Here is a 51,721-nt window from a genome sequence, read left to right as displayed (position 1 = left end):
ATTGCCAGCGAACAGGCGGCACGGGATGCCGAGGACAATAAACTGCATGGGCGTATTGATACCGAGCAGACAACCCGAACACTGGCCATCGCGAACAGCAACACCCGCACCGATAAACTGATTGCCAGCGAACAGGCCGCACGAGTAGTAGCAGATAATCAGTTAAATAATAGAATCCATGTTGAACGTAACGAGCGTATTTCAGGAGATCAAAAAACGCTGGCTAGGGCGAATGATTATACTGATTTTCGTTTTAATGAATTGCGATCATACGGAGAACAGCAGGTTAATTATTTAAATAATAAAATAGAACGAGTTGAAAAACGAGCTAATGCAGGTATTGCCAGTGTTTCAGCAATGAGTAACATTCCGTATAGCAATAATGCACAATTCAGTTTTGGATTAGGATTAGGCCAATATAGAAATGGTAGTGCTGTTGCATTAGGAGTGCAAAGAAAATTAAATGAGTCTGTAAATATTAGAGCGTCTACTAGCTGGAATAATTCAGATAGTGCAGTATTTGGCGCTGGAATTAGTATAGGTTGGTAAATATAAGACTAAACGAGCAGGTGCAGTCTTTGCTATTGGCTGGTAATTTTTAATTAAAATGATTTTAAAACCATTTAAAAAGTCGAGGGCTTTTTAATTAAAGCCCTTGGTAAAATCTCTAATTATTTTTCTGTTTTAATTTTTTAGAATAAAAAAATAAGTGGGTTTTTTATTAATAACAAAAAGGCTTCATTATGCTAAAAGCGGCTGTTTTAAGTGCATTGTTTTCACAATGTGCGCCTGATGTTAGCCCAATAACATTACATGCGCTGGTTGGCGTTGAATCATCGGGCAAACCGTATGTGGTTGCTAATGTTTCTGATGGTACAACTCATTCTTTTGATAAAAAAGATGAGGCAATTGTTTTTGTTAATGATCTTGCTTCTAAAAACAAAACGTACAGTGCGGGATTAATGCAAATCTACAGTAAAAATTTTACAGGTTATCAATTAACGAACGAAACCGTATTTGACCACTGTACAAATATTAAAGTGGGCGCGGATATTTTGAATAAATGCTTTGTAAAATCGTTAAAAGAAAACCCAAACGATAAACAAGGTGCATTAAGAAAAGCATTTAGTTGTTACTACTCTGGAAATATGACAAGGGGGTTTAAAAAGGAAGGGTGGGATGGGAAAAGTTATGTCCAAAGAATCGAATTAAAAGCAGAAAAAAATTACTCTGTTCCTGAAATTCAAGTTAATAGTAATAGTTCGCCAGCGGTAAAAGAACAGGAAAAATCTGTACCGCAAGAAGCCGTTTTAACTCAACAAAAAACAAATAAACATCAATGGGATGTTTTTGGAGATTATTAATATGGGAAATGTTCGATTAATGAATAAAGACTCAATCATCAACTTTTTTATGTTCGCATTTGCGTTTGTTATTTTCACTAACCCCGCTTTAGCTGCCGGAGGGTTGGGGAACTTAAATAAAGCAACGGACGGATTACAGGAAATTGCTGACTGGCTTTATATCTTCGTCGGTGTGGGGGCGGTGTTATATATGATTTGGCTTGTTGGTATGGCTCTGTTTGAACAAAAACAATGGACTCAAGTTGCCATAGGTCTTGGTCATTGTGCTATGGCGGGCGGTGTTGTGTTAGGCGCTGATTGGGCGCTTGGTTTATTTAAATAAAAATCAAAAAAAGAGGGGATATTACCCTCTTTTAATAAGAGGTTGCAATGAGCGATTATCAAGAAAATGAAGAATTAAAAGACGTTTACTTGACCTACAACGGGCTTAATCGTCCAGCTTTAGTAATGGGTGTTCCAATCATTTTATTGTTGTCATTATTGGGAACTGCGCTTATTACTGCAATAATAGGAATAAAGCTTTTCGGTCTTATTGGATTTATTCCTGCGGGAATTTGTTTTCTTTGTATTATCATTATTCGTTCATTAACTGAAAATGATCCGAATTCTTTAAAAGTCATTTCGTTTAAATTAAAAGGATTTTCCCTGAAAGCGGGAAGTCCTGTTTTACGAATTAAAGGGTAAATCATGAACGTTAAAAGTTTAGACGCTGAAAAATTTATTCCTGACTATAATTTTCATGTTGACGAAAACATGATTTATTTAGAATCTGGAAAATTAATTGCCCCTCTATTTATTGATGGGTTTCCCTTTGAATCCATCAGTGATAATGAAATTGTTAATAAGTTTAATAATTTTTCAGATTACCTGATGGGGTTAGGCAAACAAGGTAATTTATTTGTTTGGTCACATATTGTTAAACGAAAAATGACCGTTGATAATATTTATCAATACAAAAATAGCCCGTTCTTGCAAGGTTTTTCTGATAAATATATTGAATCTCTTTTAAAAGGGGATTTTTTTAGAACGGATTATATTTTAACTGTAGGTATTTCAGTTAAACCTGATCAGACCGCTATCTATGATGGTATCGAGCGTTTAAATGAAATTATTCAGCAAACGCAAGCGGTACTAAAAGGAATGCAGGTGATCCCTTTTGGGGTTAAATCGCCTTTTGTGAGCGAAATAGCAGGGGATTACCTTTCTTATCTCGTTAATCATGAGCCAATGACTATTCCTTTGTCCGATTCAAAAATCAAAAACACTATCACTAATAGCGATATTTTCTTTGGGTTTGATGTTGCTGAAATTAGACCACGCGAGTCAAACGGGAGTATTTACTGTACCAACTATGTTGTAAAGGACTTTCCGCGCGGTACTTCAATTGGTCAATGGGATTTTTTGCTTAAACTCCCGTATGAATTTATTTTAACGCAATCTTTTATTGCCGAAGCACCAACAAAAAGCATCAAGAAAATCAATAGCCAATTAAACAAATTAAACTCGGCGGGTGATGCGGGTGTTACTCAACAAGAAGAGTTGCTATTAGGTCAAGAGGGGGTAACGTCCAGCTCAACGTTATTTGGATCATATCATGCTGTTTTAACGGTTTTTGGTCAAACGGTTAAAATGGCTAAAGAGAACGGCATTAAAGTAACCTCTGAATTTATTACCAGCGGTAAAGGGTTCCGCTTTATTAAATCCACGAATGAAGCCCCTCTGACTTATTTCTCTCATTTACCAATGAGTAAATATCGTCCGTTGGCATCAAAAAGAACAAGCAATAATTTTGCGTGTCTTTTTTCATTACATAACTTTAGTTATGGAAAAAAAGAGGGGAATCCTATAGGGGATGGTTCTGCGATTATGCCCCTGAAAAGTATCTCCGATACTCTGTATTATTTTAATACCCATTTTAGTGACCTGAATAAAGATGTACGAGGTCAGAAAATAGCGGGTCATGCTCTGATACTAGGAGCAACAGGTGCGGGTAAAACTACCTTTGAGGGTGCAGCAGCTGCATTTTTGCAACGGTTTGATTCTGATTTATTTGTTATCGATTATAACCGTTCCACAGAACTGTTTGTACGTGCTTTTGGCGGGAGTTATTTCTCACTTCAAGAGGGTGTGTTCTCTGGTCTTAACCCGTTTCAAATTGGTGATAGTGACGATGTAGAACTTATGTCGTTCTTAAAACGTTGGGTTAAGCGTGGGGCGCTTAATAGCAATGGTTCTTCCTGTTCTGATAGTGAAGCGGTGATGTTAGACAATGCGGTTATTGCTGTCATGGGATTACCGCGCGAATCACGCCGTTTTGGGGCGCTATTAGAAAGCATTCCTGAACTGGAACTGGCACTTCGTTTAAGAAAATGGACTGAGTTTGGCGAGTTTGGTTGGGCTACTGATAGTGAAACCAATACGTTTAACCCAACGGATTATCGTAAAGTCGGTTTTGATACTACTGCGATTTTAGGAAATGTAGGCGGTCAAGATCACCCTGCTTGTGAAATGATTTTAAGCGTCCTTTTTTTCTACAAAAGTCGTATGCAGAAAAACGGCGGGTTAATGTTAACCATCGTTGAGGAATTTTGGAAACCTGCAAACTTCCCAATGACGCAAGAAATGATTAAAGATGTTTTAAAGGCCGGACGTATGAAAGGGGAAATGATGTGGTTAACCAGTCAAAGCCCCGAAGATGCGGTAAATTGTGCGATTTTTGCGGCAATTGTTCAGCAGACCAGTACCAAAATTTGTTTGCCTAACCCTGATGCTCAATGGTCTGGTTATCAAAGCATTGGTCTAACAGCTAAAGAATTTGATTTGTTAGTGAAGTTAGACCGTGAATCTCGAACCATGCTGATTAAGCAATCAAATAGCTCTGTTTTCGCTAAATTGGATTTATACGGTTTTGATGATTACTTACCGATTATTTCGGGCAGTAAAAGCGGAACTAAATTGTGTGAAATTATTCGTAAAGATTACGGGGATAATCCGAATGATTGGATTCCTGTGTTTATTCAATGTGAACGTCTTCGTAAAAAATTAATTAAAGATGGGCGCATCTCGGAACCGTCACCGGATTTAATTTATCACGAATTTAAACAAGAAAACGTTGAGGGTGTTTTATGAAAAAACATATTATTGCTTTAGCCGTAGCAACACCTTTTATTTTTTCTCCTATGACATTTGCGGGAGGGGTTCCTGTTATTGATGTTGCGAGTCTTGTTGAATCTGTAAAAATGGTTATGGAAGCCCAAAAGCAATTAAAGGAATTGCAAGATCAGGTTAAAACAGCTAAAAGCCAGTTAGATGATTTTAGAAAAGAAGCCGAAGAAACGAAAAAACGTTTAGAGGGCTATACTAATTTTGATAATATCTTTGATTCGTCTACTGAGTTTTTAAAAGACATGTTAAAAGATTATGAAAAAGAAATCTCTAAACGTGAGGTTGATGATTATCTCAATTCAAAAGGGATTGAAGTCAAAGATAACACTGAGCTTAAAACGCAATATGAGCGAAAAATTGAGCAAATCAAGCGAAATGAAAAAACGCAACAACGTTTAGAATCTCAATCAAAACGACTTGATAAATTAAAGCGGGAATTTGAAAGGGCGACAACCCCGCAAAAACGGGAAGAGATTTTAAATACCATTCAGCTTGAAAACCTGAAAATGCAAAATACGATGAAAGCCGTTGAGCTGGAAATCAAAAATCAAGAACAGGAAAATGAGATAGAAAGAAAAGAGGCTGTGATTAAATATCTCAATTCGGAAGTTAAGCCTGTTAAGCCAAAAGGTTTTATTGATTTAGCTAAATAAAAAAAGGGCTAATAGCCCTTTTGAGGGGGTTTCTATGGAAATGGGATTAGCTGAGGGGATTTTTAAATCCATTGAAGTAATTTTAACTAATCAAGTAGCAGGTAACTTTCAGAAAATTTATAGTATTATTTTTCCTGTTTGGACTGCAGGTGTTATTTTGTATTATATCGTTCAAGCTTGGGAAATCATTTACAGTGATAAACAAATCATTGTGAATGAATTCATAAAGCATTTTATGGTTTTGGCAATAGTTACCACTTTTTTAGGCGCTAATAGTATTTATATTGATAACGTTGTTCCGGCAGTCATGAATAGCGGTCAAGAAATTGCATCTAAATTAGTTTCTGATGATTCATCTTCAATGGGGTCTATGATTGACCAGATGATTGACCAAATAATGCTGATAGGTCAAAAGTCTTATGAAGAGTTTCAAAATGCAAGTGGTGTAACAGATACTATTGTTGCAGGATTATTGATGACTGTAAAAATAACAGCATTAGCAATTTTTGGTGGTGCTTTTGTTCTTTATGCTACCTCTTATTTACTTGTTGCTATGGTGATGATTGGGATTTTACTTTCATTAGGCGGGGTTTTTATTGCGTTTGCCGCTTTTCCTGCAACAAGGCAAATGTTTGCCGCTTGGGTTGGCAGTTGCTTTAACTACATTTTTTTAAATATTGGTTATGCAATTTTATTCGGAATTATTATTGAGTATATAAATCAATATATAGCTTTAAATATTTTTTCGACTGGCAGTGAAACTGATGATAACGCAATTCAAGGTGTTTGGTCTGTTTTCGTAATTTGTATTGTTTTCTCTATCGGTTGTTTCTTAATTCAACAGATCGCTACGTTAATGAGTATTTTAACGGGCGGTGTGGGAATTAACGGTTTAACAGGGGCGACTAATGCTTTTGTTGGTAAAGCGGCTGGCGCGTTAGGATTAAAAGCTGCGGGCAGCGCATTAGGTCGAGGGGCGGGCGCTTTAGCAAGCGGCGCGGGTCGTGGGGCTGCAAATGTCGCTAAAGCAGGTTGGACGGCTTTAAAGGGCGGCGGTCGTATAAAACCATAAAAATTTAAATGAGGTTAAAATGAAAAAATTAATTTTGGGTTTTGCTTTTGTTTTTATTATTTCAGGCTGTACTTCTACAAATCCACCTGATGCACCAGAAGCAAAAGGGGAATGGGTAGAAATCACTACTAATTTAAAAGATATGCAAGGGAAATAAAAAATGACAAATGAAGATACGGAAGTATATTTTGATGAATCCATTAAGGAATTAACAAAAAGCCCTGCGGATAAGGCGTTAGAAAAAAAACAAACACAGCAAGTTTTTCAAGCTGTAAAAATGTTTGAAACGAATATCATTGAAAGCAAAAACCAACGGATTAAATGGTTAGGTCGTTTATCGGGGTTTTTAGGTGTGGCGGTTGTGGCTTTAGCGATAGCGATTGCCAGCCTAGCCCCTTTAAAATCCGTTATACCGTTTTTATTACGTGTGGATAGCACAACGGGCTATGTTGATAAATTAGAGCCGTATAGCACGGAAACGGCGACTGTGGATGAATCCGTTACTCGTTATTTCTTGGCGCGATTTGTGGAAAATCGTGAGGGTTACGATTGGTACACGATTCAATCAATGTATGATTTTGTTGAATCGACCTCTGACCGTGCGATTTTTGAAGCTTACAAAAGCTATATGGTCAATGAAGAATTAAGCCCATTAAAACGTTTAGCAAATCGTTCAAAAATTCAAGTTAAAGTGAATGGGATTACCTTTTTAAATGATTCAACGGCGCAAATCCGTTTTACTAAAATGATTAGTGATTTAGATGGAAAGCCTGCTGTGGGTTTCAAACCGTCTAAATGGATTGCCACGGTCACTTTTGATTTAAGTAAAAAAATCAATACCGAGCAAGCGCGTTTAATTAATCCATTGGGTTTATCCGTAACTTCTTATCGTGTGGATGCTGAGGTAATTAAATAATGAAAATGAAAACAGCATTATCGATAGCCGTTTTATTGGGTTTATCATCACAATCGTTTTCTGCTGCATTGCCCCGTTCCAGCGGGGCAGATCCGCGTGTTCAGGAAATATTCTATAACCCGAATAACGTAACCATCGTTAAAGTTAAAGAAGGCGTAGCAACCCTAATTCAGTTTGAAGTGGATGAATTTATTGATGGGGATAGTTCGGCTACGGGTATGGGGTTAGGTGATCCGCTTGCATGGAATGTGTCTGTCCGCGGTAATAACATCTTTTTGCGTCCTATTGCACAACAACCCGATACAAATATCGCGTTAGTTACCAATAAACGCACTTATGCTATCCAGTTAGCCAGTAGTGGCAATGGCGAACCTACTTATCTATTGCGTTATAACTATCCTAAGAAACCAGAGCCTGTTAAACAAACGGTTTTCTTAGGTAAATCTAAGATTGATTTACCGTGTTTTGACGGTGGGAGGATTAATAATCGCTATCAAGTTCGGGGGGATATGACGCTTAAACCATCAGGTCTTTGGGATAACGGTGAATTCACCTGTCTTAAATGGAATAACGCAACGGATTTACCTGTGGTTTATCGTGTTTTACCCGATGGTAAAGAGCATTTAGTCAATTACCACATGGATAAAAACGTCATGGTCGTTCATGAAGTTTCACCAAAGTTTGTTTTGCGTTTAGGTCAAAGCGTTATGGATGTGAAAACCGATCACAATATCAAGCGCGGTTATAACTATAACGGTACAACAACGGGTGAAAAATTAGTGGAGCGTAAATAATGGGATTATTTGACCGAAAAAAAAACAAACCAATCGAAAAACCAGTTGAACAAGAACCATCCAGTGATTTAGAAGGTGATCGCGGGCTTTATAATGTTAAAGGTAAAAATAAAACTGGCGCAAAAAAATTCATTCTCCTTTTTATTGTTATTGCAATTGGATTACTTGTTTTAATTGGTGGCAGTATGGCGTTTTTAAAAATGAAAAAGCCGCCGGAAGTCACTCAAGTTTCTCTTTCTGATAAAGAGCAATATTCAAAAGAAAACACAACCAGTAATGCACTGGCTCAAACAAAAGGTAAAGTTGAAAAGTCATTAAATCAAATTATGGCTAATATCTCAGAAGAAAATAGACCTGATGTCGAAAAAGAACCCAATAATCCTCCGCCAACAAATAATGCGGTGATTATTGATCCTGAACCCGTAACAGAAAGTCGGGGGAATAACCGTGATAAAGTGCTTACACCGTCAGAACGCCGCCTACAAGGGGAGGTGTTAGTCGCTCAAAACGTGATTTCAAAACCGGAAAAGAAAGAAGCGGATTTAAATCAACCCGTAGATAAAAGGCATGTCAGCAAAAGCGAAAGTGACTTTTTAAAAGGTGCTAGTTTTGCTGATGGGAGCGTGGGAACTATTCGTGATCGGGAATACTTATTGTCAGCGGGAACATCAATGCCATGTGTCCTGAAAACTAAAATTGTCACGTCTTATCCTGCGGTTGTCATGTGTCAGTTAACGAAGAACGTGTATTCCGATGATGGTAAAACCATTTTATTACGCGCAGGCGCATTGTTACAAGGGGAGCAAACTCGCGTTTTACAACAGGGCGTTGCCCGGGTTTTTGTTAACTGGTCAACGGTAAAAGATGGGAATATTCGTGTTCGTATCGATGCACTAGGCGCCGACGGTTTAGGCGCATCTGGTTTACCTGCTTGGATTGATAGCCATTTTTGGGGGCGTTTCGGTGGAGCGATTATGCTTTCCTTTATTGATGACGCATTAGCCGCTGTCGCTAGCAATGTCAGTAAAGAAAACAGCAGCATGAAGGTAGATAATACTCGTAATACTGCGGGAAACATGGCTGAAATTGCATTAGAAAACTCGATTAATACCCCGCCTACGGCGTATATCAATCAGGGTGAAATGCTCACGGTGATTGTTCCTCGTAATGTTGATTTTTCTTCCATATTTAAAGTTGAATAAAAAAATAAAAGACAAGGGCGAATGTCCTTGTCTTTCTTTGGGGTTTAAAAATGAATAACAATAAAAAAGATTCCACCGTTATTAACTATCTTGAAAAGACTGGCATTCAAAAATACTTTGATACGAAAGGTGTATCTGAAATTATTATCAATAAGCCAAATGAAATTATTTTAGAGGGTGATGAGGGTTGGCAATATTTTGAAGAAAGTGGGGCAACGCTAAATAATTTATTGCATTTAGCAACCGCCTTATCAACATATAACAATGCGGGTGTTATTAATGAACAATCCCCGATTAAATCTTTGGTACTTCCAAATGGGGAGCGTTCTCAGATCATCATTCCTCCGGCCTGTATGGACGGCATGTTTTCTATGACCATTCGTAAACCATCATTAACCCGTTTTACATTGGGTGATTATGCAAAGTCTGGGCGGTTTTCAAAAGCAAAACAAGCGAAAAGGGTAACGGGGGAATTAACGGAGGAACAAGAAAAATTATGGGCGTTATATCAACAGGCATTAGATAACCCTATTTTGTATGAAGATTTCTTCCGTAAAGGCGTTGAGGCGCGTTGTAACTTCTTAATCGTTGGGGGAACAGGCTCAGGTAAAACGACCTTTGGTAAAGCGATAGCAGACGAATTCCCGAAAGACAGACGTATTATCACCATTGAAGATATCCACGAAATGTCTTTGCCGTATCACCTTAATAAAGTGCATTTGTTCTATAAAGCGGGCGGGATTCAACCGCGTTATTTGATTGAATCGGCTATGCGAATGAAACCCGACCATATCTTTCTTGCGGAACTGCGCGGTGATGAAGCGTGGAGCTATATAGAAGCGTTAAATACAGGCCATGAGGGGAGTATTACCACTATCCATGCGAATAACACTTATGCGTCTTTTGCGCGCCTTGCCTCGATTGTTAAACAGTCTACGGTTGGTTTAACGCTGGATATGGATTTAGTCCAAAAAACAATTAAATCCAGTATCGATATTATTCTATTTTTTAACAAAACCTACATGACGGAAGTTTACTTTGATCCGTTTGAAAAAATGAAAATTTTATCGGAAATGTAATCTTTTGCTAGCAAATAAAGTCGTGTTTCGTCTTGGTTCTGACGAAAATAATAGCAAAACTAATTTTTACTCGATGTTTAATACGGAGTATATATGCCAAATAAAAAAGCAATAGTTTTCTTTTTGGTTTTCCTTTTTTTTATTGCGGTCAGCGCGAGTTTTTTTACGTCCAGTATTGCACTTTTAAAAATGGTTGGAATGCCCATTAATTTTGAAAAGGTTAAGTGGAACACTTTTATTGATACCTATCAATTGTATTCGGGGCAAAAGGCGTATCAAAAATATTTGTTAGCGGGAATTGCCGGAGGGTTAGCCCCTTTCATTATTTATGTGGCGTTTATTGTTTTAATCATTATCGGGCTAAAACCCAAAAAAACGTTACACGGGGCTGCGCGATTTGCTACGGATATGGATTTAGCTAAATCAGGGTTTTTTCCCGCCAAAAATAAAAAAAATAAAAAAGCCTCTACCGCAGTATTGATTGGTAAAATGGATAAAGGACGTTATAAAGGGCAATATATTCAGTATATGGGGCAACAGTTTTTAATGCTCTATGCGCCAACACGAAGCGGTAAAGGGGTGGGAATTGTTATTCCTAACTGCCTTTACTATTTTGAGTCTTTAGTCGTTTTAGATATTAAGTTAGAAAACTTTATTTCAACGGCAGGGCATCGAAAAGATAAACTGCAACAAGAGGTATTCTTATTTTGTCCCGATGGATATCTTGATAGCGAAGATATGAAAGAGAAAAAATTACGGAGTCATCGCTATAATCCGATTTTTTATATTCGCCGTGATCCGATTAATCGTTTTGGTGATTTAACCAAGATTTCTTCTATTTTATTCCCTTTAACAGGGGATAAAAATGATATGTGGACGGATCTATCCGCGAACGTATTTAATGCCCTTGTGTTGTTTTTACTCGATACAGAAAGTGAAACTATCACCGAAGATATCGAGATAGAAAAAGACGGTTCTGTGCATTATGAAGAGCATGTAAAGCCAAAATACAAAGTTACCATGTCTCAAGTGTTTAGTTTATCAGTGCCTAAGAATGGAACAACATTAGGGGATTGGTTTATTCAGGAAATTGCGGCACGTAATACGGATGAAAATAAAGCCGCTTGGAATGCCTATATCGCCAGTGTACAAAGTGGTAATAAAAATGCCGTGCGTCCAGAGCTTTGTTTGTTATCCGACGATACAGTAACGCTCATGCGTCAATTTTCACAGCAAAAGCCCGAACAGCAACAAAGTATTATGTTGACCTTTAACGCCAACATGAAAATGTTTGCGAACCCTGTGACGGCAGCGGCAACGGATGGAAATGATTTTGATTTACGGGATGTTAGACGTAAACGCATGACGGTTTATTTTGGTTTAGCTCCGGCAGCTTTGAGTCAATACGCCCGTTTGACGAATCTATTTTTTAGTCAGTTATTAAATGAAAACGTCCGAACGTTACCGGAACATGATTCATCATTAAAATACCAATGTTTAATGACGCTCGATGAATTTACCTCAATAGGATGTTTAGACATTATTCAAATGTCGTTAGCGTTTACCGCTGGTTATAACATGCGTTTTGTCTTTATTTTGCAAAACCAAGAACAGCTATTTGATGAAAAGAAAGGGTACGGTAAAAATGGGGGTAATACCATTTTGAAAAACTGTGCGGTTGAATTGTTTTATCCACCAAAGGAGGTTGATGATTCTGTAAAAAAAATGAGTGAAACACTGGGGTATTATGATATGAAAATCACCAGCACGAGCGTGAGTAAGGGTAAATCGACATCTAAATCAACCAGTACCAGTATTCAAAAACGCGCACTGATGTTACCGCAGGAAATTGTTGAATTGCGAGATATAAAACATTCATCGGGAATGGCATTGCGTGAAATTGTGAAAAGTGAATTTAGTCGTTCGTTTATTGCAAATAAAATTGTTTATTTTGACGAACCTTATTTTAGTGATCGTAAAAAATATGCGGAAACGCATATTCCCGATATTCCTGTTTTAACGATAGAGCAAGATGAACTGGCAAAAGCATTACATGAAATGATGTTGCGTGATGCAAATTTTGTTGTTGAACCTGATTTTGATTAAGAGGTTTCTATGAAAATGAAAAAAACAATGGCAATCACATTAATGGCGTTAGTGGGATATTTGGGGGTATTGCCTGAAAACGAAGCACAGGCAGCCAGCCAAGACGAATGCGCGATTTGGTTATGTTTGCCTGCTGGATTTGGCGAGGGGTGTGGCGGGGCGCGCAGCGCGTTTAAAAAGCGTTTAAAAAAAGGGAAATCCCCGTTGCCGAGTTGGGAAAGTTGTGCGGTTGGAAATGATCCTGAGCCATACAGCTATAAGCGAAAATACAAAACGTATACGAATTATGGCAAAGGAAAAATCTCTACCGGAAACGGTCGAAACTGCCCTGAAAATGGGGATATTTATTGGGATATTAGCCGTTACAGCGGGATTCAAGCAATTTGTACAAACACTGAAATTTATACAACAACTTTCTATGACGGTTCTGGGGTATACGTTCATGAAGAAGAACGATGGGGGAAACCTTTATCAGAAACAATGAATAAAAATTTCAAAGCTGGCCAATATCGGGGTTATCGAGGTGATCGGCAAATCGGAAATAGCCGATAATTTATATTGGTATCAATCTAAAATTAAAGAAACTGAGGTAAAATTATGAAAATTATGCGTGTATGGATTGGAGAAAAACCCGATGTGGCTAAAGATATTGTTAAAGCATTAGGGGGGAGTTTTACAGGTGCGGATAGTCGTAATGGTTTTTGCACGGTAGGAAGTGACATTGTAACGTGGTGTTTTGGCCATATTCTTGAAAGTGCCGAACCTGAAGTTTATAACCCGTCTTATAAACAATGGAATACGGCTGATTTACCCCTTAAACTCTACCCGTTAAAACTAACACCTAAAGCAAATGCTAAAAAACAACTGAATGTTATTTTAGATCTCCTTAAAAAATCAGATAGCGCAGTGAATGCGGGCGATCCTGATGATGAGGGGCAATTGTTAGTGGATGAAGTCTTGATTTACGCTAACTATAAAAAAACCGTTAAACGGTTGTTATTGCAAGATAACACGGATGCGGGTGTAAAACGCGCCGTAAACAATTTAAAAGACAATAAGCAGTTCCAAGGCTTATATTTAAAAGCCCTTGCCCGAAGTGTTGGGGATGATATTTACGGGAAGTCCATGACGCGTGCCTATACTTTAGCGGCTCAAGCAAAAGGCTATCGCGGCGTTCTTTCGGTTGGTCGGGTTCAAACCCCCATATTAGGCTTAATCTGTAAACGATTTTTGGATAATAAAAACCACGTTAAAGGGTTTTATCAAACCATCAAAGGCGAATTTAAAACAGCTAACGGATTGTTTGGGGCGAACTGGAAAGTGAGCGAAAACGCGCCGCAAGACGAAAAGAAACGGTTAAATGATGAGGGATGTGCTGATCGGCTATCTAAACATTTAACGGGCAAATCGTTTGATGTGGTTTCAGCCGCAGTATGCGATAAAAAAGAATTTGCACCATTACCGTTTAATTTGCTGAAATTACAGCAAGCCATGAGTCAATCTCATAAGTTTTCAGCGAAAAAAACGTTAAAAATTACCCAAGATTTACGGGAAAAATATAAAGCAATTACCTATAACCGTTCGGATTGTCAGTATCTTTCTGATGAGCAATTTAAAGAAGCCCCTGAACTACTCAATGTGTTAAAACAGGGATTAAGTCAGTTTTCCGATTACCCCATTGATAAAAGACAAAAAAGTAAAGCCTTTAATACCGATAACGTCACGGCTCACACCGCTATTATCCCTACGACTAATGTACCAGACTTAAATAAACTCACTGATGACGAACGTGTCGTGTATTTAACGATTGCCGAACGTTATATTGCTCAATTTTTGCCTCCTAAAATTTTTAAAGAAGCGTTAGCGATTTTAAAATGGGATTTGGAAACATTCAGTTGCCGCGCAACTGAAATTCAAGAAAAAGGCTATACGACGTTTTATCAAAATCAATCTGATGATGAAGAAGTATCAGAAGAAAAAACGGATTCTGATAGTGATTATGCAATCATTGCTAAACTCAGAACGGGCGAAAGCGTTTCTTGTGAAAAATGCGATTATGAAAATAAAGAAACAACCCCGCCTCCGCTTTTCACAGAATCTTCTTTACTGGCTGCCCTTTCCCGTATTGCTGATTTTGTGATTGATCCAAAAATCAAAGCTGTTTTAAAGGCTAAAGATGCAGGAAAAAAAGGGGAGTTTGGCGGGATAGGCACTCCAGCAACACGCGATAGTTTTGTTCCTTTATTAGTTAATCGGGGCTTTATTGCCATTGAAAAGCAAAAGTTGATTCCCACTCAAGCGGGATTAGATTTTTATCATTCTCTTCCTCTGATGGTCACTCAACCCGACTTAACGGCATTATGGGCGGAGAAGCAGCAAGAAATAGAAAAAGGTCAGTTGGATGTTGAGGTTTTCGTGAAAGATCTCTATGCTGATATTCAAGAATTAATTGATTTCGGTATTTCAGATAATTTGAAAGTGGATGCTTCTTCCTCTGAAAATAAGCTTTCTGTTTCCTGTCCATTGTGTAAAAGCGAATTGTTGGAAAATAGTAAAGCGTTTGCATCTTGTAAGGCACGTTGCGGTTTTGTTATCTGGGAAGAAATTGCCGGAAAAAAAATCACCCGAACTCAAGCAGAAACATTGATTGAGAAAGGGGAAACAGGCATTATCAAAGGCTTTAAAAGTAAAGCGGGTAAGCTATTTGATGCTAAATTAGTTTTAGATAAAGCATCAGGGAAAGTTATCTTTAAGTATGAAAATAAAGGTAAGAAGTGATCTTAAAATACAGTGAATTTGATGGTTTTTAATAATAAGAGGCAAATATGAACGATTTAACAAAAAATGATGAGTATGACATTACCCGTAAAACGCTAGTCAGCATTACTGCTATTCGTAGTTGTTTCAAACAATCAACAATTGATTCTATTGATGACATTGTTGATAAGTTATTGTCAATTAAGGAAGAGAAAGAAGCTGAATTCCGTCAATATGAAACCGAAGCAGTAGCACGTAACGAAAAACGTATTCAGGCAGTTGAATTACTTGAAGCGGCAGGATTGCCAGTGCCTAATGAGTATTTACGGCCAATTACGGCTGAGTTACTTGCTACGGGTCAGGTTAATACGAAGAAAGCCCGTAGTAAAGGAAAATCAGCACCAGCCAAGGCGCGTTTAGCTTGGAAAAATCCTACAACCGGCGAGTGGGAAACCTATAGCCGTGGGCGTACAGCAAATTGGATTGCTGTAGCGAAAGAGGCGGGAGAAACAGACGAAACACTGGCACTTTACGCCGAAGAATACAATAAAGAAATAGAAATAGAAAAAGGTCAGGGTTGAAGGATAATCGCAATAGCACCTTTTATAGAGGCATTATTTGCTGATTCTTTACTTAAATAAAATGTAACAAAATATTACAAAATCCAGAAATTTTTTATTAAACCACCGATTCTAGGTGGTTTTTTTTATTTCTACTCATTTTTTGACGTACCGTTAGGTGGGACAGACAAATCTTTATTTTTCATTATTATAGGTCAAATCAAATTACGATTGGAAAGTGGGTGAACTGTGAAAAATGAAAACGTAAAAGTATCAATATTGATTTTCCTGTGAGTTACGTGGGGGCGCGCAATCCCCTCACGTAACGACAAATCACCAAAGATGAATCAGAAATTAATATTATTCGGCTGTAGACGTTACTTTTTTAAAAGTTCTTTTTAAACTTGTGTATACAGAAACCATGCGTCAGGCTGGGAGTGAGGTGGTGAGCCGTACCCCCATACGGCTCACCGTGTAGCTTCACAATTATTAGACAGTAAGGCAACTTAACTATGAAAACTACGCTATTTAAATTAGCAGTTTTTCGGACTGCAATCATCTTTTTTTTAATATTAAAGCCTATTCTTTAAAAAAAGGATGCTTAATGTGGAGCACCATACCCCCATATGGTGCGCTGAGTATTGGTATTTTTTTAAATAAACAGTAAGGCAACTTAACTATATGAAAAGAAAAATCAATCTTCTTTCTGTTCTTGTTTTTTCTGCAATTTACAGCGAAGAAATATTAGCGGAAGAATGTCGTCAAAAAATAAATTCTCATAATAATAGTCATTGTATTGTTACAGACGTTTCAGGTGGAAAATTTTTTTCAGGTTATAGTAATGGCACTAATGGTAAAACTGGCGTTAGTAAAAATTCACTGACAATGGAAAATATTTTATCAAATGGTGATTTCATATTACATGGTGGTGAGACTCCTGCATTTCATGGTGATAATTTTATTGAGAAAAATAAAGTAATAATATCTGATAGTGAACTTGGAGGGTTAAATTCTTCAGGAGCGTATGTTTATGCAGGTAGTGGAGCCAAAGCTAGAGAAAATACAGTTTCATTAAAAAATGTTGTAGTGAAAGGAAAATCTGATATTAGTGGAACATTTACCATAGGAACTGCTGATACTCAGATAAATGATTCTTCTGTGATTGTTAATAATTCACATTTTATGAATGAATCTATTATGTATGGGGTTCAGGTGGGGGGGGGTAAAAAGTACACCGCAGTATTGAAAAATAATTTAGTTAAAATAGATAATTCTAAATTTGAAAAATATGCTCTTTTAGTAGGTGGTATTGCTGGAAATATTTCTAATGCAACATTGGTCGAAAATAGAGTTAATATTAATAATTCTATTTTTGACGATTACGTTAGAATTTATGGTGTAATGAATTTAGCCAGTAATGGTAATAATGAGAATAACTCGGTAAGCATTGAGAAATCGAATTTTAATTATTTTGTTGATATTACTGGTTTGTTTTCCAGTATGACGGAAACCTATACTCCCGTTTTTGTGCGCTTAAAAGATGTGGTGTTTAATTCTAAGGTGAATATTTTAGGAATCAAAACATCTCATTCCCAAAATATCAGTGGTGTTGACATAACGCTGGATGGTCATATTGAATTCAATGCTCCAGAACGTGCAACAATATTGTCTGGTCAGAACTTCGGGGATAGAAATAGATTAACAGGAAATATATTCAATTTTAGGGCAGATCCATTAAAATTAAAATCTGTATCAGGATTTGAGAACTATAAATTTTTTCTAAATGAAAACATCAAAGATGGTGATATTTTACTCAATACAATTGACGCTATTGATGTGAGTAAATCAACAGTAACAGTTGATGGTATTCATAAAGATTCAGAGTTAGTTAATGGGGGAGATGCCATATTAATGAGTAATGTAATCGGTGACGCAAAACTTATTAATTCAGAAACAACATTAGGTACAGCGACGTTATTATATTTCGGACTAGAAAAGAAAAAAACAGAAAATGGTAAAGAATCAATTATCGTTAATGTGACTCCATTTGTTTTAGAGCCGAAGCCAGAGCCAAAACCAGAGCCGAAGCCAGAGCCAAAACCAGAGCCGAAGCCAGAACCGAAGCCAGAGCCGAAGCCAGAGCCAAAACCAGAGCCGAAGCCAGAGCCAAAACCAGAGCCGAAGCCAGAGCCGAAGCCAGAGCCAAAACCAGAGCCAAAACCAGAGCCGAAGCCAGAACCGAAGCCAGAGCCGAAGCCAGAGCCAAAACCAGAGCCGAAGCCAGAGCCAAAACCAGAGCCGAAGCCAGAGCCAAAACCAGAGCCGAAGCCAGAGCCGAAGCCAGAGCCAAAACCAGAGCCGAAGCCAGAGCCAAAACCAGAGCCGAAGCCAGAGCCAAAACCAGAGCCGAAGCCAGAGCCAAAACCAGAGCCAAAACCAGAACCGAAACCAGAGCCGAAACCAGAGCCGGAACTAAACCCACAAACACAAGCTTATTTGAGTGGGAGAAGTGCTGGAATGTTGTCTATTAATAATGGGCTGATTAAAAAAATTAATTTAAAAGGTGATCATATTGAGTCTTTTGCATTAGTAGAATCAGGTAAAAATCGATTTAATATAGGTAAGAAACTAGACTTAATAGCTAGTCATTTTTTAGTAGGAAATGCGATTTATTCAGAAAAGCTAGATTCTTCAATTGGGCTGTTTTTTGAAACGGGAAGTTCATCTTATATTTCACATAACGAAAGTCGTTTGCCGACAGTAAAAGGAAAAGGGAATGCTAACTATCGAGGGGGCGGAATAGTCTTACAAAAGAAAGGACTTAATGAAAATATTAGAGTTACAACTTCACTGAGAGGTGGGAAGTTAAATTACGATTTTAAAACAAATGATTTTGGTATTAATAAAAACATTACCAGTCAATATAATAGTGATTCTATGTATTGGGGAGCACATATTGGTATTGATAAAAAAATAAATATTGATAACGACAAGTCTGTAACTATTCGTGGTATTTATCAATATACACATGTGGGTAAAGATGAAATTAATACTAAATCACCTATTGGTGAAGAGAGGATCAAGTTTAATTCTGTTAACTCACATCAAACTAAATTAGATGCAACGTTAAATGTTAGCATAGATGAAAATGTAATTTTAAATACAGGATTGGGCTATCAATATGAGTTTGATGGGAAAACCAAAGGAACCATAGAGGGAATTTCTATGCAGGATACTTCCTCTACTGGAGGCAGTGGCTTTGCTTCATTTGGTATTGAATTTGGAGAAAAATCTAATTTCAGTGGTGAGATGAAATTAACTGGTTATGTAGGAGATAAACAAGGCGTAGAAGGATTATTAAATATTAAATATCGTTTCTAATTTTGTTGATAAGTAATAACAGGCGGTAGATCCGCCTGCTCAGGAATTTAAAATAAATTAGTGAGGTTGATTGTGTTTGATTTTGTAATAGGCATGGTATTACTAATCATGTTAATGACTTTTTTCTTTTTTTTCATTGGTTATTATATAAAAAAAATAGAAAGGAAAAAATCTGGTGTATAGGTTGGTAAGTTTAAAACAAAACAGGCGAATCTGTTTTTTTCAAAAAAACTATTGAGAATCAAAATAATTGATTTTATTACATATAAAGGATTTTAAAATGACAGGTCTAGCTCTGTTTTTAATAATGATTATTGGGATATACATTATATTCATTGTTTTTTGTAAGTGGTACTATGGAAATGGTACGGTAAATGTTCAATTTGAATCATCAAATTCAAAAAAGACAGTGCAAATCCCTAAAAAGCAATTGCTTAATATTTATTATGACTTTCTTACGTCCGTCAATATATTACGTTTTGTAGCTTGGTTGTTTGGCGAGTTTATTATCTCTTTGTGGGGTATTTTGCTCCATTCCCCTAAAATTATTTTATTGGTATTTATTGCCTATTGCATATATGATCCATTAACAATAAAACAAATAAATATTGATGATATTGTTTTATTGTTACAGGTAATCGGAATGTACCATTTTATTATTATTGATATCTTTATTTTGTCTTCACTGAGTTATCTTTTTTTAAAAATACTTTGTAATGGTTTTCCATTCTATCTTTCAAACATATTCATGCGTTATAAAAATGAAAGGATATGCAAATATTTTGCTGCAAACGCAGATACAGTAAAGGAGGAGTAAACAATGTCTGTTATGCGATGTAAACAATGCAATGAATTATCTTTTGCCGATAATGATGGTGAACCAGCTAAACAATGTTTGGCCTGTGGGTCATTCTCTTTGTGCTGTGACCATTCTGGGGCAACGTTTAATCAGTCTCTTCAACAATTCATCTGTGATACCTACAATAGAGTTATGGATGAAAATCTTAATGAACTAAGAGCATTTGCGCGAGCAAATCCTCTTATAGGGCTACCGATTGCTGGCGATCCTGATGACGAGGGGCAGGTAATACTAAAACAGGTGATTTATGTTAACAAATAAAGAAATACAACGATTAGATACTTGTTTTTTTCATTGTGTAGATCTTTCTGCTGATATTACTGATTGCAATTCAGAAGGTCTTGAATTGAGAGAGATTATTAATAAAAAAATTCAGGGTGATGAGGTAATGGATATTGATGTTGTTAATTTTTCAAAGTTACCTTGTTCATATCCTGTTATGGAAATGAAATCGAATAATAACGATACTATAGTTTTGCTAAAAGCATTTTGTATTGAATATGGGAGGGATGCTCAAAGTCTTTATCGGGATAGTGATTATTCGTATTTGTCTGTATTTTCATCGTTAGTCGATTTTATTCGTTATTTTGCTCATGTGTCTTGTGATGAAATTAATGATTTCATTGATAGGTTACAAGGCCGGACGGTTAGTTATTTTATGATTAGTTTTCCTGAAAAAGAGGTGATTCGATGAAAAGATTATTTATTGCGGAAAAACCACAAATTGCGAATGATATTATTAAAGCACGTTTGAATTTGAAAACAAACAGGCGAAAAAATGAGTGAATTAACTAAAGAGGAAGAGTTATATAATCTTGCATCAGATATAAATAAACATCTGGCTATTATCGTTAACTCTTCTGACGAAATACAAGATAAAGAAATAATCGTTGCGTCCGCAGGGCATATTCAGTTGCTTATGTCTGACATATGTCGTTTGGTAGAAAAAGAAGATCAGTAAACACTTAACATATTTAAAAGCCTCATTATAAATCATGGGGTTTTTTGTTGACTTCGATTGTGTGGGAGCGTTATTTGGTGTTGGGTCTTTGGGTTTTTTCAATGTTTTAACTGGAGATGATGGTCATGAAAAATACAAATAATTTAGGGGAACGCAAAGTCATTCAAGTAGAGCAGAGGCTCAATGAATTTACGCATGGTATGAATAAATATTCCCCAGCGAAAATATTTATGCTGATTTTTGGTGTAATAATGGGGATTGTGTTACTGGTTGGTATTTCAGGCATAGTAATGTTGAGGTCTATAAATACTGTTTCCACCGGTGATCCTGTCATGCTCCCTCCGAGTTCGAGCAGTTTTGAAACTAGCATACCTGCGGATTACGCTAATTATCTTTCCCCTGATTCGGTTAAGGTTAACATTTCTTTTGTTTGTGATCATGCGAATACGGGAAAACTACTTATTAAATATAGGCAATCGATTGAAATTATAGAAGCTGTTTGGGTTGATGGTAATTTAGTCGATTGTGATAATAACGGTAATTACAGTTTAAAAGGTAAGCCAATATCTGAAACTAAAATATATCGTAATATAGTGAGCAGTTTTATATCGTCCAGTATGAAATCAAAAAAAGGAGGGGGCATTCCAGTTTTCGACATACCTGGGGTTGAACGAGGATTACTGGATAAGTGAAAAACGCATCAGCAATTGCAGGGCGCGAGCACACTATTTTAAGGGCTTTTCGAAGATTATTAGATACTCCATATGAAAAAAGTTTGAACTATGTCAAAAAAACGATGGTTTTTTTACATTAAAAACATAAAGTGTTTTGCTTTATCATTTGTTTTGCATTATCATGTGTTTTACATGATAATTAACTGATGTAAATAGGAGAAAAAAAATACAGTCACATTTTGATATTCTATGACTGTATTATAAATTTACTAAACCAGTTTATTGTTACAGCAAGAGTAGATTATGGACGTTCATAGCTTAAGTGATTATATAGAAATTTATTATAAAGGAGTGAAAGCAGAATTCGCGCGCCAACAAGGTGTATCGCCACAGTTAGTTAGTCAATGGATTAAAAATGATTTTGTTGTAATAAATCATAATTTATATTCGTGGCGTAGGAATTTAGAAAAACCATTAGATAGCGAGGAATAGAACAAAAATAGTGGTGAACCGTACCCCCATACGATTCACCGTGTAGCTTCATAATCATTAAACAGTAAGGCAACCTAACATGATAGAAATGCACATAAAAATGAGCAAAAAAGAAGCTCAGGCATACACCCAATCTGAAAGCGACAACATCCAAGATTTACAAGATCTAATTCAAGATAATGCTGTAATTAGTCTTGAGCTATGTAACTTTCCAGAAGCAAATATTACTGTAGAAGTTGATTAACAATAATCAATAATCTCTATGGTTTAACCAATAGAATAATATTCTATATTAATAAAGTAGTAAGTAATGAGCCGCCCCCCATGCGGCTCATTATATAGCCTAATTAAATCACACTAAACAGTAAGGCATCTTAACTATGAAAACTATGCTATTAAAACCAGTTTTTTTTACAACTATACTTATTTCAACTTTATTATCATCAAATTCTTTTTCACAGAATAATAATTCAGGTGTTATCAGATTTTCAGGTGCAATTGTTTCTCCACCTTGTTCTATGAAGGTGAGTGATGAAAACAATGCTGAAATCCAATGTTTTGATAATTATAAAAATATATTAAAAAATATCAACTTAGAAAAAGATAAGGAAATAAAAGGGAGATTAGAAAAACAAGCAGAATTTTCTATAAAATGGTTTTCTACAGACACGGCTATATTAATAGTAGATCACATTTAATCTCAATGTAAAACGGCGGGATGCCCCACCGCGACAAAAATAAACTTATATCATGTGAGGTTTTCAAATGTCACATGTACGTTTAGCGCATGACCTAGGGCGTACTGCCAGTTGGATTGCTATAGCGAAAGAAGCGGGTGAAACCGATGAAACCCAAGTTCAATTTCTTTTTATAATGCACTTGAAAGTAATGTATTTTTACCTTGCTATTATTGTGTAAGTTGATAAAATTTTAACGGGAGCCAAAATGGTATCTTTATCTTAAAGTAGGCAAAGTATTTTAATCAAATTCTAATTTAATATGAATTGGCAAATAAATATGAAAAATATTATTGGCATTGCTGTTATTGTTTTAATTTCATTTATAATCATCGCAACAATTTCAACGGGCATCATAAATAATGAATTAAATAATTTTGATAGATGTATGAATAACGTGATGAATTATCAGGATAAATCACAAGTTAAAAATGAAAATATTGGTTTATTTCAGTCACATTCAAAAATAAAACAAAATATCAGTGTGCTTTATTTCGGTGATTATCCGTTTCATAAAATTACCACCGATAAAGGAGTTTTTGAGATCTACGGTAAAGATGTTTTTTTACCTAAAAATATAGAATTATCAATTAAAACTTACCAGTATAATAGTTATCCATCTTGTATTAGTGAACTTAATAATGAAGTAAAATCACAGCTTGAAGAAAATAAGAACAAGATTGAAATGATTTGTTATGATAGTGGAGTTCAATCAAAATGCTTTTTCAAAAACGAATCAACACCAAAACCCCCACAGGGTAGGACGTAATAAATCAGTTAGTTGATAAGTGGCTTGAGGATAATGATTAATGAAAATTCATATAGGAGATATTTTTAATATGTACTACACTGGTTTGTTTTTTATCATATTATGCGTTATTATTTTAATAATTTCATTCTATGAAAATTTAAAAAATAAAGGAAAGTATAGCACTCCAACATTAGCAGTGATATTTGGTTTAATTGGTTTTTTCCTTTATTCTAATTCTAAGGATATAGATAATAGAATCAAGGCCGGTGAATATTTCACTAATAATTGCAAAGCGCTTGAATTAAATATTAACATTGGCTTTTTAAAATCAGATACCAACCGTTTATATTGTAATGATACAATTGTAAATGTTAATTCAAGTGAGTACGATGATGCAATCAAGGCTTATTTAGATAACAAAAAATAATGATATTAGGGGTAAAAATGAATGAACAAAAAATATTAAAAAACATGTTGAATAATAAAGTATCAAAATTTAATAAAACAATGTTTAAATTTGGAATGATAACATTGTCAATGGGAGTATTAGGATTTATATTAATATGTTTTTCATTTTTTCATATCAGAATAGGCGTGGATGATGACATACTTTTTATTGTAGGATTCTTGATGCACTTATTAAGTTCTTTTTTATGCTTGGTCTTGATAACACATGGGGTTAAATTCTAAAAAAGAAATCACCGATTATTGTTTAAAACATGGAAAATTTTCAACGGATAATTTGATAGATTTTTTGAAAAAATAGCGTAATTCGAAAGAAAACGAATGAGGAATATAAGAATGACAGAACAAACTACATGCAATAAAGAAATGTTAAAAAAAATGAAAGATCTTTCTATAATGATAAAAAGAGCAAATAGCCTTGAATACTTTACACCACGCTATAATATAAAAGAAAAAGTAATTTCTTTAGTCTGCTTTTTTTTACACATGCTGATTCTTATTACAGGAGGATATTTAATATTTTTATTCTTAGACTCTCAGTTTTCAGGCAATAAATCAAGCGTTGGAGATGATTGGTTTTTTGTATTAGCTAATATTTTTACTATAATGTTATGGGGTTGTATTTTTTCTATTCCGGGAAAATATGTAAGTAATTATGTAATATCATCAATAGATAAAAAAAGAGAAACAATAGCAACAAAAAAAAGAAATATATATATGGAGACTGATGATTACTATTTATTCCTAGAGAAGAAATATAATGAAATCGATGATTTATTAATAACATACAAACCAAATGACAATAACAACTTTGAAAAATTACAAAAAAAGATAAAAAAGAATGGTTTTGAAGTTGAGTCCATATTAAAGTTTATTCATGAGGAAGAAAATTCACAAGATCAAGAAGAACTAAAAGAAAAATTCAAATTCTTATCGAAAGAAATATGAAACTAAATAAAAGCCCATTAGGGCTTTTATTTTTAATCAAGGGGCGTATAGCCCCTTTTTGATTTGTGCCCGTCAGGGTATGAGGGAAGAGGCACATCGCAACCCACAGAGAGCACCTACCGTTAATCCTCTGATAAAAAGAAGGGGGCTGGTATAATTTACCTAACCTCCCCACTTCCTGCCAAGCCGTGAGCGTAGCGAACTGTAAGAACATCATCTAAAGCGATGAGGATGTTAAACGGTCGGAGACGAAAGAAAATTAAAGCCACATCGAATTCACACGTTAAGGATTTTTTGATGTTGCAAAAATAATCATGTTCTAATATATTAGAATTCATTAAATCTAATTTATTAGAACGTGAGGTTGTTATGCCAACAAAGCATATTGATAGTGAACAATGGTCGAAAATTGAGGCCATGACGGTAGATCTGATTGATGAAAAGAAGGCGATAATCAAAGAAGGTGATGTTTTAAAGGCGGTAATTGCGCGAGGATTGGCATCAATCACACTACCTGAATTGAGCGCACAGTTTGATTATCAACCGCGTTTCAGTGTGATCATGCATACTACAGTCAATGAAAACATGACAGGCTTATCATGTTTTGACAGTCCCACTGTCAATGATTTGGTGTCCGTGATGGAAAAAGACGAGGCATTTATCCTTTGTGTGTACGGCAAAAAAAACACAGGCCGTAGTACTTTTGCAGAAGGAGTGATGAATGCTTTAAAAGCCAAAAAGAAAATTAGCGGAGTCAGGTTCTACGATGATGCCGTAGAAGCGGACATTACGGAAGCATGGAAAGATCATAATGCAGGAGCTGCTGGAGTTATTGTTGTGCTTTATGCCGATGATCAGCTTGAGGCGACAAATCAGTTTTACATGGTAAAAAGTCGCCTGTGGAATCTTGATGAAGTAACAGAGTTATATTTGCCAGATTTACCAAAAATAACACCATCTGAGCAGCATGATCTTATTTCTCGCACGATGCGCAAGCCAGCCAAGTTAGTTCACGTAGGTGCTCTGCCAGATAACCCGTCTGTTGAAGATATAGATATTAAATGAGTAGTTAGTTGATAAGTGGCTTGAGGATAATGATTAATGAAGAATTCATATAGGAGTGACAAGATTAGACTGTTAAAGTTTAAACAAATGATTAAATATATATTTCTTACTCTGGCGCTTGTTATCACATTTAACTCAATTTCAGGTGATTATCATCACGGAAAATCAGAAAGAGAACAAGTCACTGAATATATAACAACAGCTTATAGTTACAATGAGGTTGTGAATATTAGAAATCTCACTACAGATATTAATCAAGGCAAGGCTAATTTCCAGTTTGTGAGAATTTCAAAATTTAATGATTACGTTACCTGTGAAAACGTTAACGGTACTCTGTCATATCATAACCGAAAATATGGTAATAAAAATATTATTCAGGTTGATAGAATTGAATCTAAAAGTAAGTCCTGTAATTTTTTTAATCCTCTATTAAGTTAATGTAATTTTTAAAAAGAGTAATCAATGATGAAAGAAAATATTAAATTTAACAAAGATAATTTAGAATTAAGAATACTTGAAAAAATAAATGAACATGATAGATATAATGAAAAAATTTTATTTTTTATAAAAATTCTTTATATTATATTCACAATATCTATGACTGGCACTATTTGTTTTTTAGTTTTAGCTGAACCTGAACCTGTATTTGTTTTATCTACTGTATTTGTTGCTTTTGTTTTATCTGTTGTATTTGTTGCTTTTTTAAATTTATTCATATTTGGAGTGGGAATGGTAAACATGATAAAAGCCATGTCGTCAGAGACGTTATTAGGATATTTTGTAAAATGCTATACAGACAAGGAGTTTAGAGATTTTTTTATGGCTATTTTCAATTCTAGAAAAATTATAAAATATAATGACAGGAATGAAATTGATTCTTTTTTTATAAAGACAATGGATGAAGAAAATGAACTACATAAAATAGACATAATAAAAAAATCTCTTTTATAATTAGTATAAATTCGAACAATTAGTAGATTGGTGATCCATTTTTACATATTTATGAGGGGGTATCTATCCCCTCCCCTTTAAGCCTCTCTGCTTTTCCTTCTACTATCAATTTAAAATCCTGCAGCTCATCAAGATAGTTAAAAATGATAGAGATTGTATTGTGCAATACAAATTGACGGTAGGTGTCGAATCATGAGTAACAAACCTGCAATTAGGGCGTATACCGAACTACAGCAAGCATATGATTTTTTCAATGCTACGTTGTTCGCTGATTCTTTGCCGGATACGCTCTCAACGTTGGTACATGAGATGTGTCACGTCTGGCAACATCACACACCAGCCAAGAAATGCCGAGGCGGGTATCATGATCGCGTTTGGGGCGCAAAGATGGAGGAAATTGGTCTTATGCCCTCCAATACTGGCCTCCCCGGGGGAAAAAAACAGGCCAACAAATGACGGATTACATTATTCGTGGTGGTCGTTTTCAAACAGCGGTGTATGACCTGCTCAAGACCGGATTTTCTATCTCATGGTATGACAAGTGGTCACAAGGGGCGGTGATTACGTCAAAGACAAACGGCGACATTCTGGACGACTGGCTACGTGTAACGGATAAGAACGACTTAGAACTGATCAGCAAGGGTAAAACTGATATAGGCACTAACGACGATGATGATACAGACGGCTCTGAGCCAGTAATTGACGTTAGGCCACCTGTAAAGGGAGCCGCAACAAGGACTAAATTTACCTGTCCTGAATGCGGCCTTAATGCGTGGGCTAAACCTACCGCCTCCCTTATTTGCGGTGATTGTAGCATTACATTAGCCCCCTCATGATGTGTGAATACTATCATTTTCAACAGTGCCGGTGAGTTGGCCAACGAGTCAACCAGACACTAGGCATCGAGCGATTAAATACTATCAAGGAAATTTCATGGGTACATTAACTGTTAGGACTCTGCCAGAGCATGAAAAAGCTCTGGCTGTGGTCGGTTCTGGTCGGTGATAAGAGAGCGTCACAAACGTTATTAAAGGCACTGATGGCCTATGAGCCGCATCTTAAAGAGATCGACAAGTTGCGTAGTGCCTTACGTCAAATTGAGCGGGAACGTGACGAGTACAAAGGGAAGATTGAACGGTACAGATCTGCTGTTAGTGGGTTACTAGACTAATATTAGTTACATCATACATATATATAATGACCACACCTTGCCCCAGTGAATTTACATCCAGATCGCAAGCTAAATAGGAAAAATCGGGGCGGGTAATACACAATACCTGTCACACACACGCCCTACCCGCCAAAATCAGAAGTTTTCTGTCAGCAATCCAGACAAAATACCACCGTTTGTTTTTTGTTAAATTTGCAACAATTAAGAAACTTTTTAACAAAATTATACTTCACCGCTTTTTTTCACCCAACGCTTGATAAGTTGAGTTACACGCATGATTAGTCAAAGATTAACATATTTTGTTATCTTTTGATTAATCATTATTGATAATCTATGATTATCTTGATATGGTTAATCAAAGATTATCGTTACGTGATATCCATTGATTAATCACTTCTGCTAGCCTTTGATTAATCAATGATAAACATCAATGAGAGGTAGGAAAATGATTATAGTTTTTGGATCAGATAAAGGTGGTGTAGGAAAAACAACAATTACGGCAAACTCAGCAGTAATGTTGCAACAAAAAACTGCGTCTGTCGCATTAGTGCGAACAGACAAAAACGAAGATTTGAATACATGGCAAAGTTTACGACGAGAACAGCCCGTTCCTGATATTCCAATTATGACTTGTTACGGAAGCAATACACATAAAGAAATTAACAAATTGCACGGGGTAACAGATGTAATATTGGTAGACACTGCCGGACATGATAGCGTTGAGCTTCGCAGTGCATTACTTGTTGCAGATGTATTTATAGCTCCAGTAAGCCCGACATCCATGTTAGAAGTTGTTACACTGAATAAATTATCATCCATTGTGAACGAAGCTAAAAAGGAAAACACAAAGCTAAAAGCCTTTGCTTTACTTAATCGTTGCCCTACTTCACCATTTAATAATGATGCAGTAAAAATCACACAATATCTTAACGATGATCCCCTGCTTTTATCTCCATTCAAAACACGCATATCAAACTTAAAGGCTTTTGAAAAAGCCATAAATGAAGGGCTGGGAGTGCATGAGCTTAAAGGAAAAAATGTAGGGTCAGCAAAAGCACAATTAGAGCTTTTATTCGCTGAACTCATTGATTCCATTCAAGATAGCTAAAAAACCATTGAAAACCATTGAAAATCATTGATTAATCAATGATTAACTCGATATTGAGGTGGATTATGGATATAAATAAATTAAAAAAACACGCGCCAGCGATTGAACAGTCAGAAAGTAAGACGGTTAATGATTTTATCGCCCAAGGTGATAAAAAACCGACAAAAAAAACAGAATCTATCATGGTAGGTTTTCGCATGGATGAAGATACCTTAGAACGATTAGACAGGCTAACTAACGGACTAGGCAAGAAACGTATTAACATTTTACGGGCTTCACTGCTTGCCTTTGAATCGCTATCACCTAGCGATAAAGCTAAGTTTTTAATAGAAGTAATGAGGTAACTACAATGCTTGAGCACAAATTCAAAACAGTTAGAGAACTTAAAGATGCGCTTAATGAATGCCCTGATGATGCCGAAATTTATATAAGTGAGCTGCCTAATAACATATCAAGACACGGTTTAACCACGGTTTTTGATGGTAAAAAAGTCTTAATTTGTGAATATCATGATTATGAAATGATTAACAAATCTGAGTTGTTGCTGTGAATCGAAAATGTAATTTTAAGAATTTAAATCCCTGACTAGGACACACCTAGTCAGGGATTTCGGGGTTATAAACTACGCCCTTTATTTTGCTCTTGAGATTTCTTCTGTTCGTTCTGTTGGGCTTGTTCTGGTGCATGTTGAGATTTAGCCTTTTCAACATTCGAATCCAGTTTACCACGTTGCTCTTTCAGTTCGTCAAATTCGCTACGTGACCACGTTTTTGATTTCATGTGGTCAACATGCGTGTTAAGTTGTTTTTCAGCATGTTTAAGCGGTGATTCAACCTGTGGATTGGCTAATTTAGTGATATTAATCGATACTGGCTCAATTTTTCGCATATCAAGATTTTTAGTATCAATTCCCATACGATTTAAATCACTTTCAGTCACATCTTTTAATTGAGTGACCATCTTATCATCTTGTTTAAAGGCAACCTTAAATTCCGTTTTACTTTCAAATCCATCGTTTTTCTGTACTGGAACAACAATAAGTTTATTGAATTTCTTTCCGTCAATGGTTGCCGTTTCTGTAGCTGGTTTTTGTTGTTCTGGTTTCGGATTAATATTAAATCCTTGCTCTTTAAGCTTGGCTTCAATACTGTTTTTTGCTTGCTCTGGCATTGGATAGTATTTAGCCATTATTTCAATTGTTTTCATAAACTCGTCGTTAGGCGCAATTTTCGATAATGCTTGAGCGTATTCGGGATTAGAATCAATTTTAAGCATAACTTCATAAGCAGTGACTTTATGATTTTCTACCGCCTTTAAATCACGCGCTGCCATTGCTTCGAGATCAGACTTAGACACGTTAAAGTCCATTGCTTTCACTTTGTTTTCAATGTCTAATCGCGCTTGCTCAGGGATTTGACTTGGCCTACCCATTAATTCAATGTTTTGCATTGTATCTTTATCAACACCCACTGATTTTAATGCTTGAGCGTATTCAGGGCTATGTTGAGATTTAAACATGATTTCATAAGCAGCAATCTTATTCTGCTCGTAAGCTCGTACATCATTATTTGCCATAACTGAAAGGTCATTATTTTTTCTTTCAGGGATATGAACAGGTTCCATTTCTAACGTAGATAACGTATTTTTAGGGGTATTATCAACTGTGATTTCATGCGGACTTTCAATAACGGATTCTTTTTCAGATTTAACCTGATAATCAACTTTAATGTTAGTATTTTCTTTAATGGTATTTGAATCTTGCTCTTTAAAATCACTTGTATTTTGCTGTTTTTGTATTTCTTTAAGGCGTTCAACCTCTTTTAACATCATTTCATGATATTTTTCAGGTGTGAAAATAATATTCATGCCTTTTTCAGCAGCAGCAAGCGCGAGGGTTTCTTTAAAAGCGTCACTGCCTGATAAACGTAATGCACCGCCATATTTTTTTTTGGCGTATTCCAGCATCATTGCGGCTTCATTTTTACTGATTGTTCCTTTCGCTTCAACATGTGAACCTGTGTCTTTAAAAACCATTTGTTTGGTCTTTTGATCAAGATATTGGACTTCCTTATCTTTTTTATATGCCACTAAATCAGTAAGTTTTTTACCTGAATTCACTTGCTCTTCAAATTCATTAAATTGTTTTTTGCGAGTGACTGCTTTTTCAAAACTAAAATCAGTATCAGCATTCATAATTTTATTGGTCATGTAATTTCCTCTTTCAGTTAACATTTTATCAAGTAATAATTTCTGTTCTAAATCACTTGGATTCCAGTGATTATGAATCGCATTAACAACACTGCGTTTTTCCTGCGTGATTTTATTTAAAGCTTCAATGTCTTTTAAATGATTAAACATTAAAAAGCCGCGTTCAACTTCTTTTTTTTGAACATCTTTTATTGAAAAAATGGATTTCAATTCTTTTCGATATTCAAATTCCAACGCTTTCTTTTCATCACGGTAAAAAACGTTTAATGTTTTTTTCGCGGTTTCTCGTGAAATAGACCTTTCTTTTGCTTGCTCACGATTTAATGGAGGTCGTGATAAAACCGATAAGAAAGGTTCATTTTTTTGTTGAGATTCATTAACCGTTAATAAGTCTATTTTAGCATCTTCCCACGATAAACCTAAATGTTTTGTGAGAAAATCACTCGCATTTAAATTTAGTTTACTAACGCAAAATCGAGGGCTGTTATCTTTTGCAAACGTCACTTTATGCAATGCAGGGTCAATATTATATTTACTGACGCAATACGATAAAAACCGTTCAGGATTTATCGTTTGTCTGATTTCTCGCATTAACGTTAAATCATTTTCAGAGGGTTTATTTTCCAATTTCATTAATGATTGCTGAATTGGATTTGTTATTCTTCCTCGTCCTCTTGAATTCGATGTCCGTCGCATTCCGCTACGATGATATTGTCTATCTTGTTCGTTTTTAATAACACCACGTTCATTAGGTGACAATACAGGGTTAGATTGTCCGGTTTTGCGCTGCCCGAATCCTCGTAGCTCGTAAACCATGTTGCGTTCTTGCAAAGATGACAATCGCTCCGGCGCGGATCGGGATTGAGTTCTTTGGATATGATGTGTAAAACCTCGCTGCGGATTTCTCCCGGGCTGTAATTGTCCATGAAGGTTTTCTCTGGGTTCTCGTTCAATTTGGTGTCGCTCATTGTATTGATTCCTTAACGTTAAAAGCATATCTGCTTTTTGAAGATCGCTTGATTTCGCGTAGGTTTTACGCAACCTTTCCCCTGCGGGATGAATATGTTTTATTTCATGACTGGTTTTATTGCACCATTCGTTTAAATCTTTTTCAATTTGCTTTGGAGTTGGCTTGATTAAAGGAATAGTCCGCGTTTCAATAAATTGTTTTGAAAATAATGGGATTTTTAATCGAGTAAACTTGCTTTCATCTGGTAATTTAACCCCATAATATTGATTTGATTTACCTTGATTATAGGTTTTCACCTCCCCATATTGCGATAAATGAGTCAAAAAATCTTTTTCTGTCTTAATGCTTTTACTTTCAATGTCAGAAATTAACGTTTGTTTAAGCTCGGATTTAGCTTCACTAAACAAATCCCCTTTCATACGGGATAATACATTAGCATGGTTCTGATCGCTTACTCTAACTCCATCTTTGGGACTGGCTAAATTGAATTTACTATTAATATGCTCTTGAATGGCATCAAGGCTTTTAATATTGAATTCACCACGACCTCTAGGATTTAAATGTTTTCCTGTTAATAAATTTTTTTCGGGGATCACAATATGAATATGGGGCTTTCTTTCTATTAATAATCCCGTTTTTTCATCGACAACATTTTTTACTTTCGGAATGTGTGCTTCGGCATAAAAACAATATTCGTCTTTATCGTAAGCATTCATTAAAAGCGTTTTGTATTCTTCGCAAACGGCTTTTAGTGTTTCTTCATTTACTTGGCTTTCATGAAAAGAAAGTGAAATGTGTAAATAGCGTTCTTGTCCTTTATCTGGAATGCTTTCAATAACATGATCTAATTGCTCGATGTTCCCATCTAAACATAAACGATAGTCTAAATCATCACGCCCAAGTTCACGACCTTGCTTTTGACCTGTTTCAAGGTAATAAACTATCCCACTATTACCACCGCCAATTCTACTTAACACGTTCTATCCCTATCGTTAAGTTGTCAGTAATGATACTCAATTTGCGATACCAATCGGTTAACTGTTTTTCGGTCACGGTGTTTTCTTTGTAAGCAATGTTAATTTGTTTGGCAATCTGATTAACGTTGTTGCTCGTTTTATTCACTAAAAAGAGAATGCGGTCATACTCTGGCGGTTTTCGGGTTTGAAGCTTTGGAATTGCCTCAACCTGACCAAGTACCATCATGCGAAAAAACTCACTCTTGCTGACATCCATTTTTTCAATGATTTCTTTAAATGGTGCGTACTCTTCATCAGTTAATCTAAACGACACCATGTTTTTTCTTTCTATTTTTGATTCTTTCATAGGCTCGTAGAGACTCCTTTAATTTCCAATTAAAGCCGCTTCGCGGGGGTATTAGGGGGACTTTCCCCCTAAGCACGTCGATTATACATGAAGCTTTAGCTTAATGTATACATCGCCCTCGTGCCTGTAATTATCACTGTCAGAATTTAGTTGTTATTAATAAAGCATTTTTAAAGCATATATAATGCAAAAACAAAGCATTAACCATGAAAAAAAGCATAGTTAAAGCATATTTAAAGCATATTTAAAGCATTGTTACGTTGACTATTATTTTTAACGTGATATCCTCTTATAGAGGTGAAAAAATGAAAGAACTAGATGCTTTATGCAAAGCGATATCAGAGAATCGATTTAAGTCAATTCAAAAGTGTATCGATTTATATTATGAAGATTTAGTGTTATCTAAAGATTTGTATGGATGGAGTGCAGTGACTAACTTCATTAATCAAAATACAAGTTTACAAATTAAAGAAAGTTTTTTAACTAATATGTTTTATCGGGCATCGAAGAAAAGCGCCATTAATAAAACATTAAAATCAAAAAATACACTTATAAAAGAAAAAAGTAGTATTGAAGAAAAAAAGCCATCGACAGAACCACTTCAAAAAGGTGATAATGTCGAAAACAAAAAATCAGATTCGTTTAAGAATTTTAAAAATCTTAACCGAATTTCATTAAATCTTATAGATAAATACGATATCGATTTGGAAACATTAAAATCGTTAGGCGTAATGACTTTTCAAGATAGATCGATAGTTGAAAGTAAGATTAAAAATCATTGTCAATCTATCGATAAAGAAAATATGCAAAAAGAATTTTCACATATATTGAAAAAGGATTCGTGAATATGAAAATCATCGTAATGAATAACAGCGGTAATGTCGGAAAAACTACCATCTGTCAAAATATGCTCGTTCCTCGTTTAGACGGTATTGATGTGATCCGTGTTGAAACCCTTAATGATGATGGGGAAAGCACAGGTGAAAAATTAGGAGCTGATCTGTTTGATGAGATTTTCCAATCCATTTTATCCTCTGAAAATGTTTTAGTTGATGTTGGGGCTTCAAACGTTGAAGTATTTAACTATAAGCTCGAAAATGAATTTGTGGGTTCGCATTCTTTTATTGATTGGTTTATTGTTCCCGTTACGCCTGATGAAAAACAGCAGCGTGATACCATCACGACAATTAAAACATTAATTGATATTGGTGTTAATCCAGAAAAAATCAAAGTGGTTTTTAACCGCTTAAATGTAAAAAAAGATTTATTAAAACAATTTGAAACGCTGATTTGCAGTGACGATTTAAAAGAATATGGTTATTCTTTTTATTCTGAAATTCCGCTAATTGGCATCAATAACACTACGCTGTTTGAAACACTGAAAAAAGCCAATATTGAATATGGTTTTATTAAAAGTGTAGATATGGAATCGTTAAAACAGCAGATTACCGAAGCTAAAGATGCGAAAGAAAAATCTAAATTCCAACTTCTACAATTTTATCGAATGGGATTTGATAGTTATCAATCGAATCTTCAAGATATTTTTGATTCATTAGAATTAAAATTATTTTAATAAAAAGGGCGTGTAACGCTCGCGCCCTTATTAGTCTGAATCAGAAATAACCCAACCCCATAAATATATTCATGGATTCGACAATGGGATTCATGAGGGAATATGTATGGAAACATTAACGGGTTATTATTTATTTTGTTTATCTTAGGTTTAAAAAAAGGATTAAATTATGTCTGAAATTGAAAGTAACAATGTTATCGACAATAAAGAATCCCCATTAAAAGGGTTAAATATGGCAAGAGCATTGGATGCATTACAAGAAAACCCCGAGCTACGCGCCTTTTTTATGAATGGCTTATTAGAACAGAGTTATGAGTTAGAAAAGCAATTAAAAAGCCTTTCAAATGACCTGCCGGAAACAATTGATGATCGGGTAGCAAAACAAATCAAAGTCTCTATTGATGAATTATCAAAAAAACTTGATGCCATTCATGGCGCAATTGGGGATTTACCTCAAAACCTCGATCAGCAAGTTGCGCTTTTTCGTGATGTGTTAACAGAAACCCGCGAACAAGTAAATCAAGAGGTTGATGCTTTACAAATTAAAGTCGAAACTATTAACAGTATGGCACTAAACACTATCGCACAATCAATGCGTGATAACGTTCATGTGTTTGAAAAAGAACTCAGAGAAGCTAAAGATAAGGTGTTTTCTGAGGGCGTAAAAACGATTAAGGAAACCAACCGACAAGCTAATTGGATTTTGATTGTAGGCGCTGCTGTGATTGTTATAGGCTCTCAGATTTTAGTTTGGTACACACTGTGATTTTGAACGCGTCGTTAACGCTCCAATTTCATCAAGCGGAAAAATTAAGCGGAAAAATTAAGCGAGTAAACGTTAATAAGCGTTTCTATCGTTGCCCCTCCAGTGCTACAGGCGAAGTACGATCTTGACCACAAAAGTCCCGTTTTACTTTGCGCCCGAAAAGTAAAACGGGACTAATCCCTTTCAAATTTCCTATAACATAATAATGGGATGTTCAACACCACACGCCTTTGCATAACGCGCTAATGTACTGATACTGGCCTTGTCAACGTTAGATTCCATCCGGCTTACGGTTGAAGGATTAACCCCCATAATTTTAGCGATTTCCTGACGGGTTAATCCTGCATGTTCCCGCCATTGTTGCAAGGTTTCTTGTAATCGCTCTTTTCTGGTTTCTTCTTCGTATGCTGCGCGGTATTCTGGATCTTTCACCCATTCTTCGTGTAGTTCTCTATGCGTTTTTAGTTTCATTAAGCAACTCCTTTAATCTGGACTTAGCCAATTCGATATCATGCCGTGAGACTTTTTGTGTTTTTTTAATAAAAACTCTTAAAATAACTATGTTGCGACCTGATTGATAGACCCAAATCCCTCGCGCAATATCCGTTCCCATTGTTCGCAGCTCAAAAAGACCATCACCTAACGATTTTGTATGTGGCTCTCTTAACTTAGTTGGATCTGCTTCTAACTTTTCGACCACCTTATCGTATTTAACTTTGATATTAAATGGCAGTTCTGCTGCTTCAATCTCAGCCTCTGGGTGATAAAATACGGTATAGGTCATTTTTCCCTTCCCCTCCTTTCTTGTATTTGCATTATAATACAAATATGTATCAAAATGCAAATTATTTGAGTAAAAAACGCTCTTATTTTTTCATATAAAGCACACAAGGATAATCCAAATGATTTCTATTGTTTTTTAAATGAGTTTATAAAAAAAGAAGAAGAATCTTATAGAGAGCTTAAAATAAATGAATGAACAACCCCGCCGCAAGCAGCGGGGTATCAAAACCAATAGTCAACTACAGGGTAGTTCGCCCCAAGGGGCGGGGAATATAACCCTCAGAGATTCAATTTCCTAACCATGAACCCAACGGGCGCAGAACGCAACACAACGAGATAGTCAGATGGTCGGAGACAAAAAGATAAGAGAAAAATCATAAAGCCGTGGATAACTGATGGCATGGGGTGTTGAGAGTTTGTGATAAAAATAACAGATTATTTAGTAATCTTTATTGACCTAATAATTAGGTCATTTTATACTGTAGTTACGGTAAGGGAATTGACCCGACCGATAAACAAACCACTAGAGGATTCAAATATGTTTAATTCAACCAATGATGCTAAAACCTATTTAACTAACTGCGGCTGGATTAATGCTATTGATATCGAGCGCGAAGACGAAATAATCGAAGATCTGTATCGCAATGCTGAAGACGATGAAAGCGCTAATGCCATCGTAGAAAAATATCGGGTTTAAATAACATAAAGCCTTGCATAAGCGGGGCTTTTTTTTATGGAGATTAATTCATGGATAACCGAGAAAAATTAATTGTAATTGGTGAAAAAGTTTTTGGTAAACAATGGCAATCTCCTATGTCTCGCCTTTTGGGAGTAGAGTCTCGCGCAGTTAGACGCTATGTATCTGGTGATTCGCGTCCCCCTATGACATATCGATTAATCGAGGCACTAGAGAAAAAACAGCGTGAAATAAACGAGGCGATAGCGCTCGCTAAATCTGGCTTCATCTCAGGTGATGATGTCACTACCGACGTCATTGAATCTATAGTTTCTCAGTACACCTACGAGGATGAGCATTATAGAAAAGGCGCATTTGATGCCATAAATAATTCAATTCATGAGGAAACCTACCTCTCTGATTTACACCAAATAGCCAAAAAATACGTTCAGGAGTAACTATGGATTTGTTGAATGATAAATGGATTCCTGTAATGCAGAACGGCGGATTTACCCGCATCACAATCGATGAGGCAATGAATTTACCTCTCTCACATCTGGCGTTCAGCCGATTTGAATTTCACTACGCTTTTTTATTGCTAATGATCGGGGTTAAAAAATATCCGTATAAATTCTATACGGTCTTAAATGGTATAGAACGGTTTGTGCAAGATCCAAAAGCACAAGAAGGGACTCTAAAAAATATAGATTTATTGTTACTAGACTCACCTAGTGAAAGCGCCATTAAAAAAAATACTGACCATTTCGTCAAACGGAATAATTGTCAACAAATGTGTGAACCATGTGCCGCAATTGCACTATATACTAAAACTCAATTTGTTAGCCCGGGAGGGACAGGACTCCGCCCTGGTATGTATTTCAACACCGTAACATATTTTATTGAAAAAGAGACGCTGGGAGAAACCATAAAAAGCAATACATCTGATAGTGCAGATACCTCAATTTATTTCTCCATTCCAAACTACTATTGGCTGGATTCATCAAGTCGTTCTCATGGAGAGTGCTCAATATGTGGAAAAAACACTCATGTCATTACTCATTTCTGGCAAAAAGGCAAACCAGAGAGTGAAAAACCAATTTATGAACTCACACCATACAATGCACGAACAATAAATAGTAAACGTTTCATGGTTTCTCCTGAATTACCTGAAATTAGTATTATCGATGGGTGTTCAAGAAGCAGTTATCAAGCCATACCGCCAGAAGTGATATCTATCAATGCTACGATTGGTGACAACATCATTGCACTCAATATATTTTATGAAAAAGCCAAGTTAAGAAAATTATCATCTCATAAATTCAAATTAAGAGAAAAATTTGAATGGACTCCGATTAAACTCTGTGTAGAAGCAGTTTTAAAAATGAATACAGGCGGCTTCAATCCAGATTTTAAATCCACTCTTGCTGGAGAAGTTTACCATAATATTTCTGATAATATTTTGCACTGTAATTATAACGAATTTCGCTCCAGCCTCAATGTATTGGATATGTACTGTCCTAATTCTCCTAATCAGAATGGTAATCCACTACAATTTATGAAAAAAATGAAAATTTTTGAACACTATCAATCAGAAATAAAAAGAATAAATAAAATTAGGCTAGCAAGAGAATTTAAGCGGCAGCGACTAAAACAGATAAATCAAGAAAAAGCCATATCATTGCTATATGAATTTGGGCTGACGCTTGATGATTTAGCAGATTTAATATCAAGTGATTAGATCGCGCTTGAACTTCTGAAAGGCGATAGTGTAAAAGGAATAATCACCACTTCCATAGGAGGTGGTGAGACTGGCAAGCAATAATTTGTTAGGATAAACCAAACATTCCACGAAGTGATTCTGTGTAATCACTAATAACCTCACCACCATTACCATGTACAAGTAGAATATAACCTAGTTCATCAACTTCTGGAAAATTTTTTTCTATTTTATTTCCAGTTAACCGTTTAACTTTCAAAATTGTTAATTCAGTATCACCAATTGCTGATAATATTTTTTCTTTGTTTCTCGTAGTTTTTACTGCAACATATTCTTCGTCACGGACGCAAATCGCTAATTCTTTGTTAGATAATATAGAATCTATTAGATTTGTAATAATTACCTTTTCACTATACGGTAACTGTTTCATAATAACCCCTTAGAAATATTAATTTTTATTTACACTAACATATCTTGTGATAGCCCTATTATATCTTATAAATAGGAATTTAACCCTGTTTTTTCTGTGAAAAATTCTTGAAGCTGGTCGAAAAAAACCCCTTGAATTTCGGATATTTCCTTACACTCTATCCCTCTGATTTTTAAAAATTTCATTTTATAGGTGTCGGACGGTTCGAGGGTGATTTGGACGCAGTTAATGCCCTTTGCCGCAAAACGCGCTGGAAGTTTAAATTGCAACCCATTTTCAATGGCTACCAGATATTTTGCGCCTGTCATGGCAATAAAACAATTACCTCCCATTTGAGCTAAAATTGTGTTTGCAATTTCAATATTACGTGTTGTCATTTTAAATTTCCTGCCTATTGGCATTTAGTGGTAAGGAATATTTCCCGTTTCAATAAATACAATATGCCCGATAACGGGCGTGATTGCAACTATTAATTTTTGAATTTTTAATAATAGTGATTCATCGCTAAAACCGACCGGATAACCATCTTTAAAATAAAAATTAATCAGGTCATAATAACCCAAGTGTAAACCCTCGATGCTATCAAACAGTTCAGGGGCAGGGGTATCTAACGAATCACTCCACTTGATAAAACCCTCATTCGCCAATTCTGTGAAGTATTCTAGCAAGTCAAATAATTGTAATTCGGTGAGTTATGACATGATAAACCCTTTTAAAAAAGCCTACGAATAGGCTTTAATTAAGTAAAGTTGTTAAAAAACAATTGACTCTTTAGAGAAGCACAACAAAAACAGCAACGCAGATAACACGGCAGAATAAAGAAATGCCACAGAGTTATGATTGTTGATTTCAGCCATAAACGCCTTAAACTCCTTCCCTGTCATGGCTGGCATTTTGACGGGTAATCCTTGCTTAACGCAATCAATCAGTGATAACATTTCTTTTGACATATTTAAACCTCATTTAACTATGTTGATGTGATAACCGCTAGATTGCCCTCTAGCGGTTATTTTCTTTTAGATCATTTCTTTACACGCGATTTCTATATATCCCAAATCCTCATAACGTTTGATTTCACTTAAAAGATGCTCAGTGTCTTTTACCTGAATAAGAGTTGTTTCTACGTTAACGATTTCTTTGTGAACATTTAACGCTTTAAGGTGAAAAATAAACGTTTTAGGTTTATTGAATAGAATATTGATAATAATAGTTGGTTGCATTTTAACTTTCCTGCCTATTGGCATTTAGTGGTAGGGAACATTCCCCGTTTCGACAAATATATTATGCCCGTTTTAGGGCGTTAGTGCAAGTTTATTTTTGATTTTTTATGCCCTTTAGGGCATGTAAGGCAACCCACGAAAGCCAAGAAAACGCCCTTAGTTGATTTGCCGATAAAAAAGGGGGGATTGAATAGAGCAGGGAACCCCCCCCGCACTGGTCAGCCGTGAGCGGAGCGAACCAAACAGGCACAGAACGCAACACAACACGATTGTCTGACGGTCGGAGACAAAAGATATGGGAAACGTCACGTTAAATGATTAAACCGCTCAGAATCGTTTAGGCGGCTTGTTTTTTTTATTTGCCAACGAAAAATGCACGGCCAGCTATTAGCAAATTTATTTTTTGTGATACCAAGTTACCCACCGCACTTAAAAAATCGCGGGTACGCCTGCGCTACGCTATCAGCTACCCGTGCGCTACGGATTGCCGCACTTTTAAGGGTGCGGCAATCCTGCTCGACTTTTTAAAGCCGTGGATAACTTTACGTGCTCAAATAAAGAAAAAAAACACAATCAACCCGAGTCCTATTGTTAACGTGACTGCGAGAATTATTGATAAAATCCGATTGATTTTAAGTAAAACCCCTTTACCCTTACGATTAAAGGTTACTAAAAAAATATTTAACCCTGCCAATATATACATGGCAAAGAAAAAGATAGGACTAATCGAAAGGTATTTATCCGTTAATAATAGACCAACCACAACAAAAACCATGATCGAAAAAGTAAAATTTACGATTTTTTCTAACTTAATTAAGTTCATTTCCTAATATCCTTGTATTAATTTTTCATTGGCGTAATCAATAATTAGATTATTGTCTATATCACATCGCTTTAAAATGGAAAAATACTCAATTTCTGCGATCTCATCACTGGATAATTTTTTATATAAAGATTCGGCTATAGAATCAAAGCTAGTAAAACACGCATGAACAAATAGCATAATAACTAAAGTCATAAGAAAACACATGAACACAAAACATGCCGCGACTTCTGCCGGGAATGAATAAATACACCAACCAGAAAATCCACAAAAAAAAGCCCATATACAACAAATAACAGACTCGCATTTTTTATTTCGATTAGAAACCAATTTTAATAATTTATCGAATTCTAAACTAATCATTGTTTGATTATTTCTTTTCATTTTTATCTCCAAAATAAATTAAATTTCTCACAAAATTCTTTCGTGAGTTCTTTGCAGGGCAGTAATGAAAACTCAATATTTTCAAGTTTTGTGAAATAATGTTCAGTTTCCATTAATAAAGTTCGTTTAGGCTTTATCCCCTTGAGCTTATCTTCTCTTGAAACCTGATCTCGCTTGAACTTCTGAAAGACGAGCTTGTATTTTTCACTATTGTGAAAAACAGAAAAACACTCACTAAAGGTATTTCCTTTCACTTTTCTAAAAATTAATTCATAATTTAAAATCATTAAACTTCCTTTCATATAATAATAAAGAGCGGCTAATAGCCACTCTTTACGATAGATTACTCTTCTTGACTCTCCTCTTCTTGACTCTCCTCTTCTTGACTCTCCTCTTCTTGACTCTCGTTATTAATATCCATATTTGGATCAAACAGTTGTTTGTAGAGTTCCAGCGGAATTGACACATTCACCAACTCCCCGTTAATTTCTGGATGGGCTTCTGCCACAATATCTAAAATTTTAGAAACCGTTTTCTTGGGCGGGGTATATTTTTTCGGTTTATCGCCGGATAACGCTTTTGCAACCGTCAGTTTTTTCTGGCGTATCAGTTTTTTGATTTCAATGGGTAAGTTATTTACTTTTTTCATATAGTAAACATGTTGAACCGTTTTACCCACTTTTCCCGCAATTTCTTCAACCGTGAAGCCGAACGCCTCTAAACGGGCTAACCCCTCGGCAATCTCAACCGCGCTCACATCTAAACGCTGACCTGTGTTGATCATCAATAAGATGTTTTTTGCTTCATCCCCTTTAGAGTCTGTTACTGCATGGCGAATAATTTCAGCCCCTAACTCTGTGTTAGCTTCTTTAATAGCCATGTATCGATGAGCACCATCAATAATAACGGCTTTTTGGATATCAACGTCAAATTTCACTACGATAGGCGGGAAAACCCCTCCATCAGCATAGTCTTTTGCCAGTTTAGAGACATATTCTTTTACATAAGGTTGTTCCCAATATTCATCATAACCTAAACCCGCATAACGAATATTCAATTCTTTTGGCAACTCAAGAAATTTAATATCAAGCATTAAGGTTTTTCTTGATCTTACAGCTTCTTTATCAAGACGTGAAAGCTGATCTAATGAAGTTGCTTTTTTATCGGTCATTTTATTTTCTCCCGCCTATTGGCGACTAATAAGGTTATCAATGAATAATTAAAAACATTTTAATTATTTCTTGCTCGTATTTAACTTATATTTGGGGTGAATACCTGTTAACAATAGGAAATATTCACATTCCGCAGGGCTTAATAATTGTTTTCGAATTATTTGAGTGCTAGAACGTTTATTTACCCATGTTTTAGCACTAATGCCTAACAGATCAGCTATTTCTTGATCTGATTTTTTTAGCGTTTGTTGAAAAAAAACTAAATCTTTGGGTTTTACATCATTTACGTTAATCAATTTGCACTCCTATTATTGTGTTTGCCCTTAGACTTAGTTTTTTATAAACGCCCATTACTGGGCGTTATTATCAGTTAGTACCAAGAGCTAAAAAAGTGTTCTTCGTCTACTGGAGTTAGTCTGGCTTGTTCAAAATCTTCAATTTTAATCAAAGGCTCTGAATCATACTCTTTCACTTGACGGCGAAGTGGCTCACCAATAAAGTCATTTAATACGGGTTTTTTATAGCCTGACATATTCCCATCTTTGCGCGTTTTAGCACTAATTTCTCTTACAATGACCGTTTTTTTACCGTGTAACTCGATCACCTGATAAAAATTCACGTTGGTTTGTTCGTAACCCCAAGATGAAGCTAAAACATCATTCACTGAAACCGAACCATTACGAAAAACTAATTTAGATACTGACATTTTAAATCTCCTGCCTATTGGCATTTAGTGGTAGGGAACATTCCCCGTTTCGACAAATATATTATGCCCGTTTTCGGGTGATTGTGCAAGGTTTAGATTGATCTAATGCTTGAATATTTTGCTTTTTTTCATTTATTTTTATGCCCTTTAGGGCATGTCAGGCAACCCACGAAAGCCAAGGAAAACGCCCTTAGTTGATTTGCCGATAAAAAAGGGGGGATTGAATAGAGCAGGGAACCCCCCCGGGCTGGTCAGCCGTGAGCGGAGCGAACCAAACAGGCACAGAACGCAACACAATACGATTGTCTGACGGTCGGAGACAAAAGAAAGGAAAACCACAAGATAAATAAAAAGCCCTCGTTAAGGGCTTATTGAATGTTTACGATAAATTTAATAATTGCGCTTTGACAGATTTAGCAGCATAAAGCGCATTAGAAGTTGTTTTTCTTATCCAAGCATTATTGGTTTTACTCCAATTAAACCCATTTCCTTTTAAAATCTCTCTAATATCATAAGAGGGCTTTCCTTCAAAAATAAACATGATCCGATTAATCTCATAATCCAGTTTAAAAGTGAAATTTTCGTTAACCTCAATCACATCTGTTTTATCTTTATTTTTTGATAAACTTTCTATTCTTTTTTTAATTCTATTAATTTCAGAGTTATTATTTTGAAGCCGATAAGAGGCAAACCCAATACGCCCTATAAAATCCCCTTTTAATAATTCTTCTGCCGTTTCTTTTTTTAATCCTAACTCTGCAATATTTATTATTTTTTGTTCATCAGTTAATTTTTTATTTTTAACAATTTTATTTACTGATTTCATGATTTCATGACTTTTTTGTAACCGCGCTAATTTGTCTTGTAATTTTACAATTGCATTAGGATCATCACTGGATATACCTGATTTACCAACGGAATCGGCTTTGTTTTCGTAATACTCCGATTTTTTGGCTTGCTCAAATGATTTATCAAAAGTATTTGTAATTTTTTGTCTGTAATTTCTATCGCGTTTTTCGCTATGGTGTCCGATTAAAATAGGTTGACCAAAAGGAATAACTGATGCCATTTCTTTTGCTCTTGAATAAGTTCCATTACTTTGAATAGCTGCGTTCTTTGCAAGTTCTTGGTAACGCTCCTTGCGGCGGGCTTGCTTTTCTTCATACCAGTTAAGCGGCTTTTCTTGAGACTCTAAATCAACGTCCTGCGCTTCGAGGGGGATATCTTCCGTTTTATCTTTGGGTTCTGTTGGTTCATCTAAAGGTTTAGTTTGTGAAATATGAAAAACAGTAGTTTGACGTTTCACTTTCACTTTTTTGGTTTCTTCCGAATTTTCCTCTTTTTTATCAACAAGAATATAGGTAATTACCTTAACGCCTTTTTCACCTTTTTTAACTACGCGACCTTTGGCTTTCCACGCACGGAACGTAAAAACATTAACACGCGGCTCAATATCTTCCTCGCTTATTTCCATCTCCATAAATCCCGCAAAAATAGCATCATAATTAGCTTCTGAATGATTACTTTCAGCGCGGTTTAATGCTTCCATAGCTAATTCATGTTTAGTCATTTTAAAACTCCTGCCTATTGGCATTTAGTGGTAGGGAACATTCCCCGTTTCGATAAATACATTATGCCCGTTTTCGGGTGATTGTGCAAGGTTTAGATTGATCTAATGCTTGAATATTTTGCTTTTTTTCATTTATTTTTATGCCCTTTAGGGCATGTCAGGCAACCCACGAAAGCCAAGGAAAACGCCCTTAGTTGATTTGCCGATAAAAAAGGGGGGATTGAATAGAGCAGGGAACCCCCCCGGGCTGGTCAGCCGTGAGCGGAGCGAACCAAACAGGCACAGAACGCAACACAATACGATTGTCTGACGGTCGGAGACAAAAGATAAGGGAAACATCACCGAGAACGATAATTTAAGTGATATTACGCTTCCTCGCCCGTTCGCTCCCTACGGTCGGTCACTTGGCTGCGGCAAGCGTTGCGGGTTAATAGTTGCAGGTGCTTGATCTTGAGTAGTTCAGGCGACACTTTCTTACATTCCCCCTAAAACTTTTTGTAATCGATTCTAAGCTATTTTTTTGTTTAGACATACAATCCAACGAATTAGACCAAAATAATTCAACAGAGGGCGTTTGAGGGCGTTTAAAAATTAGATCTCTTTAGGATCGGAATTAGATCTTTCAGCTTGGCTGATCAAGTAGGGTCGATAATATCGATAATCTTTCCAATGACTTCATCCAGAATTTCAAGGGTCACGTTTGAAGAATAACTCGCGTTTCTTGCTTCTAAATCAAGTGTGCGTAACTGGTGACATAACGCACACCCCGTTACAATCCCCTTATCGGTGCTTGCTCCATCAAGTATCACAGTAACTCCTGATGAGCGGGCGGTCAGTCCTGTGCTAGTAATGGGAACGCAAATCGCCGTTCCCAACGTTTTGTTTAATTGTTCGTCTGAAATAACCAGATAATAATGCGACCCTTTAAATTCTCGACCACTAATAGGGTCGCCGTTTGTATGCCAAATTTGACCTTTAGCGGGGATTTTTTTCGCCATTAAATTAACTCTCGTCCAACAGGCAAATGATCGCCTAATTGCTCATTGAGCTTTTGGATCTCTACGGTATCTACGTCCGATAATATTTCAGAAACACTCTTGCGACCTCTAGGAATGCGTTTTAAAGGCATTGTGCTAATGGCTTCCCCAAAAGAATCAATCTTCATCACCATTCCGACTAACCAGCCCTTTGTAGCAAGAATCTCACTAGGGATCGTCATGACGACAGCCCCGCCTTGTTGTCTCAGTTTTGTTATTGACATAAAGCCCCCAAAAAATAATCACTATTGATTAATATCATTCTAAGCTAGAAGTAACATAAAGTCACACTGTTTTTATAAGTCCTAAAATATCAAAGATATGAATAATTCTTAACCCGCAACGCTCGCCGCAGCCAAGTGACCGACCGTAGGGAGCGAACGGGCGAGGAAGCGTAATATCACTTAATCGTAATGGGAGCAGAGTCACTGAATAGCTAAAAAGGGAAGTATTAATTATTGTTTTTTTCTTTTTCTTTAAATTCTTATTCTTTACTCCTATGCTACATATTACTTTTCCTTTCTTTTCTTATGAAATTTAAATTTTTGTATATCAATAAGTTATAAACTCATAGATGTACAGATTTATCAATAAAGATGTACAGATTTATCAATAAAGATGTACAGATTTATCAATGACTCATTTTTAAGATGTACAGATTTATCAGTAAAGATGTACGGATTTATCAAAGTAGATGTACAGATTTATCAATAAAGATGTACAGATTTTCTGTGAATAACTTTATTTATCAACAGAATAACTTTATTTATCCACAGAATGACTTTATTTATCCATAGAAATAGACTAAATAGAAAATCGCAATAAACTCAATGATTTATGCTTTTATTAACTGTTTTGTATTAATGTGATCAGTCATTAATTGGTTTTTTTTGAAAAAACTCGATCTTAATCTTTGGTTTATGAGCTTTTTGGCATTAATGAAAGATGTACAGATTTATCAATTAAGTATGTACAAATAAAAACATGTGTACATCTATAAATAATTTATTTATACTTTAGTTAAATTGAAAAAGGATTAAGAAATGAAAAATAAAAATTCTATTGTTTTTACACAAGCAAATGATTTGATTGATGGTTCGTATAGCTTAACTTTACCTGAAATTCGTTGGCTCTATTTGATTTTAACAAAAATTGATAGTAAAAAACCTCAGCCGGAGGGGTTTTATACCGTCTACGCAAAAGAATATATAGATATTTATGGTTTAAAAGAAATTGGTTATAAGCAAGTTAGAAATGTTGTTGAATCATTAGCATCTAAACCTGTAGTTCTTTTTTCATATAATGAAGAAAAAAAACGAGTCGAAAAAGATATTATTTATTGGTTTACAAGAATAAACCAAGGGGTTGGAGATGCTTATGGCGATGTCACTGTTAAGTTTTCAGAAGATGTTAGAGATTATTTATATGAACTGAAAGAATCGTTTACTCAAATTAATTTAGAAGAAATGGTTAAACTAGATTCTCCGGTTGCCTTTAGAATTTATAGTTGGTTAATGAAATACAAGTTATTAAATAAAAATAAAAAGGAAAATGGAGTAATTTGTACTAATCCATTAGGTGTGGAGTGGGTAAAAATGTCTCTTGGTATGGAGGGGCTATATCCTAAATACGGTGAATTTAAAAGAAGAGTTATAGAGCCTGCCGTAACTATTATTAATAATGCAACAGGAATAACTGTAACTTATAATGAAATTAAGTCTAACCGAAAAGTAGAATCTATAGTTTTTTGTTATATTGAAGAAAAGTTAATAGATAAAATTAAACCTGCACGTCCAAGAATGCCGAATAGACCTCATGTAACAAAGGGGAGCGCAGGGGAGGGTGATTGGGCTAGAAAGTGCATTGAAATTATGAAAGACTACTTATTAAAATTAAGAGCTTATGATAGTAAATTGAATTTAAGTAAACCTGATTTAGAAAAGGTCATTAATTGGCATGAAATAATTGGCAACCCATTTGATAAAAATTTTTGGGGAAAACAATGATTGATGAAAATAATTTTTCTATAACTTTCTCAAAAAATATTTACCCAAAGAATCAGAGTTACCAAAAATCATCTTAACCAAAGAAAGTAAATTAGTTATTTCGGGTTGAAAAATATTTCACTTAAAATGATTTATCAGTTGCATTAATAACCTAAGTCATTTAATATTTATTATTTTAAAACGTTTTTAAAAAGAGGCTTTTATGAAAAAATTTATTGCAGCGGTTTTATTAGGAGTATTGGCATTAGTAGGTTGTAATGATGGTGGGGATAATGGCGAACTTGCGGGGGTTTATCAGTCCGAAAATAAAGACCAAATGATTTTATCTTTTAATCAAGATGATAAACAGTATAAAGTTGATTACCGACAGTATATTGATTTGTCTAAAGTAAATAAATATGCAAAGCCACAATATAAAAATTCTAGCCTTGTCGGTTATTCTGTAAGAGAAAATGATTTTTTGGTTATTCCATCTGAACAGAATAAGAAAATTTTCAAAATTGAAAATGATAAATTGAAATCTATTTATAATAGCCAAGAAACTACATATACAAAATCAAATTAGTTTAACACAATGAAAAATCAGGTTCTTTGACGTTACGTGAGAGGATTGCGCCCTCCCACGTAACTAATCATATCAACCTAAGTCGAGGTTAACATGACTGAGTATGATCGTAGCTGTATTAACGCTTTATCTCAACTTTTTCCTGAATTAAGTCCTACAGAGAAAATAGTAGTAATCCTTAATTCCCTAATGGGAATGACGACAAAAGCCATTGCCAAGGAGCGAGGGGTTGCTCCTGACACTATTGATACTTATTTTAAACGGGCGAAAGAAAAGCTTGAATGCGATTCTTTACAAGAATTTAGGGGGGTTGTGGTTCTTCGTATTTTAGCTCGAAATATAACCGCTATTTAGTGATGAAAGGTTTTCTATATTTACTTAAGTGAAATGTAATAAAAATATTATAAAATCTAAAAATTTTTTATTAAACCACCGATTCTAGGTGGTTTTTTTATTTCTACTCATTTTTTGATGTACCGTTTGGCGGGACAGACAAAGATTTGTTTTTCAGTATCATAGGCAAAATCAAATTGAGATTGGGAAGCGAACCGTCTGTGAAAAATGAAAATGTGAAAAGTATCAATATTGAAAAACCGCTGCATCAATATTTGCAGCGGTTTTATTAGGAGTATTGGCATTAGTAGGTTGTAATGATGGTGAGGATAATGGCGAACTTGTGGGAGTTTATCAGTCCGAAAATAAAGACCAAATGATTTTATCTTTTAATCAAGATGATAAACAGTATTTTGGTTATTCCATCTGAACAGAATAAGAAAATTTTCAAAATTGAAAATGATAAATTGAAATCTATTTATAATAGCCAAGAAACTACATATACAAAATCAAATTAGTTTAACACAATGAAAAATCAGGTTCTTTGACGTTACGTGAGAGGATTGCGCCCTCCCACGTAACTAATCATATCAACCTAAGTCGAGGTTAACATGACTGAGTATGATCGTAGCTGTATTAACGCTTTATCTCAACTTTTTCCTGAATTAAGTCCTACAGAGAAAATAGTAGTAATCCTTAATTCCCTAATGGGAATGACGACAAAAGCCATTGCCAAGGAGCGAGGGGTTGCTCCTGACACTATTGATACTTATTTTAAACGGGCGAAAGAAAAGCTTGAATGCGATTCTTTACAAGAATTGAGGGGGGTTGTGGTTCTTCGTATTTTAGCTCGAAATATAATCGCTATTTAGTGATGAAAGGTTTTCTATATTTACTTAAATAAAATGTAACAAAATATTACAAAATCCAGAAATTTTTTATTAAACCACCGATTCTAGGTGGTTTTTTTATTTCTACTCATTTTTTGATGTATCGTTTGGCGGGACAGACAAAGGTTTGTTTTTCAGTATCATAGACAAAATCAAATTGAGATTGGGAAGTGAACCGTCTGTGAAAAATGAAAATATGAAAAGTATCAATATTGATTTCCCTGTGAGTTTTCATCTGTGGCTAGAGCCAAGAGCCAAAATGAATGTACGTGCAAAACGCGCTGAAATTAAAGTGATTGTCGCTCAGTTGATGAAACTTGACCCTGATTTAACAGGATTAGAAGAAAAACTCTATCAAGGACACACTAAAAATATTAAATGGACAGGAGTACAGTTGCCTTTAAGCGTCCATTTGTGGTTAGAGGAGAGAGTGAAAAAAAACGAACGTACTAAAGCAGAAGAATTGAAATTGTTGTGCTTTTGGTTGCAACAAAAAGAAAGTTAGACGGTTAGTCACACGGCAATGTGACTAACCGTTAATTAACAAAAATTACGAGAACTCATTTAATGGAAATTCTAACGAATGTGCTTCAACACGTTCAGTTAGCAGCTACATATAAGTTCATGAGAGAAATTTAATATGAAAACTACACCGCTTAATTTAACAGTTTTATCGATATTGATCACCTGTTCATTATCTGCGAGTGCCTTTGACGGGAGAAATGGCTTACTTTCCGGAAAACGTACAGCAGTTGGAGAAAATTCTAGGGCAACTGGAGAGTTTGGAACAGCATTCGGTGCTGATTCAGAGGCGCCAGGCTGGGAAGCTGTCGCTATAGGTGAGAAAGCTAAATCATTCGGGAAGGCATCAGTTACGTTGGGCAATCACGCACAGGTCGATCATGAAAATTCGATTGCTATTGGTTTTGAATCAAAAACGGATAGAGATAATTCTGTTTCATTTGGTAAAGCCGGTTCTGAAAAAATTCTAACAAATGTTGCGAATGGAACAGCAAACACTGATGCGACAAATTTGAAACAACTGATAGATAGTGAATCCAGTTCAAAATCTCACGCTAGTAATTTGTTTAATAGTGAAAAATCAACTAGGGAAAATGCTGATTCGCAATTACACAGCCGCATTAACGCGGAACAGCAAACCCGCACTCAGGCCATTACTAACAGCAACACCCGCACTGACCAGTTAATTGCCGGCGAACAGGGATCACGCACTCAGGCCATTACTAACAGCAACACCCGCACCGATAAACTGATTGCCAGCGAACAGGCGGCACGGGATGCCGAGGACAATAAACTGCATGGGCGTATTGATACCGA

65 protein-coding genes and 3 pseudogenes are annotated in these 51,721 nt (G+C 35.6%); 52 read left to right on the top strand and 16 right to left on the bottom strand.

Translation table 11 applies throughout. The features are described from left to right. The 38 genes and pseudogenes from NXS07_RS09450 to NXS07_RS09265 all read left to right on the top strand — a co-directional run. Nucleotides 1-549: YadA-like family protein (locus tag NXS07_RS09450; protein WP_308686601.1), on the top strand; the 549-nt coding region annotated here is incomplete at its 5' end. A 194-nt stretch (nt 550-743) separates the two neighbouring features. Further along, on the top strand, nt 744-1,364 hold the full coding sequence (locus NXS07_RS09445; RefSeq protein ID WP_258086637.1) for a lytic transglycosylase domain-containing protein: 621 nt from the start codon (nt 744-746) through the stop codon (nt 1,362-1,364). A gap of 1 nt (nt 1,365) precedes the next feature. Beyond that, complete coding sequence (locus NXS07_RS09440) at nt 1,366-1,686, top strand: TrbC/VirB2 family protein (RefSeq protein WP_258086636.1); 321 nt, start codon at nt 1,366-1,368, stop codon at nt 1,684-1,686. 47 nt (nt 1,687-1,733) lie between these two features. Continuing rightward, nucleotides 1,734-2,048: a VirB3 family type IV secretion system protein gene (locus NXS07_RS09435; protein ID WP_258086635.1), complete on the top strand. Its 315-nt coding sequence runs from the start codon at nt 1,734-1,736 to the stop codon at nt 2,046-2,048. A gap of 3 nt (nt 2,049-2,051) precedes the next feature. Then, on the top strand, nt 2,052-4,493 hold the full coding sequence (locus tag NXS07_RS09430; protein ID WP_258086634.1) for a VirB4 family type IV secretion/conjugal transfer ATPase: 2,442 nt from the start codon (nt 2,052-2,054) through the stop codon (nt 4,491-4,493). Continuing rightward, nucleotides 4,490-5,182: a type IV secretion system protein gene (locus NXS07_RS09425; protein ID WP_258086633.1), complete on the top strand. Its 693-nt coding sequence runs from the start codon at nt 4,490-4,492 to the stop codon at nt 5,180-5,182. Before NXS07_RS09430 ends, NXS07_RS09425 begins: the two co-directional genes overlap by 4 nt. Nucleotides 5,183-5,216: 34 nt before the next feature. Next, nucleotides 5,217-6,254, top strand: coding sequence for a TrbL/VirB6 family protein (locus NXS07_RS09420; RefSeq protein WP_258086632.1), 1,038 nt, complete (start codon nt 5,217-5,219; stop codon nt 6,252-6,254). Between the two features lie 19 nt (nt 6,255-6,273). Further along, nucleotides 6,274-6,411 (top strand): hypothetical protein, encoded by a 138-nt coding sequence (locus NXS07_RS09415; RefSeq protein WP_258086631.1) that lies wholly within the window; start codon nt 6,274-6,276, stop codon nt 6,409-6,411. A 3-nt stretch (nt 6,412-6,414) separates the two neighbouring features. Further along, nucleotides 6,415-7,170, top strand: a complete 756-nt coding sequence (locus tag NXS07_RS09410; protein WP_258086630.1) for a VirB8 family type IV secretion system protein — start codon at nt 6,415-6,417, stop codon at nt 7,168-7,170. Next, nucleotides 7,170-7,964, top strand: a complete 795-nt coding sequence (locus NXS07_RS09405) for a TrbG/VirB9 family P-type conjugative transfer protein (RefSeq protein ID WP_258086629.1) — start codon at nt 7,170-7,172, stop codon at nt 7,962-7,964. Before NXS07_RS09410 ends, NXS07_RS09405 begins: the two co-directional genes overlap by 1 nt. Continuing rightward, nucleotides 7,964-9,166: a TrbI/VirB10 family protein gene (locus NXS07_RS09400; protein WP_258086628.1), complete on the top strand. Its 1,203-nt coding sequence runs from the start codon at nt 7,964-7,966 to the stop codon at nt 9,164-9,166. The genes NXS07_RS09405 and NXS07_RS09400 overlap by 1 nt, the downstream gene beginning before the upstream one ends. A 50-nt stretch (nt 9,167-9,216) precedes the next feature. Further along, the gene (gene virB11 / locus NXS07_RS09395) at nt 9,217-10,245 is read left to right on the top strand and encodes a P-type DNA transfer ATPase VirB11 (RefSeq protein WP_258086627.1); all 1,029 of its coding nucleotides are present in this window, start codon (nt 9,217-9,219) and stop codon (nt 10,243-10,245) included. Between the two features lie 93 nt (nt 10,246-10,338). Continuing rightward, nucleotides 10,339-12,351 (top strand): type IV secretory system conjugative DNA transfer family protein, encoded by a 2,013-nt coding sequence (locus tag NXS07_RS09390; protein ID WP_258086626.1) that lies wholly within the window; start codon nt 10,339-10,341, stop codon nt 12,349-12,351. Between the two features lie 9 nt (nt 12,352-12,360). After that, nucleotides 12,361-12,903 carry a hypothetical protein gene (locus NXS07_RS09385; protein ID WP_258086625.1) on the top strand — a complete coding sequence of 181 codons (543 nt, stop codon included), beginning with the start codon at nt 12,361-12,363 and terminating at the stop codon, nt 12,901-12,903. Nucleotides 12,904-12,957: 54 nt separating this feature from the next. Further along, entirely contained in the window at nt 12,958-15,129 is a 2,172-nt protein-coding gene (locus tag NXS07_RS09380; protein WP_258086639.1) for a type IA DNA topoisomerase, read from the top strand. A 47-nt stretch (nt 15,130-15,176) separates the two neighbouring features. Continuing rightward, on the top strand, nt 15,177-15,689 hold the full coding sequence (locus NXS07_RS09375; protein ID WP_258086624.1) for an H-NS family histone-like protein: 513 nt from the start codon (nt 15,177-15,179) through the stop codon (nt 15,687-15,689). Between the two features lie 660 nt (nt 15,690-16,349). Continuing rightward, nucleotides 16,350-19,049, top strand: coding sequence for an autotransporter domain-containing protein (locus tag NXS07_RS09370; protein ID WP_258086623.1), 2,700 nt, complete (start codon nt 16,350-16,352; stop codon nt 19,047-19,049). A gap of 280 nt (nt 19,050-19,329) precedes the next feature. Continuing rightward, complete coding sequence (locus NXS07_RS09365; RefSeq protein WP_258086622.1) at nt 19,330-19,866, top strand: hypothetical protein; 537 nt, start codon at nt 19,330-19,332, stop codon at nt 19,864-19,866. A 3-nt stretch (nt 19,867-19,869) separates the two neighbouring features. Beyond that, nucleotides 19,870-20,169, top strand: a complete 300-nt coding sequence (locus NXS07_RS09360) for a hypothetical protein (protein ID WP_258086621.1) — start codon at nt 19,870-19,872, stop codon at nt 20,167-20,169. Further along, nucleotides 20,156-20,602 carry a hypothetical protein gene (locus tag NXS07_RS09355; protein WP_258086620.1) on the top strand — a complete coding sequence of 149 codons (447 nt, stop codon included), beginning with the start codon at nt 20,156-20,158 and terminating at the stop codon, nt 20,600-20,602. The genes NXS07_RS09360 and NXS07_RS09355 overlap by 14 nt, the downstream gene beginning before the upstream one ends. Before the next feature lie 84 nt (nt 20,603-20,686). Beyond that, nucleotides 20,687-20,869 (top strand): hypothetical protein, encoded by a 183-nt coding sequence (locus NXS07_RS09350; RefSeq protein ID WP_258086619.1) that lies wholly within the window; start codon nt 20,687-20,689, stop codon nt 20,867-20,869. 125 nt (nt 20,870-20,994) lie between these two features. Next, nucleotides 20,995-21,561: a hypothetical protein gene (locus NXS07_RS09345; protein WP_258086618.1), complete on the top strand. Its 567-nt coding sequence runs from the start codon at nt 20,995-20,997 to the stop codon at nt 21,559-21,561. A 285-nt stretch (nt 21,562-21,846) separates the two neighbouring features. After that, entirely contained in the window at nt 21,847-22,035 is a 189-nt protein-coding gene (locus tag NXS07_RS09340) for a hypothetical protein (protein ID WP_258086617.1), read from the top strand. 79 nt (nt 22,036-22,114) lie between these two features. Next, complete coding sequence (locus NXS07_RS09335; protein WP_258086616.1) at nt 22,115-22,279, top strand: hypothetical protein; 165 nt, start codon at nt 22,115-22,117, stop codon at nt 22,277-22,279. 136 nt (nt 22,280-22,415) lie between these two features. Continuing rightward, a complete protein-coding gene (locus NXS07_RS09330; RefSeq protein ID WP_258086615.1) occupies nt 22,416-22,733 on the top strand; it encodes a YmdA family protein in 318 nt (105 codons plus the stop codon). Nucleotides 22,734-22,800: 67 nt separating this feature from the next. Beyond that, complete coding sequence (locus NXS07_RS09325; protein WP_258086614.1) at nt 22,801-22,953, top strand: hypothetical protein; 153 nt, start codon at nt 22,801-22,803, stop codon at nt 22,951-22,953. A gap of 99 nt (nt 22,954-23,052) precedes the next feature. Beyond that, entirely contained in the window at nt 23,053-23,541 is a 489-nt protein-coding gene (locus tag NXS07_RS09320; RefSeq protein WP_258086613.1) for a hypothetical protein, read from the top strand. Nucleotides 23,542-23,581: 40 nt separating this feature from the next. Continuing rightward, entirely contained in the window at nt 23,582-23,950 is a 369-nt protein-coding gene (locus NXS07_RS09315) for a hypothetical protein (protein WP_258086612.1), read from the top strand. Between the two features lie 17 nt (nt 23,951-23,967). Next, nucleotides 23,968-24,213: a hypothetical protein gene (locus tag NXS07_RS09310; RefSeq protein ID WP_258086611.1), complete on the top strand. Its 246-nt coding sequence runs from the start codon at nt 23,968-23,970 to the stop codon at nt 24,211-24,213. A 111-nt stretch (nt 24,214-24,324) separates the two neighbouring features. Beyond that, nucleotides 24,325-24,936: a hypothetical protein gene (locus NXS07_RS09305; protein WP_258086610.1), complete on the top strand. Its 612-nt coding sequence runs from the start codon at nt 24,325-24,327 to the stop codon at nt 24,934-24,936. Nucleotides 24,937-25,305: 369 nt separating this feature from the next. Continuing rightward, nucleotides 25,306-26,001 carry a P-loop NTPase family protein gene (locus NXS07_RS09300; protein ID WP_258086609.1) on the top strand — a complete coding sequence of 232 codons (696 nt, stop codon included), beginning with the start codon at nt 25,306-25,308 and terminating at the stop codon, nt 25,999-26,001. Nucleotides 26,002-26,037: 36 nt separating this feature from the next. Next, nucleotides 26,038-26,439: a hypothetical protein gene (locus NXS07_RS09295; protein ID WP_258086608.1), complete on the top strand. Its 402-nt coding sequence runs from the start codon at nt 26,038-26,040 to the stop codon at nt 26,437-26,439. A gap of 24 nt (nt 26,440-26,463) precedes the next feature. Then, nucleotides 26,464-26,952 (top strand): hypothetical protein, encoded by a 489-nt coding sequence (locus NXS07_RS09290; protein WP_258086607.1) that lies wholly within the window; start codon nt 26,464-26,466, stop codon nt 26,950-26,952. A 192-nt stretch (nt 26,953-27,144) separates the two neighbouring features. Then, nucleotides 27,145-27,788 (top strand): annotated as a pseudogene (locus tag NXS07_RS09285) (SprT-like domain-containing protein). Between the two features lie 131 nt (nt 27,789-27,919). Next, nucleotides 27,920-28,123 carry a hypothetical protein gene (locus NXS07_RS09280; protein WP_258086606.1) on the top strand — a complete coding sequence of 68 codons (204 nt, stop codon included), beginning with the start codon at nt 27,920-27,922 and terminating at the stop codon, nt 28,121-28,123. Nucleotides 28,124-28,568: 445 nt separating this feature from the next. Continuing rightward, a complete protein-coding gene (locus NXS07_RS09275) occupies nt 28,569-29,231 on the top strand; it encodes a nucleotide-binding protein (RefSeq protein WP_258086605.1) in 663 nt (220 codons plus the stop codon). 65 nt (nt 29,232-29,296) lie between these two features. Next, a complete protein-coding gene (locus NXS07_RS09270; RefSeq protein WP_012368896.1) occupies nt 29,297-29,575 on the top strand; it encodes a hypothetical protein in 279 nt (92 codons plus the stop codon). A gap of 5 nt (nt 29,576-29,580) precedes the next feature. Then, a complete protein-coding gene (locus tag NXS07_RS09265) occupies nt 29,581-29,781 on the top strand; it encodes a hypothetical protein (protein ID WP_258086604.1) in 201 nt (66 codons plus the stop codon). 65 nt (nt 29,782-29,846) lie between these two features. Here NXS07_RS09265 and NXS07_RS09260 read toward each other — a convergent pair whose 3' ends face one another. Both NXS07_RS09260 and NXS07_RS09255 read right to left on the bottom strand, forming a co-directional pair. Next, nucleotides 29,847-33,386: an LPD7 domain-containing protein gene (locus tag NXS07_RS09260; RefSeq protein ID WP_258086603.1), complete on the bottom strand. Its 3,540-nt coding sequence runs from the start codon at nt 33,384-33,386 to the stop codon at nt 29,847-29,849. Continuing rightward, complete coding sequence (locus NXS07_RS09255; RefSeq protein ID WP_258086602.1) at nt 33,376-33,732, bottom strand: plasmid mobilization protein; 357 nt, start codon at nt 33,730-33,732, stop codon at nt 33,376-33,378. Before NXS07_RS09255 ends, NXS07_RS09260 begins: the two co-directional genes overlap by 11 nt. A gap of 305 nt (nt 33,733-34,037) precedes the next feature. On the opposite strand from NXS07_RS09255, the gene NXS07_RS09250 reads away from it, so the two are divergent. From NXS07_RS09250 to NXS07_RS21820, 4 genes and pseudogenes are all read left to right on the top strand, one after another. Then, on the top strand, nt 34,038-34,577 hold the full coding sequence (locus tag NXS07_RS09250; protein ID WP_258086601.1) for a hypothetical protein: 540 nt from the start codon (nt 34,038-34,040) through the stop codon (nt 34,575-34,577). A gap of 2 nt (nt 34,578-34,579) precedes the next feature. Continuing rightward, entirely contained in the window at nt 34,580-35,305 is a 726-nt protein-coding gene (locus tag NXS07_RS09245; RefSeq protein ID WP_258086600.1) for a transcriptional regulator, read from the top strand. Between the two features lie 169 nt (nt 35,306-35,474). Further along, nucleotides 35,475-36,071, top strand: a complete 597-nt coding sequence (locus NXS07_RS09240; protein WP_258086599.1) for a hypothetical protein — start codon at nt 35,475-35,477, stop codon at nt 36,069-36,071. A gap of 16 nt (nt 36,072-36,087) precedes the next feature. After that, nucleotides 36,088-36,132 (top strand): annotated as a pseudogene (locus NXS07_RS21820) (hypothetical protein); the annotation flags it as partial. A 131-nt stretch (nt 36,133-36,263) separates the two neighbouring features. Here the strand turns inward: NXS07_RS21820 and NXS07_RS09235 are convergent. Then, on the bottom strand, nt 36,264-36,542 hold the full coding sequence (locus tag NXS07_RS09235) for a helix-turn-helix domain-containing protein (protein WP_258086598.1): 279 nt from the start codon (nt 36,540-36,542) through the stop codon (nt 36,264-36,266). Then, nucleotides 36,523-36,855 (bottom strand): type II toxin-antitoxin system RelE/ParE family toxin, encoded by a 333-nt coding sequence (locus tag NXS07_RS09230; RefSeq protein WP_258086597.1) that lies wholly within the window; start codon nt 36,853-36,855, stop codon nt 36,523-36,525. Before NXS07_RS09230 ends, NXS07_RS09235 begins: the two co-directional genes overlap by 20 nt. A 537-nt stretch (nt 36,856-37,392) precedes the next feature. On the opposite strand from NXS07_RS09230, the gene NXS07_RS09225 reads away from it, so the two are divergent. Genes NXS07_RS09225 through NXS07_RS09215 form a run of 3 tightly spaced genes read left to right on the top strand, consistent with a single transcriptional unit; the run spans nt 37,393 to nt 39,268 of the window. Continuing rightward, entirely contained in the window at nt 37,393-37,551 is a 159-nt protein-coding gene (locus NXS07_RS09225; protein ID WP_258086596.1) for a hypothetical protein, read from the top strand. Nucleotides 37,552-37,601: 50 nt separating this feature from the next. Next, on the top strand, nt 37,602-37,988 hold the full coding sequence (locus tag NXS07_RS09220) for a helix-turn-helix domain-containing protein (RefSeq protein WP_258086595.1): 387 nt from the start codon (nt 37,602-37,604) through the stop codon (nt 37,986-37,988). A 2-nt stretch (nt 37,989-37,990) separates the two neighbouring features. Next, a complete protein-coding gene (locus tag NXS07_RS09215; protein ID WP_258086594.1) occupies nt 37,991-39,268 on the top strand; it encodes a type I-E CRISPR-associated protein Cse1/CasA in 1,278 nt (425 codons plus the stop codon). A gap of 88 nt (nt 39,269-39,356) precedes the next feature. On the opposite strand, the gene NXS07_RS09210 is transcribed toward NXS07_RS09215, so the two are convergent. The 4 genes from NXS07_RS09210 to NXS07_RS09195 form a co-directional block, all read right to left on the bottom strand. Next, nucleotides 39,357-39,677 (bottom strand): hypothetical protein, encoded by a 321-nt coding sequence (locus tag NXS07_RS09210; RefSeq protein ID WP_258086593.1) that lies wholly within the window; start codon nt 39,675-39,677, stop codon nt 39,357-39,359. A gap of 65 nt (nt 39,678-39,742) precedes the next feature. After that, entirely contained in the window at nt 39,743-40,054 is a 312-nt protein-coding gene (locus NXS07_RS09205; protein WP_258086592.1) for a hypothetical protein, read from the bottom strand. Nucleotides 40,055-40,429: 375 nt separating this feature from the next. Beyond that, entirely contained in the window at nt 40,430-40,627 is a 198-nt protein-coding gene (locus NXS07_RS09200; protein ID WP_258086591.1) for a hypothetical protein, read from the bottom strand. Nucleotides 40,628-40,693: 66 nt separating this feature from the next. Then, nucleotides 40,694-40,897: a hypothetical protein gene (locus tag NXS07_RS09195; RefSeq protein WP_258086590.1), complete on the bottom strand. Its 204-nt coding sequence runs from the start codon at nt 40,895-40,897 to the stop codon at nt 40,694-40,696. Nucleotides 40,898-41,256: 359 nt separating this feature from the next. Here NXS07_RS09195 and NXS07_RS09190 point away from each other — a divergent pair, with 359 nt between their 5' ends. Next, a complete protein-coding gene (locus NXS07_RS09190) occupies nt 41,257-41,727 on the top strand; it encodes a hypothetical protein (RefSeq protein ID WP_258086589.1) in 471 nt (156 codons plus the stop codon). Here NXS07_RS09190 and NXS07_RS09185 read toward each other — a convergent pair. From NXS07_RS09185 to NXS07_RS09150, 8 genes are all read right to left on the bottom strand, one after another. After that, nucleotides 41,724-42,104: a hypothetical protein gene (locus NXS07_RS09185; RefSeq protein ID WP_258086588.1), complete on the bottom strand. Its 381-nt coding sequence runs from the start codon at nt 42,102-42,104 to the stop codon at nt 41,724-41,726. The genes NXS07_RS09190 and NXS07_RS09185 overlap by 4 nt on opposite strands. Before the next feature lie 2 nt (nt 42,105-42,106). Then, nucleotides 42,107-42,391 carry a hypothetical protein gene (locus NXS07_RS09180; RefSeq protein ID WP_258086587.1) on the bottom strand — a complete coding sequence of 95 codons (285 nt, stop codon included), beginning with the start codon at nt 42,389-42,391 and terminating at the stop codon, nt 42,107-42,109. A 56-nt stretch (nt 42,392-42,447) separates the two neighbouring features. Beyond that, nucleotides 42,448-43,275, bottom strand: coding sequence for a ParB/RepB/Spo0J family partition protein (locus tag NXS07_RS09175; protein ID WP_258086586.1), 828 nt, complete (start codon nt 43,273-43,275; stop codon nt 42,448-42,450). A gap of 63 nt (nt 43,276-43,338) precedes the next feature. Next, nucleotides 43,339-43,572, bottom strand: a complete 234-nt coding sequence (locus NXS07_RS09170) for a hypothetical protein (RefSeq protein WP_258086585.1) — start codon at nt 43,570-43,572, stop codon at nt 43,339-43,341. Between the two features lie 74 nt (nt 43,573-43,646). Continuing rightward, complete coding sequence (locus tag NXS07_RS09165; RefSeq protein WP_258086584.1) at nt 43,647-43,982, bottom strand: hypothetical protein; 336 nt, start codon at nt 43,980-43,982, stop codon at nt 43,647-43,649. 379 nt (nt 43,983-44,361) lie between these two features. Beyond that, a complete protein-coding gene (locus NXS07_RS09160; RefSeq protein WP_258086583.1) occupies nt 44,362-45,552 on the bottom strand; it encodes a DUF3560 domain-containing protein in 1,191 nt (396 codons plus the stop codon). Nucleotides 45,553-46,187: 635 nt separating this feature from the next. Continuing rightward, nucleotides 46,188-46,550, bottom strand: a complete 363-nt coding sequence (locus NXS07_RS09155; protein ID WP_258086582.1) for a type II toxin-antitoxin system PemK/MazF family toxin — start codon at nt 46,548-46,550, stop codon at nt 46,188-46,190. After that, a complete protein-coding gene (locus tag NXS07_RS09150) occupies nt 46,550-46,813 on the bottom strand; it encodes an antitoxin (RefSeq protein ID WP_258086581.1) in 264 nt (87 codons plus the stop codon). Before NXS07_RS09150 ends, NXS07_RS09155 begins: the two co-directional genes overlap by 1 nt. Before the next feature lie 819 nt (nt 46,814-47,632). Between NXS07_RS09150 and NXS07_RS09145 the strand changes: the two genes are divergently transcribed. The 6 genes and pseudogenes from NXS07_RS09145 to NXS07_RS09120 all read left to right on the top strand — a co-directional run. Further along, nucleotides 47,633-48,595, top strand: a complete 963-nt coding sequence (locus NXS07_RS09145; RefSeq protein ID WP_258086580.1) for a replication initiation protein — start codon at nt 47,633-47,635, stop codon at nt 48,593-48,595. Nucleotides 48,596-48,797: 202 nt separating this feature from the next. After that, nucleotides 48,798-49,160: a hypothetical protein gene (locus tag NXS07_RS09140; protein WP_258086579.1), complete on the top strand. Its 363-nt coding sequence runs from the start codon at nt 48,798-48,800 to the stop codon at nt 49,158-49,160. A 93-nt stretch (nt 49,161-49,253) separates the two neighbouring features. Further along, nucleotides 49,254-49,514: a helix-turn-helix transcriptional regulator gene (locus NXS07_RS09135; RefSeq protein WP_258086578.1), complete on the top strand. Its 261-nt coding sequence runs from the start codon at nt 49,254-49,256 to the stop codon at nt 49,512-49,514. Nucleotides 49,515-50,104: 590 nt separating this feature from the next. Continuing rightward, a complete protein-coding gene (locus tag NXS07_RS09130) occupies nt 50,105-50,365 on the top strand; it encodes a helix-turn-helix transcriptional regulator (RefSeq protein WP_258086577.1) in 261 nt (86 codons plus the stop codon). Nucleotides 50,366-50,564: 199 nt separating this feature from the next. Further along, the gene (locus NXS07_RS09125) at nt 50,565-50,888 is read left to right on the top strand and encodes a hypothetical protein (protein ID WP_258086576.1); all 324 of its coding nucleotides are present in this window, start codon (nt 50,565-50,567) and stop codon (nt 50,886-50,888) included. Between the two features lie 135 nt (nt 50,889-51,023). Continuing rightward, nucleotides 51,024-51,721: pseudogene (locus NXS07_RS09120) on the top strand (hypothetical protein); the annotation flags it as partial.

Source organism: Xenorhabdus bovienii, assembly GCF_024721015.1.
Taxonomy (GTDB): Bacteria; Pseudomonadota; Gammaproteobacteria; order Enterobacterales; family Enterobacteriaceae; genus Xenorhabdus; species Xenorhabdus bovienii.
This window is presented reverse-complemented; position numbering and strand designations above follow the sequence as displayed.

Coding starts and splice junctions, on each gene's coding strand:
- NXS07_RS09365 (WP_258086622.1), top strand. CDS start 19,330: ATGACAGGTCTAGCTCTGTTTTTAATAATGATTATTGGGATATACATT.
- NXS07_RS09195 (WP_258086590.1), bottom strand. CDS start 40,897: ATGCAACCAACTATTATTATCAATATTCTATTCAATAAACCTAAAACG.
- NXS07_RS09445 (WP_258086637.1), top strand. CDS start 744: ATGCTAAAAGCGGCTGTTTTAAGTGCATTGTTTTCACAATGTGCGCCT.
- NXS07_RS09220 (WP_258086595.1), top strand. CDS start 37,602: ATGGATAACCGAGAAAAATTAATTGTAATTGGTGAAAAAGTTTTTGGT.
- NXS07_RS09135 (WP_258086578.1), top strand. CDS start 49,254: ATGACTGAGTATGATCGTAGCTGTATTAACGCTTTATCTCAACTTTTT.
- NXS07_RS09165 (WP_258086584.1), bottom strand. CDS start 43,982: ATGTCAGTATCTAAATTAGTTTTTCGTAATGGTTCGGTTTCAGTGAAT.
- NXS07_RS09305 (WP_258086610.1), top strand. CDS start 24,325: ATGACAGAACAAACTACATGCAATAAAGAAATGTTAAAAAAAATGAAA.
- NXS07_RS09225 (WP_258086596.1), top strand. CDS start 37,393: ATGTTTAATTCAACCAATGATGCTAAAACCTATTTAACTAACTGCGGC.
- NXS07_RS09205 (WP_258086592.1), bottom strand. CDS start 40,054: ATGACAACACGTAATATTGAAATTGCAAACACAATTTTAGCTCAAATG.
- NXS07_RS09435 (WP_258086635.1), top strand. CDS start 1,734: ATGAGCGATTATCAAGAAAATGAAGAATTAAAAGACGTTTACTTGACC.
- NXS07_RS09400 (WP_258086628.1), top strand. CDS start 7,964: ATGGGATTATTTGACCGAAAAAAAAACAAACCAATCGAAAAACCAGTT.
- NXS07_RS09275 (WP_258086605.1), top strand. CDS start 28,569: ATGATTATAGTTTTTGGATCAGATAAAGGTGGTGTAGGAAAAACAACA.
- NXS07_RS09370 (WP_258086623.1), top strand. CDS start 16,350: ATGAAAAGAAAAATCAATCTTCTTTCTGTTCTTGTTTTTTCTGCAATT.
- NXS07_RS09145 (WP_258086580.1), top strand. CDS start 47,633: ATGAAAAATAAAAATTCTATTGTTTTTACACAAGCAAATGATTTGATT.
- NXS07_RS09235 (WP_258086598.1), bottom strand. CDS start 36,542: ATGAAACTAAAAACGCATAGAGAACTACACGAAGAATGGGTGAAAGAT.
- NXS07_RS09335 (WP_258086616.1), top strand. CDS start 22,115: ATGATAGAAATGCACATAAAAATGAGCAAAAAAGAAGCTCAGGCATAC.
- virB11 (WP_258086627.1), top strand. CDS start 9,217: ATGAATAACAATAAAAAAGATTCCACCGTTATTAACTATCTTGAAAAG.
- NXS07_RS09375 (WP_258086624.1), top strand. CDS start 15,177: ATGAACGATTTAACAAAAAATGATGAGTATGACATTACCCGTAAAACG.
- NXS07_RS09210 (WP_258086593.1), bottom strand. CDS start 39,677: ATGAAACAGTTACCGTATAGTGAAAAGGTAATTATTACAAATCTAATA.
- NXS07_RS09415 (WP_258086631.1), top strand. CDS start 6,274: ATGAAAAAATTAATTTTGGGTTTTGCTTTTGTTTTTATTATTTCAGGC.
- NXS07_RS09430 (WP_258086634.1), top strand. CDS start 2,052: ATGAACGTTAAAAGTTTAGACGCTGAAAAATTTATTCCTGACTATAAT.
- NXS07_RS09130 (WP_258086577.1), top strand. CDS start 50,105: ATGACTGAGTATGATCGTAGCTGTATTAACGCTTTATCTCAACTTTTT.
- NXS07_RS09380 (WP_258086639.1), top strand. CDS start 12,958: ATGCGTGTATGGATTGGAGAAAAACCCGATGTGGCTAAAGATATTGTT.
- NXS07_RS09160 (WP_258086583.1), bottom strand. CDS start 45,552: ATGACTAAACATGAATTAGCTATGGAAGCATTAAACCGCGCTGAAAGT.
- NXS07_RS09250 (WP_258086601.1), top strand. CDS start 34,038: ATGAAAGAACTAGATGCTTTATGCAAAGCGATATCAGAGAATCGATTT.
- NXS07_RS09300 (WP_258086609.1), top strand. CDS start 25,306: ATGCCAACAAAGCATATTGATAGTGAACAATGGTCGAAAATTGAGGCC.
- NXS07_RS09185 (WP_258086588.1), bottom strand. CDS start 42,104: ATGAAAAGAAATAATCAAACAATGATTAGTTTAGAATTCGATAAATTA.
- NXS07_RS09245 (WP_258086600.1), top strand. CDS start 34,580: ATGAAAATCATCGTAATGAATAACAGCGGTAATGTCGGAAAAACTACC.
- NXS07_RS09340 (WP_258086617.1), top strand. CDS start 21,847: ATGGACGTTCATAGCTTAAGTGATTATATAGAAATTTATTATAAAGGA.
- NXS07_RS09330 (WP_258086615.1), top strand. CDS start 22,416: ATGAAAACTATGCTATTAAAACCAGTTTTTTTTACAACTATACTTATT.
- NXS07_RS09320 (WP_258086613.1), top strand. CDS start 23,053: ATGAAAAATATTATTGGCATTGCTGTTATTGTTTTAATTTCATTTATA.
- NXS07_RS09290 (WP_258086607.1), top strand. CDS start 26,464: ATGATGAAAGAAAATATTAAATTTAACAAAGATAATTTAGAATTAAGA.
- NXS07_RS09420 (WP_258086632.1), top strand. CDS start 5,217: ATGGAAATGGGATTAGCTGAGGGGATTTTTAAATCCATTGAAGTAATT.
- NXS07_RS09270 (WP_012368896.1), top strand. CDS start 29,297: ATGGATATAAATAAATTAAAAAAACACGCGCCAGCGATTGAACAGTCA.
- NXS07_RS09150 (WP_258086581.1), bottom strand. CDS start 46,813: ATGTCAATAACAAAACTGAGACAACAAGGCGGGGCTGTCGTCATGACG.
- NXS07_RS09280 (WP_258086606.1), top strand. CDS start 27,920: ATGAAAAAGCTCTGGCTGTGGTCGGTTCTGGTCGGTGATAAGAGAGCG.
- NXS07_RS09215 (WP_258086594.1), top strand. CDS start 37,991: ATGGATTTGTTGAATGATAAATGGATTCCTGTAATGCAGAACGGCGGA.
- NXS07_RS09310 (WP_258086611.1), top strand. CDS start 23,968: ATGAATGAACAAAAAATATTAAAAAACATGTTGAATAATAAAGTATCA.
- NXS07_RS09345 (WP_258086618.1), top strand. CDS start 20,995: ATGAAAAATACAAATAATTTAGGGGAACGCAAAGTCATTCAAGTAGAG.
- NXS07_RS09355 (WP_258086620.1), top strand. CDS start 20,156: ATGTTAACAAATAAAGAAATACAACGATTAGATACTTGTTTTTTTCAT.
- NXS07_RS09390 (WP_258086626.1), top strand. CDS start 10,339: ATGCCAAATAAAAAAGCAATAGTTTTCTTTTTGGTTTTCCTTTTTTTT.
- NXS07_RS09315 (WP_258086612.1), top strand. CDS start 23,582: ATGAAAATTCATATAGGAGATATTTTTAATATGTACTACACTGGTTTG.
- NXS07_RS09410 (WP_258086630.1), top strand. CDS start 6,415: ATGACAAATGAAGATACGGAAGTATATTTTGATGAATCCATTAAGGAA.
- NXS07_RS09175 (WP_258086586.1), bottom strand. CDS start 43,275: ATGACCGATAAAAAAGCAACTTCATTAGATCAGCTTTCACGTCTTGAT.
- NXS07_RS09180 (WP_258086587.1), bottom strand. CDS start 42,391: ATGATTTTAAATTATGAATTAATTTTTAGAAAAGTGAAAGGAAATACC.
- NXS07_RS09295 (WP_258086608.1), top strand. CDS start 26,038: ATGAAGAATTCATATAGGAGTGACAAGATTAGACTGTTAAAGTTTAAA.
- NXS07_RS09440 (WP_258086636.1), top strand. CDS start 1,366: ATGGGAAATGTTCGATTAATGAATAAAGACTCAATCATCAACTTTTTT.
- NXS07_RS09405 (WP_258086629.1), top strand. CDS start 7,170: ATGAAAATGAAAACAGCATTATCGATAGCCGTTTTATTGGGTTTATCA.
- NXS07_RS09325 (WP_258086614.1), top strand. CDS start 22,801: ATGTCACATGTACGTTTAGCGCATGACCTAGGGCGTACTGCCAGTTGG.
- NXS07_RS09350 (WP_258086619.1), top strand. CDS start 20,687: ATGAGTGAATTAACTAAAGAGGAAGAGTTATATAATCTTGCATCAGAT.
- NXS07_RS09265 (WP_258086604.1), top strand. CDS start 29,581: ATGCTTGAGCACAAATTCAAAACAGTTAGAGAACTTAAAGATGCGCTT.
- NXS07_RS09140 (WP_258086579.1), top strand. CDS start 48,798: ATGAAAAAATTTATTGCAGCGGTTTTATTAGGAGTATTGGCATTAGTA.
- NXS07_RS09360 (WP_258086621.1), top strand. CDS start 19,870: ATGTCTGTTATGCGATGTAAACAATGCAATGAATTATCTTTTGCCGAT.
- NXS07_RS09155 (WP_258086582.1), bottom strand. CDS start 46,550: ATGGCGAAAAAAATCCCCGCTAAAGGTCAAATTTGGCATACAAACGGC.
- NXS07_RS09240 (WP_258086599.1), top strand. CDS start 35,475: ATGTCTGAAATTGAAAGTAACAATGTTATCGACAATAAAGAATCCCCA.
- NXS07_RS09230 (WP_258086597.1), bottom strand. CDS start 36,855: ATGACCTATACCGTATTTTATCACCCAGAGGCTGAGATTGAAGCAGCA.
- NXS07_RS09255 (WP_258086602.1), bottom strand. CDS start 33,732: ATGAAAGAATCAAAAATAGAAAGAAAAAACATGGTGTCGTTTAGATTA.
- NXS07_RS09200 (WP_258086591.1), bottom strand. CDS start 40,627: ATGTCAAAAGAAATGTTATCACTGATTGATTGCGTTAAGCAAGGATTA.
- NXS07_RS09385 (WP_258086625.1), top strand. CDS start 12,361: ATGAAAATGAAAAAAACAATGGCAATCACATTAATGGCGTTAGTGGGA.
- NXS07_RS09425 (WP_258086633.1), top strand. CDS start 4,490: ATGAAAAAACATATTATTGCTTTAGCCGTAGCAACACCTTTTATTTTT.